The following is a 55,400-nucleotide window of genomic DNA, read 5'->3' as shown; positions in this document are numbered from 1 at the left end:
TCCGGCAGCTCGCGGCCGACAAGGGTCTCGGCTTCACCATCAAGGTCGATCCCGGCCTGCCTGAATCCATCCGTACCGACGAGAAGCGGTTGCAGCAGGTCGTGCTCAATCTTCTCTCCAACGCGTTCAAGTTCACCTCCGAAGGCGAGGTGGTGCTCGAGTTCCGGCTCGAGGAAAGTGGGCCGACGCTGGGCCCTGTGAAAGGGCGGGCACTGTCGATAAACGTCATCGATACCGGCATCGGCATTCCCGAGGACAAGCAGAAGCTGATCTTCGAGGCCTTCCAGCAGGCGGACGGAACGACCAGCCGCAAATATGGCGGAACGGGCCTCGGCCTTTCGATCAGCCGCGAGATCGCACGCCTGCTCGGCGGCGAGTTGCGCGTCGAAAGCGCACCGGGCAATGGATCGACCTTCACCCTCCTCATACCGTTGGAGGGGCCCAGGGCCGCTCTTGCCGCCGCCTCGAACGTCGGAATGCCGGCCAAGGGGCAGGGGGCCGCGGCAGGCGCGATCGCCGGCAAGGCGGATGGGGAGCTTCAGGACGACCGCGACTCGATCCAGCCGAGCGATCACGTCGTGCTGATCGTGGAGGACGACCCGACATTTGGCGGGCTGCTGCTGGGCCTCGCGCGCGCGGCGGGCCTCAAGGGCGTATTGTCGACAGCGGGAGCCGGAACACTCGCGCTGGCGCGCAAGATCGTGCCCGATGCGATCACGCTCGATCTCGGCCTCTCCGACATCGACGGCTGGGTGCTGCTCGACCTTCTCGGCAACGATCCCAAGACCGCGGGCATCCCGGTCCATGTGATTTCGGGTTCGGACGATGCCACTCAGCTTCTCGAGCGCGGCGCAGCCAGCGTGCTAAATAAGCCGGCGTCATCTGACGATCTCGGCAAGCTGTTCGGCAGCATACAGAGCGGCAAGCAGCGCGAGCAGCGCAGGGTGCTGGTGGCGGATCCCGATCCAGACCGCCGGCTGGCGCTGGTGGAAGTCATCCGGGACGGGATCACGGCAGTGGATTCCGTGCCGCGGCTGGCCGCCAATGCGGAAGAGATGAGCGGCTATGACGCGGTCGTGCTCGGCTTCGGCCGGTCGGCCAAGGAGAATTCGGAGTTCATCGACGACCTGTCCGGGCGCCTCGACGATATTGTGCATCGGCTGGTGTTCTACACGCCCCATGCGGAGGCGCTGGAGCAGAGCGTCGCACTCAATCCGGCACTGGCCGACATTCCGCGCGCCGAGAATCCCACTCAGTTGGCGCTTCTGCTTCCATCGGTCCTGCCCGGCGGTGACCCCGAACGTCCGCACAAGGACCCGGAGTGGAAGGGCCGGAATGCCAGCCTGCAGGCCGCCAAGGTGCTGATCGTCGACGACGACATCCGCAACATCTATTCGCTGACCAGCGTGCTCGAGACGCAGGGCATGGAAGTCCACCATGCCGAGCGCGGCGCGGAGGGCATCGCCTTGCTGGAGCGGATGCCGGATATCGACGTGGTGCTCATGGACATCATGATGCCGGAAATGGACGGCTACGAGGCCATCCGGCTGATCAGGGAGAAGCCGGCGATCGCACATGTGCCCGTTATCTCGGTCACTGCCAAGGCGATGAAGGGCGACAGGCAGAAATGCCTGGAAGCAGGCGCTTCCGATTACATCGCCAAGCCAGTCGACCTCGATCTGCTGCTCGCTCTGCTGCGCGTCTGGGTCGGTCGGGCGAGAGCCGGGGCCAAGGCTCGGGGACGAGGGGCGGCGTAGAATTTCTTCGCCTGTTTTGATCGGAAATTTGTGCAGGGGATTGTGAGAACACGCATTCCGAAATCATATGGCCTTCCTTCTTCGGCGCCGGTTCCGACCAGCGGCGCCCGCATCCTCGCCGTCGACGACGACGACCGGAACCTCACCGCGATCTGCGAGGTGCTGGGCGACACCGGCGAGATCGTCTGCGCAAAATCCGGCGAGGAAGCGCTTCGCTGGCTGCTCAAGGAGGAGTTCGCCGTCATTCTGCTCGACGTGCTCATGCCGGGCATGGACGGGTACGAAACCGCCGCGCTGATCAGGCAGCGCGAGCAGTCGCGGCGCACCCCCATCATCTTCCTGACCGCGATCAACAAGGAACAGGCGCATATGCTGCGCGGCTATGATGCCGGCGCGGTGGATTTCGTGTTCAAGCCGTTCGATCCATTCATCTTGAGATCGAAGGTCAGGGTCTTCGTCGATCTCTTCGATAAGACCCAGGAAATCCAGAGACGCGCCGCAGCCGAGCAGAACCTGCTGCAGGCTGCGCTCGATGCGAATGCGGAGAAGCTGGAGGCGGAACGCTCCCTTCGCAGGTCCGAGCAGCGTCAGGAGGCTATCCTGCGTTCTCTCCCGATCTGCTTCCATGCACGATCGGCGACACCGCCCTACGCAGCGCATTTCGTCAGTGCGGCCGCCGAGCGCCTTACCGGATTTCCGACCGAGCGCTTCACCTCCGATCCCGAGTTCGGGCTGAGCCGCGTTCATCCGGAGGATCTTCCGGCGGTGAAGCAGGCCCTTGTCTCGACCCTGGAGCGGGGCTCCTATGCCACCGAGTTCCGCTGGCTCTGCGCCGACGACACATACCGCGTGTTTCTCGACGAGGGGGTGATTGCAAGGGATAGCGAGAGCGGCGAGCCGGAACTCTACGGTACCCTCACCGACATCACCGAGCGCCGGCAGTTGGAAGAGCGGCTGATGCACTCTCAGCGACTGGATGCGATCGGCAAGCTCACCGGCGGATTGGCGCATGATTTCAACAACCTTCTGGCTGCCATCCTCAGTGGGCTGGGACTGATCGGGCGCCGGGCGAAGCTCGGCGACGATGCGACGCGTATCCTGGAGATGACGCGCCGCTCGGCCACTCAGGGCGCCGATCTCGTCAACCGGATGCTCGCCTTCTCCCGACGCCAGCAGCTTCGTCCGGCCGCCGTTTCGATCGATGCGCTGGCGGACACGCTGAAGGGCCTGATCGCTCCCGTGCTGGGCGGGCTGATCGAATTCGAGTGGTCGGCCGACACTGAAGTCTGGGCTCCACATGCCGATGCGGCGCAGTTGGAACTCGCCGTCATGAACCTGATCTTCAACGCCCGCGACGCGATGCCGTCGGGCGGCAAGATCCTGGTGAAGGCCCGCAACGAGGTGGTCGAGAAGGACACCGACGACATCTCGGCCGGCGACTACGTAGTCATCGCGGTAAGCGATAGCGGCTCGGGCATACCGCCGGAAATCCTGTCAAAGGTGATAGAACCCTTCTTCACGACCAAGTCAGTGGGCAAGGGGACGGGGCTCGGCCTCAGTACGGTGTACGGTTTCGCGCGCCAGTCCAGAGGCATGCTCAAGCTCGATAGCGTCGTCGACCAGGGCACGTCGGCGGAGCTATGGCTGCCGCGCTCCGAGGAACCGGTGCCATCCGGCCCCTCGGCCGAAGACGTCCAGGATCTGCTCGAAACGGATGGTGCGCGCTCACTCTCGATCCTGCTGGTGGACGACAGCGCGAACCTGAGGGAACTCACCGCACGCTCCCTGTCCGATCGGGGGTTCTCCGTGACCACCGCGGGAGGCGGTGTAGAGGCTCTCGCCATCATCGAGAGCGACCCGCATAAGTTCGACGTCATCGTTACCGACTTTGCCATGCCGGCGGTGACGGGCCTCGACGTGGTGCGCTTCGCCCGCAAGCTCCGGTCCGATTGTCCCGCCATCATCATCACCGGCTACGCCGACGCTGCCGCAGTCGATGGACGTCCGGAGGACGTGCCCCTGCTGGTGAAACCGTTCAGCGAGACTGAGTTGATCCAGAGGATTGTCGCGGCCGGGAAGTCGGAGGCCTAGAGCATGATCCCGAAAAGCTGCGGATTTTTCGGACAAGATCATGCGCCAAGAACAAAAACTTGGAGCGAGATGACGACTCGACGAGAATTCATCTCGCTCTGGTAGCTTTGGGACCTGCCTATTTCTCACGCGGCTCGGTCAGCGTAGCTCCGGCAATTCGATGACGTCCGGCGCGGCGTTCCATCACCGCCTCTGCCAATGTCCGGGCGGCGTTGCGGACCTCCTCTTGCACGGCCTGGTCCGCATCGAGTTCATCATGGCTGGTGGCGTAGGGCTTCCAGTAGCCGATGTAGCGATCGAGTTCGGCGCTGGGTCCGGCGGGCGCAAGTTTCATGTATCTCAGCCAATCCGAGACCGAGCGCCGGACGTTCTCGGCGCCCTCTACATCGCCGTGGACCACGACCGAGAACAGCCGCCCGGCGAGATGGCGGGGATAGTCCCAGCCGTCGAGTTCGATCTGCTTGGCCTTTTCGGCATCTTTACCCTGGGTGAGTGTCGGGTCGGGATTGCCGCCGTCGGCGCAGACCATGCGGTCCATCATCAGCTTGAGCGGCGAGGTCACCTGGTACCAGTTGACCGGGGTTAAGATCATGATGCCGTGGGCCGCCACCCACATAGGATAGATGTCGTTCATCCAGTCCTGGGTTTGGCCCAGCGAGTAATTGGGATAGCAGGAGCACGGCCAGTGACAGAGCGGCGCGGCCGTCGAGAAGCACGCCTTACAGGGATGGATTTTCCGCCCGTACTCGGAGGCAAGGCGGGAGAGATCGAGAACTGCCGTCTCGAGCCCCATCTCGGACGCGATCGTGCTGCGGGCAATCTCCGTCAGCCGAAAGCTCTTCGACATCTCGCCGGGACAGGTGTGCTCGCTGCGCGAAGAGCAGTTGATGATCAGGATCTGCGGCGCCTTGGTCTCGTCGGCGTGGCGTGACTGCGCGATCAGCAGCGCCTCGCGCGCAGCGAGCCAGTCGACCGACAGGTCGTAATCCGGATCGGCGAAATCCGGTCCGGCCTTGCGTGTGACCGGGCTCTTCCGAGACTGGGAGTACGCATCCCAGGCTACGTCGGCGATCCTCTCGATCTCCTCGCCGAGCGCGCGGAAGGCAGGATCGGAGAATTGTTCCCGGTAGCGGCGCTTGAATTCGATCTCGTCCAGTCTCGGACTGGGCGTGCCCTTGCGCGGCTCGGGCGCGGGGCGGGCGGATGTGCCGTTCGAACTGGCCATATTCCCTCCTGAAAACAGGGCAAACGCGTCCATCGCCTAGTTGTTTCTTTTCTCTCGAGCGAGCAACTGCCGGAACCTGCGTTATCAGGCGCGGTTATTGGCAGGTCTGTTCCGCGGAGTTGCCGTCGGATTGAGGGATTGGGGCGGGTTCGATTGCGTCAACCACGGACCGCAACGCTTATTAATGGGGTGAGATTTGGTCCCATCGACAATTCGGAACGAGTCGATCAGTCCGAACTTCGTTCACCTCTGCGTGGACATGCAGCGCCTCTATGCCGAGGGAACGGAGTGGTCTCTGCCGTGGATGTCGCGCGTGCTGCCGCAGATCGTCCGGCTTTGCGAGCGGGCACCTGATCACACCACATTCACCCGATTTATTCCCGCGCAGAGGCCAGGTCAGGGGCACGGCACCTGGAGGCGCTACTATGAGCGCTGGGCTTCCATGACCATCGAAGCCGTCGGCATGGACATGGTCGAACTCGTGCCGGAACTCGCCCGCTTCGTTCCTCCGGCGGATGTAGTGGACAAGCCGGTCTATTCGCCCTGGCTGGGCTCGAGCCTCCATGCCCGCCTTCGCGCGCGGGGGTGCGACACGCTCGTCATCACCGGCGGCGAGACCGACATGTGCGTGCTGTCCTCGGTGCTCGGAGCCGCCGATTACGGCTTCCGCACGATCATCGTCAGCGATGCGCTCTGCAGCGCTTCCGACGAGGCCCACGATGCGATGCTGATGCTGTTCTCCTCCCGTTACGGCCAGCATCTCGAGACGGCGACTTTGGAAGAGGTGCTGGAACTGATGCCGCGCTGAGGCCGAAGGAACAAAGCTCGATCGGGACAGTTCAGCCTGTTCAATCGGAACTCCTTCAGGCCGCCGACCGCAGGCATGCCCATCTTGAGAGCACGCGCAAGACCAACAGGAGCGGCGGAGAAGGGCGGTGCGCTGACGCTGGCGTCGAGGCGAGCCCGCAATAATGGTTCGCAGAGCGGGCGGCGCCTTTGCGTTGCGTTTCTGACGGTAACGTCCGTTCCGGCTCTGGGCCAGGCCTCCGCGCTCGATCCTGCCGGCGCCGAGGCATCGTCGATCGCCACCCTGTTCTGGGCGATGGTCGTGGGCGGTGCGCTCCTCTGGCTCTTCGTGGTCTCGCTCATGCTCTACGGCATAAGGCGCAGGCGCCGGGTGCATGACGAATGGACGGCAGGCCGGCTGATCTTCTGGGCCGGCGCGGTCTTTCCGGTCGTCACTCTCTTCCTGCTCCTGGGCTATGCGCTCTGGCTGATGCCTCAACTGAGGCCCTGGGCGCCAGCTCAGGCCGCCGCAACGCTTCGTATCGAGGTCGAAGGCCGCCAGTTCTGGTGGCGCGCCGTCTATCACCGGCCCGGCGACCAGCCAGTCGTCACCGCGAACGAGATCCGTCTGCCGGTGGGGGAGCGTGTCGAGTTCACGCTGACCAGCAGCGACGTCATTCATTCCTTCTGGATCCCGCCGCTCGGCGGCAAGATGGACATGATCCCCGGCCGGACGAACCGGCTGTCGATCTTGGCTACCAAGCCCGGTACGTTCCGCGGCCCTTGCGCAGAATTCTGCGGAGCGTCCCACGCCCTAATGGCCTTCTCGGCGATAAGCATGGAGCCCGAGGCGTTCCGCTCCTGGCTTGCGGCGGAAGCCGGGCCGGCGCGGCCACAGCCGTCCGACGGTGCCCGTCTCTTCGTCGAGAACGGCTGCGGCGCGTGCCACACGATCCGCGGCACCGCAGCCAGCGGTGAAGTCGGCCCCGATCTCACCCATGTCGGGTCCCGCCTCATGATCGGCGCCGGCACCCTGCCCAATACGGAGGAGGCGATCGCCCGCTTCATCGCCGAGCCCGATGTCGTCAAGCCGGGTTCCACCATGCCGCCCTTCCGCATGCTGCCCGAGACCGAGATCCGCGCCATGGCCGCCTACCTGAAGGCGCTGCAGTGATGATCGTCGGCAACGACTTCTCGCTAAGGGAACGGCGGGCGCAGGAGAAAAGGCTGCGCGCCGTGTGGGCCAACCCGTCCGGCTGGCGCTATTGGACCTCCGTCAACAACTTCCAGGTGGGCCTCTGGTACGCCTCCGCCGCGTTCGCCTTCATGCTGTTCGCCGGGTTGCTGGCGCTGATCATGCGGGCGCAACTCGCCGTTCCGGAGAACGACCTAATCTCGGCCGGCTTCTACAACCAAGCCTTCACCCTGCACGGCACGGTGATGATGTTCCTGTTCGCTGTGCCGATCTTCGAAGCGGTCGCGATCTTCCTGCTGCCGCCGATGCTCGGCGCCCGGGAATTGCCGTTTCCGAGACTGGGCGCCTTCGGCTTCTGGAGCTTCTTCCTAGGCGGGGTTTTTGTCTGCGGCTCGATCCTATTCGATTCGGCTCCAACCAGCGGATGGTTCATGTATCCGCCGCTCGCCACGAAGGAGCCGGGGTACGGTGCCGACATATGGCTGCTCGGGCTCTCCTTCATCGAGGTGGCCTCCATTGCCGCCGCAGTCGAGATCATCGTCGGCATCATGAAATGTCGCGCGCCCGGCATGCGCATCAACCTGATGCCGCTCTTCGCCTGGTATCTGCTCGTCGTGGCCGGAATGATCCTGTTCGCCTTCCCGCCGCTCATTGCCGGGGACATCCTGTTCGAGATGGAGCGGATGTTCGACTGGCCGTTCTTCGATGCTTCCCGTGGCGGCGACCCGATCCTGTGGCAGCACCTCTTCTGGATCTTCGGACACCCGGAAGTCTACATCATCTTCCTGCCGGCAATCGCACTCATGGCGATGATCGTGCCGACCTTCGCGCAGCGGCCGATTGTCGGCTATCCCTGGATAGTGCTCGCCGCGGTCGGGACCGGCTTCATCTCCTTCGGCCTGTGGGTGCACCACATGTTCGCCACCGGCCTTCCGCAGATCTCGCTCGCCTTCTTCTCCGCCGCCTCGGAGGCAGTGGCGATCCCGACCGGCGTCCAGATATTCGTGTTCATTGCGACGATGCTGGCGGGCCGCGTCATCTTCTCGGTGCCGATGCTGTTCGGCATCGGTGGCATCGCCGTCTTCGTTATCGGCGGTCTCACCGGCGTGATGGTGGCGCTGGCGCCGTTCGACTGGCAGGCACACGACAGCTATTTCATCGTCGCCCACCTGCATTACGTGCTGATCGGCGGCATGCTGTTCCCGATCGTGGCCGGCATCTACTACTATTACCCGCTGATCGACTCGAAGCGGCTTTCGAACCGGCTGGGCAAGATTGCGTTCTGGCTGATGTTTGCAGGCTTCAACGTCGCCTTTTTCCCGATGCATCTCACCGGCCTGCGCGGCATGCCGCGCCGGGTCTTCACCTATCCGGCCGGAATCGGATGGGACTGGCTGAACCTGGTTTCCACCATCGGCGCCTACGTCTTTGCCGCCAGCGTGCTGGTGGTGGTCTACGACGTGCTGCGGCCCAAGCACAGGCAGCCAGGAGGCGAGATCAATCCCTGGAATGCCGGAACGCTCGAATGGATATCGGAGCCAGAGGAGAACTGGGGCGTGCGCTCGATTCCCATTGTCGAGAGCCGCTATCCGCTTTGGGACCAGAAGGATCTCGTTCGCCGCATCAACGAAGGAGACTTCTACCTCCCCGACGCCGAGGAGGGCAAACGGGAGGGGCTGGTCACCTCGGTCCTGGACGCAAGACCGCTGCAGGTGCTGCGAGTCGGCGGAACGTCATACGTCACGATCGTTTCGGCAGCGAGCCTCGGTATGGTCTTCGTCGCACTCACCTTCCACTGGTGGTGGACGGCTCTGGTCTTCGGCGTGGCGGCTTTTGCATCGATCCTCTACTGGCTGTGGACCGGGACCTCGGAAATTCCCGAGAAGCCGCAGAAGGATGTCGGCCTGGGGCTCACACTTCCGATCTATGCGTCGGGCCCGAACTCGGTGGGCTGGTGGGCCATGTTCATCACCATGGTCGGCGACGGCACTGCATTCGCCAGCCTCGTCTTCGGTTACTTCTTCTACTGGACGATTCATGGGGATTTCACGGGCGGACTGGCCGGCCCTGGCGCATTCTGGCCACTGTTGTCGCTGGCCTTCTTCGCGGCGGCATGGGGCGCCACGGTCGCTGCGCGTGCACTGAACCAGGGCAATCGCACCGACCTCGCGCGGGCATCTCTGGCTGCAGGATGCATCCTGACGATTGCCGGCTCGCTGGCCGCGTTTCTCGGCCCCTGGTCGCATACGATGGAGCCCACCGCCCACGTCTATGCGGCGATCGTCTGGATCCTGGTGATCTGGCTGCTCTGCCATGCCGCCGTCGGCGCCGTGATGCAGCTCTACTGCCTGGCCCGCAGCTTCGCCGGCCGCATGACCGCCGAATATGACGGCGACATCCGCAACGTTGAACTCTACTGGCATTTCCTCGTTCTCACGGCGGTCGTGACGCTTCTGGTCATCGGCCTGTTTCCGAAGGTTCTGTGAGGCGGCGATGAGTCTGATCCCGCGGCAGATCGAGACCTTTTGGACGCTTTTCACCGCACCGGTGGTGTGGGCGGTGCATTTCCTGGTCTGCTATGTCGGCGCCGCTATCTATTGCGCGAAGCAGCACGAACTCGGATTCGGCTTCGGCGTCGTACGTATCGGCATAGGAGCCGCGACGTTTGCAGCGCTCGCCATCATCCTGCTGGCGGCTTGGCTTTCCTGGCGCCAGTGGGGGTTCGGCGCCTACGCCCCGCCGCACGATGAGCCCACGCGGCTCGACCGCAACCTGCTCCAGGGGTTTTCCACGCTGCTTTTGTCGGGCCTCAGCTTCGTGGCGGTGATCTATGTGGCCATGCCGGCGCTGTTCGTGACGGAGTGCCTGAGGTGAGTGCGTACGCAGCGTTCAAGGCGTGGCTTGCCCGCTCCTCGGCGAGACCCGCAGTGACGATCCGCTGGCGCCATGTCGTCGGCTTCTTCGTCGTGCTGCCGATCTTGGCCGTCCTAGGCGCCTGGTCGGGGCTGTACAATGTCGCGGCCTCGACCGGGCATTGGAAGATCACCGACTGGTTCCTGCATTTCGCAATGCGCTCCTCGGTCCGGACCTACGCACTCGGGGTGGCGGAGCCCGCCACGCTTCCGGATGCCGGCGTGCAGCCTGCCGCGGGCCATTTCGCCATCGCCTGCGCGGTCTGCCACGGGGCGCCGGGCGAGCCTCGCACTCAGGCCATGCTGCGGATGCTGCCATATCCGCCAGACCTCGCATCGGTGGTCGACACCTGGACCGACGCGCAGCTCTTCCGCATCGTCAAGCATGGCGTCCGCTTCACGGGCATGCCCGCATGGCCGGCGCAGGATCGCGACGACGAGGTCTGGGACATGGTCGCCTTCCTTCGCAGGCTGCCCTCCCTTGGCCCCGGGGAATATCGTGAGTTGGCCTACGGTCCTGGTCAATCCAAGGAGTTCATGGTTTCGATCGAGGACCGGATCGCCGACTGTTCGAGGTGCCACGGCAAGGACGGCCTTGGCCGAAGCGCCCTGGTTCCTGTGATCGCCGGCCAGTCGGAGGCATATCTGCTGGAAAGTCTCCGCGCCTATGTCCGGAGGACCCGTCCGGGCGGCATCATGTCGGTGGCGGCCAACGGATTGAGTGATGAAGTGGTCGGTTCGCTTGCAAGGCACTATGCCGGCCTGCCCGGGCTTTCGCGAGTACCGCGCAGCGGTTCGGGAGAAGTGGCCAGGATCAACATGGAAGAGGGGGAGCGGATCGCCGTCCAGGGCGACTCGAGCCGGAGCATCCCCGCCTGCCTTGGCTGCCACGGCCAGGATCGGCGGCCGCAATACCCGCGACTGTTTGGCCAGCGCGCCGACTACATCGAGGAGCAACTGCGGCTCTTTCGGGAGCGCAAGCGTACTGGGACGCCCTTCAGCCACCTGATGTGGAATGCCGCGCATCGCCTCACCGATGCGGACATCGCCGCGGTTGCTGCCTACCTCGCGAGCGAAGGCGGAGCCAAGTGATCCTCGGCTCCCCCTTTCTCAAAGTCAGTTAGTCGATCTGGAAAGGACTAATCCGGTCGCATCGGGATCAGGGCTGGCGATTCTCCCGGTTGTCCTCGTCGTCCTGACGTTGCTTGCGGTGCTCGCTCTCCTGGCTTTCGCCGCGCAGCATGTTGCGGTCGTCGGGGTCGACCAGATCACGCTGGTCGGCTCTGAGGTTTGCGCCCTTACGCCTGGCCTCCCGCTGCTCGGGGGTCATCTTCAGATCCGCTTCGGCGTCGAAATCGTCGCCCGCATTCTTAGTATTCACCCGCTTTTCGATGATCGCGATCTGCTGATCATGCGTCGCGTTCCCGTGCGGGCGTGCGGTCTTGCTGTGCTCTTCAGTCCTGTGGCCGGCCATGGCAGCCTCCGCTCGTCTCTCGGCTTCTATTTGTTTGTGCGTCCGCGCTGGTTCGGATCGACGCCGCCACCGGTCGTGGTGTCGTTCTCGACGTCGCCGCGGAACGTGTTGTCGCCGTCCTCGATCTTGAGATCGCCGGCACGGATCGTGCCTTTGGAGGCACCGATTCCGGGATCCTGCCTGAGGTCCTTGTCGCTGGGCGTTCTGGTTTTCGCATGCTTGTTGTCGCTCATTGCGGCCTCCACTCTTGTCTGAGGGCAATCGCGCCATGCTCGAAAGGTTCCGGTTTTTCGGTCGCTGGAGTGCCGGAACCAATCCGAGCCGCTCCCGTTCGCCCTGCGACAAGGAAAGCAAGGCGGAGGCACTCTTCAATGGATATTCTTTGGATCGTACTGGTTGCCGGCGGACCGATCGTGCTGGGCGCAGCGATGGCCTATGCGCTGCTCACGCGCAGGCGGCTTCGCGGCAGCGAACGCAATGCACAGCGCGCCGCCACCGAGCGGCTCTATCGCGAACAGTCTCCCGGCCCACGAACCTGAGACTGCTGTTCAACTGGCTGGCTTCGGTTTCGGGCTCCCGGGTACCGTCGTGGAGGTGACCGACACCGGATCGCTGGCCGGGAAGGTATCCTCCAAGCCCTCCACCAGTTGCTCCTCCAGGGTCTCCGGATCTTCCGCCCGACCGGGTGTCCTGCGACGTTTGAACTCTTTGTGCGCCACGGCGCCCTCCAGAAGAAGCTCCAACTCGCTCAGTTTGGCACCCTCCACGGCGAAGGCCTTTGAAGGAAGGGCGCCCGGGTCCTCCTGATGATTCTGCACATCGAGCAGTTTGTCCAGTTCCGACAGCAATTTCGATGCCCCGGGGTATCCCAGCATGCGCTGCACCAGGACGCGGAGCACGTCTCGTTGGGCGATCAGACGGCCTTCGATCTCTTCGTTGGTGAGGTCAGACATCTAGCTTCCTTCGGTATGGCAGGGCAGGGCGGGGGGCGATTGTAGCGAGGCGGTCCCGACTACTTCGGCACTGCCGTCTGCGGCTCGATTTCGTCCGGACGGATGACGGGCGTCTTGCCTTGGTCCGGGGCGGGAGTCGCCATTTGATCGCCAACCGGCGGCGGACGCAGCACGCCGTTGCAGGGGTCGAGCTTGCTGGACAGGGTCTCGCTGTCGCTGCTTTGCTGCTCCCCTTGATTTGCCTTTGCCTCCGGTGCCGCCTGGGTCCCCGGGTTCTGCCCCGGTCTGGCAAGGCAGTCTTGAGGGTGGCGCGCGGCATCCGCGGCTTGCGCGAATGCTGGCGCGCTCGCCGCCAGCGCGAAGAAGAGGGTGGTCACGCAGAGTGCTTTCATGGTTGCCTCCCTGAGGCTCTCCTTGGGGGAAAGCCCCAGTGCGGCATACGGTTCCCGACCCTGCATCCGAAACAGAGGGAGCAACGAGCCGACCTCGTGCGATCAGCCTCACAGTTGCACCCGACGTGATTCTTCACCATTTTAGGGCCATCGTCATTCCGCGGGCCTTGAACCCGCCGCGAGTGGAGCAACAGATGGGACGTTTCGAGGTCATCAGACTAAGCGATAGAGCCGCCGACCGCGTTCGCGAGATCGTCGGGGCGCGCGACAATGCTAGGGGCATCCGGCTCGGCATCAAGAAGGGCGGCTGCGCCGGCATGGAGTACACGGTCGAGCTCGTCACCGAGCCTAATCCGAAGGACGACCATGTGGAGAAGGATGGCGCGCATGTCTATGTCGCGCCCGAGGCCGCGCTGTTCCTGCTCGGGACCGAAATGGATTTTGAAGCAACGACGCTGCGTACCGGTTTTACCTTCCGCAACCCCAACCAGAGCTCGGCCTGTGGCTGCGGCGAGTCGGTTGAGCTGAAGCCTGCTGATTTGAAGGCTCTGGCCGAGGCCCGCGCTGCGGCGGGCGTGTGACGGCGGAGGCGGGTGCTCATGGAGCCGCGCGTTTCGATCATCACCATAGGCGTGATCGATCTGGACCGGGCCATCGCGTTCTACACGGCGATGGGCCTCGAGCCCGGGATGGTGGTGCCGGACGATGTGGCCTTCTTCCAGATGGGCGGCCTACTGCTCGCGCTCTGGCCCCGCGCCAAACTGGCGGAGGACGCTGGCATACAGGATAGCAAACCCGGCTTTTCCGGCGTCGCGCTCGCCTACAACACCCGCTCGGAGAGCGAAGTCGGCGAGATGCTGGAGCGAGCCGAGCAGGCCGGGGGCCGCATCGTGAAGCCGGCGCAGCGCGCGTTCTGGGGCGGTTGGTACGGCTATTTCGCCGATACGGAGGGCAACCTCTGGGAGATCGCGCACAATCCGGGCTTTCCCCTCGATGCGGAAGGGCGTATCTCGCTGCCCGCATGAACCACGACTCCTATACCAACGAATACATCGCGGAGATCCTCAACTCCGTGAAGGCGGTGGCGATAGTCGGTGCCTCGGCCAACGACGTGCGGCCGAGCTACTTCGTCGCCAAATACCTGATCGATAAGGGGTTCACCGTCTTCCCGATCAATCCCGGCCAAGCCGGCAAGGAAATCCTCGGCCGCATGACCTATGCGAAGCTCTCGGACGTGCCGGAGCCGATCGACATGGTCGACATCTTTCGCGCCTCCAGCGCCGTGCCGCCGATCGTGGACGAGGTGCTGAAGCTGAAGCCGCTGCCGAAAGTGATCTGGATGCAGCTCACGGTGCGCAACGACGACGCTGCTGCGAAGGCCGAGGCCGCCGGCGTAAAAGTGGTCATGAACCGCTGCCCGAAGATCGAGTACGGCAGGCTCTCTGGCGAGATTGGCTGGAACGGCGTGAACAGCCGGGTGCTGTCCTCCAAGAAGCCCATAATGCGACAGGGCTTCCAGAGCTTTGGCGTGCGGGTAAGATAGCTGGAGAAGAACGTTCCATCTTAGCCCGTGAAATTGGCTCTGCCGGCTCCCCGGACCTAACCGGTTGGAAAAGTTGTTCTTTGCTTTCGGCGCAGCGTACCGTCAAGAATGCGCGGATTTACATCAGAAGATTCTTTGGAGGAAACATGTCTCAGCGCAGCCCAGGCTTCAACACACTCGCCGTTCACGCCGGCGCCAAGCCGGATCCGGCGACAGGCGCGCGTGCGACGCCGATCTACCAGACCACCTCTTATGTCTTTGACGACGCCGACCACGCCGCGTCGCTGTTCGGTCTGAAGGCGTTCGGCAACATCTATACCCGCATCATGAACCCGACCCAGGCGGTCCTGGAGGAGCGCGTCGCCGCGCTCGAGGGCGGCACTGCCGCGCTGGCGGTCGCTTCAGGCCACGCCGCGCAGATGCTGGTTTTCCACACGATCATGCGCCCGGGCGACAACTTCGTCGCCGCGCGCCGGCTCTATGGCGGATCGATCAACCAGTTCGGCCACGCATTCCAGAATTTCGGATGGCAGGTGCGCTGGGCCGAACCGCGCGAGGTTGCGAGCTTCGAAAGCCAGATCGACGAGCGCACGCGCGCGATCTTCGTTGAAAGCCTCGCGAATCCCAACGGCGAGTTCGTGGACCTGGAAGCCCTCGGCAACGTCGCCCGCAAGCACGGTATCCCGCTCATCGTCGACAACACGCTGGCGAGCCCCTACCTCGTGCGGCCCATCGAGCATGGCGCCGACATCGTTGTGCATTCTCTGACCAAGTTCATCGGCGGCCATGGCAACTCGATCGGCGGTGTGATCGTCGACGGCGGCACCTTCGACTGGTCGAAGTCGGGCAACTATCCGATGCTGTCCGAGCCGCGCCCCGAATATGGCGGCCTGGTGCTGCACGAGACCTTCGGCAATTTCGCCTTCGCGATTGCGGCGCGCGTGCTCGGCCTGCGCGACTTCGGTCCTGCCATCTCGCCGTTCAACGCCTTCCTGATCCTCACCGGCCTTGAGACGCTGCCGCTGCGCATGCAGAGGCATTGCGACAATGCCCAGGCTGTCGCCGAATTCCTGTCCAGGCACGAGAAGGTGAGTTGGGTCTCCTATCCCGGTCTGGCGAACGATCCCAATCACGCGCTGCAGGAGAAATATTCGCCGAAAGGCGCCGGCGCGGTGTTCACCTTCGGCCTGAAGGGCGGCTACGACGCGGGCGTGAAGTTCGTCGAAGCGCTGGAGCTCTTCTCGCATCTCGCCAATGTCGGCGACACCAAGTCGCTGGTCATCCACCCGGCTTCGACGACGCATCGTCAACTCTCGGACGAGCAGAAGACGAAGGCAGGCGCCGGTCCAGACGTCGTGCGCCTTTCCATCGGCATCGAGGACATTGAGGACATCATCGGCGACCTGGAGCAGGCGCTCTCGAAGGTTTGATCCGACCTGGCGGCTCATCGAGGCCTGAGCCGCCGTCCCGTCGACTGGACTATGGTCCACATGCGCCGCGGGCGATTGATCGTCCCGCGGCGCATGGTCTAATACGTCCTGTATGCGGCCAATGCTTGCTGGCCGCGCGCCGCTTTGGCGCTTTGTGGGATCAAAGAGGTGCGCCCGAGGCGCCCGAGGGAGAGCAGAATGCTCCAGAAAACCAGCCAGTTCATGCGGGAAGCCAATTTTATCGGAGGCGAGTGGGTCAAGGCGGATTCCGGGGCCACGATCGACGTGACCAATCCGGCCACGGGCCTGAAGATCGGCACCGTTCCGAAGTCAGGAAAGGCTGAGACCCGGCGCGCCATCGAGGCTGCCGAAACCGCGTTCCATTCCTGGAAGAAGACCTCGGTGCTCGAGCGGCACAAGCTGCTGCGCAAGCTGCACGACGCGATCATGGACAACCAGCAGTCGCTCGCCGAACTGCTCACCATGGAGCAGGGCAAGTCGCTGACGGAGGCCAAGGGCGAGATCGCAATCTCCGCAGCCTATGTGCTGTGGTTCGCAGAAGAGGGCCGTCGCGCTTATGGGGACGTCGTTCCTTCGCCCTGGGCGGACCGGCGAATCCTTGTGACCAAGGAGCCGACGGGCGTGGTGGCGGCGATCACGCCGTGGAACTTCCCTTCGTCGATGCTGTCGCGCAAGCTGGCGCCGGCGCTCGCCGCCGGCTGCACGACCGTCGTGAAGCCCGCTTCGCAGACGCCGTATTCGGGGCTTGCCTGGGGCGCGCTGTGCGAAGAGGTCGGCTTCCCGAAGGGCGTGGTCAACATCGTCACAGGCTCGGCTGGCGAGATTGGCGACGAAATTTGCGCCAATCCGCTGGTCAAGAAGATCACCTTCACGGGCTCGACCGAAGTCGGCAAGATGCTGATGGCAAAGGCCGCCGCGACCGTGAAGAAGGTTTCAATGGAACTTGGCGGCAACGCTCCGTTCCTCGTCTTCGACGACGCCGATGTCGATCGTGCAGTCGAAGGCGCGATGGTCGCCAAGTACCGCAACTCCGGCCAGACCTGCGTGTGCACCAACCGCTTCTTCGTCCAGGCTGGCGTCTATGACGCTTTCGTGGAGAAGCTGGCCGAAGCGAGCCGCAAACTGAAGGTCGGCCCGGGCCTTGAGGACGGCACCCAGCAGGGCCCGCTCATCGACGGCAAGGCGGTTGAGAAGGTCGAGGAGTTCGTGAGCGACGCCACCGCCAAGGGCGGTCGCGTGGTCACCGGCGGCAAGCGTCATGCGCTCGGCGGCTCCTTCTTCGAGCCGACCGTCATCGCGGACGCCAAGCCCGACATGATGTTCATGAAGGAAGAGATTTTTGGCCCGATCGCGCCAGTCTTCAAGTTCGAGACCGAGGAAGAGGCGGTCAGGCTGGCGAACGACACCGAGTTCGGGCTCGCCTGCTATTTCTACACCGGCAATCTCGCCCGCGCCTTCCGGGTCATGGAGGGGCTGAAGTACGGCATGGTCGGCGTCAACGAAGGGCTGATTACCACGGTCGAGGCGCCATTCGGGGGCGTCAAGGAGTCCGGCATCGGCCGCGAGGGCGGACATCAGGGCATCGAGGACTATCTCGACACGAAGTACGTCTGCATTGGCGGTCTGGGGATCTGATCGCCGAGGGGGAAGCGTGAGAGCGTCCCATGGAGCGAGACCAGGTATTCGGCACGACACCTGCGGGTGAGCCGGTCCGGCGTATCACCATCGAAGCGGGTGGCCTGACCGCCAGCATCCTGTCCTGCGGTGCGATACTGCAGGACCTGCGGCTGGACGGCCATGATGCGCCGCTCACTCTCGGCTTCGATCGCTTCCAGGACTATGTCGACCACCCGAACTATTTCGGCGCGGTGGTCGGTCGCCATGCCAACCGCATCCGAGATGGCCGCTTCACCATCGCTGGGGTCGACTACCAGATCGACCCCGAGCGGCCGGACCTGCACGGGCTGCATGGCGGCCGGAATGGTTTTGGCCGTAGGAACTGGTCGATCTCGGGATATGGCGAAGACTTCGTCGCGCTGTCCTTGACCGACCACGACGGAGAGATGGGGTTCCCGGGGAGGGTGGAGGCGCACTGTACCTATCGCCTGAGGGCCCCGGGCATCCTGTCGGTGGAAATGAACGCGACCACCGACCAACCGACCCTGTGCAATCTCGCGCATCACGCCTACTTCAACCTGGACGACGGCGGGTCCGGCGACACTCTTTCGCACCAGTTAAGGATCGCCGCCGACGGCTATCTTCCGGTCGATGATGAGTTAATCCCGACGGGTTTGGTCCAGCCGGTTGACGGCACGGAGTTCGACTTCCGCACCGCCCGCACGATCCGTCCCGCGCCGGATGCGGCTCCGATCCACTACGACCACAATTTCTGTCTCTCGTCCGCCAGGCACGCGCTGAAGCAGGCAGCATGGGCGAAGGGGCCTGCATCGGGAGTGGAACTCGAGGTCTGGACCACCGAGCCCGGGCTGCAGTTCTACGCGGGCCACTACATAGAAGAGGGCCTTCGCGGGATCGAGGGGCGGAGCTACGGGCCGTTCTCCGGCTTCTGCCTGGAGGCGCAGACCTGGCCCGATTCACCGCACCGGCCGTATTTCCCGCAGGCGCTGCTTCGGCCCGACGAGGTCTACCGTCACATCACGGAGTTTCGGTTCCACCGCGGATGAGGGTCACTCTCCGAAGGCCGAACGGAGCGTCTCGAACGGCGCCAGCGCACCGCGCACTTGGATGACCGCTGCGGCCACCCGATGCGCCTTGGCCGCCGCTTCATGCGGTTCGTCGCCCTGCAGCCGCGCCACGAGATAGGCGCCGTTGAAGCTGTCGCCGGCGCCGGTGGTGTCGACGGGCGCGGCGACCCGGACGGCCGGGGAGGTGTGGTGGCCGCCGCGGGAGGCGATCAGCGCAGGTTCTTCGCCATTCTTCACCGCGACTTCCGCGACGCCGGCCCGCACCATGCGCTCGGCGGTCTCCTCTGGCGTGCGGTCGCCGAACAACGCCGCTTCGTCCGGAAAGGTAGGAAGTGCCACATCGGCGACGCCGAGTGCGGAAGTCACCCATAGGCGCGCCTCGTCGGTGTCCTGCCAAAGGCGTGGGCGGTAGTTCGGGTCGAAGGCAATTCGTGTGCCGCTTCTGCGCGATTCGCTGAGAGCGTTCAAAAGGACAGTCCGCGCTGAGGCCTCGAGGATGGCCAGTGTGATACCGGAGAAATAGACGAGTTGCCGGCCGTCCAGGCTCCTTGCGAGCGCCGCGGGATCGCGAGCGAGCTGGCGGGCGGCGGCGTCGGAGCGCCAGTAGGCGAAGGAGCGCTCGGCCCCTGTCAGGGTAATGGCGTAGAGGCCCGGCCGCGCACCGGGGATGATCGGGCTCGATGCGATGCCGATGCCGTGCTCCTGGAAGAAGGCTATCTGCTGGTGTGAAAAAGGGTCGTCGCCGAAAGCCGAGACATAGTCGGTCGCGACGGCCGCCTGCGTGAGGGCGCGCATGGTCCACATCGTATTGAAGGTGTCGCCGGCATAGCCCAGCCGCCACGTCTCGCCGCTCTGGCCCGAGAGTTCCAGCATACACTCGCCGACCGAAGCAATTCCCCTCATACCCGTCCCTCCTGTTTGCGGCCCTCTCTACATCGCCGGCCGGAGCCGCGCCAAATGCAAAAAGCCTCTTGACCTTCCAGTTGCTGGAAACCGTAGCTCGCGGGTCCGGATGAGGGTCAAGGCAATGAAGAAGCGAATCGCAGCGGCTGGTGCCGCGATTGTCGTTGTGCTCGTCATCGCGGCATTCGCCGCCATGCGCATGATGGCGCCGCCGGATGACCTCGATCTTGCGCGCTCCAAGACCAGCGAGAACGGGCTTTACGTGGTGACCCTCGCGCCGGAAGCGGAGCCGGTTCAGCGATCAAAGCTGCATGTCTGGATCGCGACGGTCCAGCGTCCGGACGGAAGTCCGGTCGAGGATGCGGCGATAGCGATCGACGGCGGAATGCCTCAGCATGGCCACGGCCTGCCCACGGCGCCGCAGGCGGGCGGGTATCTCGGCGATGGCCGCTACCGCATCGAGGGCCTGCGGTTCAACATGAGCGGCTGGTGGGAACTGAAGCTGACCATCGGATCTGCTGCCGGCAAGGACGCAGTGGTGTTCAACGTTGTGCTGTAAGATCATGTCCGCCGTGCTGAAGATGTCTTTCAAGGTGCTGGCCGTCGGCATTTCGCTGTTCCTGGCCGGCTGTTCGGGCGAGCAGCTCTCCGATGAGGAGAAGCAGTTGATCGGCCAGTTTCGACTCTCTGAACTGCAGCCGCTACCGGCCGATCCGACCAACAAGTATGCCGATCAGTCCGGGCCGGCGGCCTTCGGCGCGACGCTGTTCTTCGAGCAGCGGCTTTCGCGTGATGGCAATGTCGCCTGCTCGACCTGCCACATCAGCGACCGCCAGTTCCAGGACGACCGGCCGTTTGGCAAGGGAGTCGGTGAAACGAAGCGGCGTACCATGCCGCTAGCGGGCGTCGCCTACAGCCCGTGGTTCTTCTGGGACGGACGCCGCGACAGTCTCTGGGCCCAGGCGCTCGGACCGCTCGAGGACCAGAACGAGCATGCCGGCACCCGCACTGCCTATGCCCAACTGATCGCGCGCGAGTTCAAGGACCGCTACGAGAACATTTTTGGGCCGCTGCCGGACCTCTCCGCCGTGCCCGCGTCGGCCGGGCCGTTCGGTGCCGAAGCCGAGCGGGCTGCCTGGATGGCCATGTCCGACGACCAACGAGCGGCCGTTGATCTCGTCTTCGCCAATATGGGCAAGGCGATCGCTGCCTTCGAGCGCACGCTGGTGCACAAGCCGACCCGCTTCGACCGTTTCGCCGACGCGCTTGCCGCCGGCCGGCAGCCTGAGAAGGACGCTGCCCTGTCGGAGGACGAAATCCTCGGGCTGCGGCTCTTCGTCGGCAAGGCGCGGTGCTCGACCTGTCACACCGGGCCGCGCTTCACCGACGACCATTTTCACAACACCGGGGTGCCGCAGGCTGACGGCAAGCCGCTCGACCTCGGCCGCGAGACGGCGGTGGCGCAAGTGCTGGCCGATCCCTTCAACTGCGCTGGACGCTTCCGCGACGGGGACGAGAGCGCCTGCGGCGAGCTTCGCTTCATGGTCAAGGAAGGGCCGGAGCTCAAACGAGCCTTCAAGACGCCGTCGCTTCGCGGCGCCGCCTCACGGCCGCCCTACATGCATGCCGGCCAGTTCAAGTCGTTGGTGGAGGTGGTTGAACATTACGCCGCGGCACCGCAGTCGCCGGACGGGCACAGCGAGCTTGTCCGGCTCAAGCTTTCGGAGAGGGAAAAGACAGCGCTGGTGGCGTTTCTGAAGACGCTCGCCCAGTAGTAGGATCCTTAAAGGAGAACTGCGGGTGATAGCGTCAGGGATCGACGGAGTAGATCAATCCTTTCGCAGAATTTTATCCATCGCCTTTCCCTTCGCGAGTTCGTCGATCAGCTTATCGAGGTAGCGGATTTCCCGCATCGTCGGCTCCTCGATGTCCTCTACCCGGACACCGCAGACCATGCCCTTGATCAAGGCTCGCGAGGGATTGAGACCAGGAGCCTCCGCGAAGAAGGTTTCGAAGTCAGTCTTGTTTTCCAGTTGGGTGTGTAGCTCCTTAGGACCGTAGCCTGTCAGCCAGGTGATGACCTGATCGACCTCCGCCTTGGTGCGACCCTTCTTCTCTGCCTTCGCAACTAAAAGCGGATAAACGCTCGCGAAGCTGGTTGTATAGATTCGATGTTTCGCCATGAAATCTCCTGAACTCTCTGATGGCTAAGGCCGTATTCAGACGATCTACGCACATTTGTAGGCCGCATTCGGGAGATGGCAAGCCAAGTGATCGTCTATCCCGTTCCGGTCCAGAAAATCCAGCCTCTCTACTTTCGTTCTCGCAGACACTCGCTTGCGGTATCAAAGACGTCCTATTTCTTGTTCCGCTCGATGAAATCGACCATGAGTTTCGCGGCTTCCGCGGCATGGGTTTCGAGCAGGAAGTGCCCGCCATCGAGAATGTGGGATTCCATCCTGGGCAGGCCCTGCATCCACGAAAGGGTCTCGGCGAGATCGAAAAACGCGTCATGCCGACCCCAGATCATCAGGGCGGAAGGCTGCCATCGCGCGAGATAGTCGGCGACCGCGTCGAATCGGGCGACGAAATTGCCGTAGTTGGCGATGAGCGCGCGCTGCGTTTCCATACGGCCAGGAAGCTGCATTACCCGCCAGTCCTCCTCCCAGCTTCTGGCCGGTATTCGGGCGGCCACCTCGTCTGGGACATTCGCGATATACTGGTCGCGTGTGCCCTCGAAGGTTAGATGAGCAGTGGCCTCCGCTTCGTTTTCCAGAGTCGGATCAGCCCAGTAAGCTTTTGTCGCCGCCCATTGCGGACCCATTCCCGTTTGGTGTGCATTGGCGTTCTGGATTATCAGACCCAGAACCTGTCTCGGCTCCTTCATGGCGAGATGGAGACCTACCGGCGCGCCGAAATCGTGAAGGTATAGGTAGCGCGGTCCGACGGACAGATGTTCCAGCAATTCGGAAACCGCCTCTCCGAAAGTGTCGAACGAAGGAGACGGAAGGACATTCGATTCTCCAAAACCTGGCAGGTCTGGCGCAATCACCCTTGCCGTCTTCGACAGGACGGGAATGACTTCCCGAAATGTTCGCGCGGAACTCGGGAAGCCGTGCAGAAGAAGTACGGATGGATTTGAAACAGCCCCTGCGGTGATGAAGGACAACTCCGTGCCACCCGACAGTCGAATGCTTTGCCTCATCGCTGGGAACCTGCTGCACTCTAATGCATGCGTGACTTCAGAGGTCCAACGCGGCCTCCGATCGTTCTGTTCCAAGATCGCGATAGCGTGCGGTTGCACAATCGGTAATGTTCGATAATCGCCCGAAGCTGCCGAATATTGTTGCTAGCGGTCCTTCACTGTCTCCATAGCGACGAAGGTGGAGGTCTGCGCCACGTGCGGGAGCGCTGAGATCCTCTCGCCCAGCACGCGGCGGTAGGCGGCGATGTCCTTAGTGCGGACTTTTAGGAGATAGTCGAACGAGGCCGCTATCATGTGGCACTGCTCGATCTCCGGCACCCCCTGCACAGCGCGGTTGAACTCGGCCAGCGCAGGCGAGCGGGTGTCCGACAGCTTGACCTGCACGAAGGCGACGTGGCCTTCCCCCATGCGCTCGCGATCGATGACGGCGGAATAGCCGCGGATGAAGCCGTCCTTCTCCAGTCGCCGTACGCGCGCCTGCACCGGCGTCTTGGACAGGCCGACCCGTGCGGCGAGTTCGCTTGCCGAGAGCCTGCCGTCGCGCGCGAGTTCGGCGAGGATGTTCCGGTCGATCCGGTCCAATTGGTCTGCCGGCATAAGAAAGATGGTCCGTAGCTCTATCCGTTTGGGTTCTTCATAGCCCGATCGGGCTGTCGCGGCCAGAACTTTGGTCCGCTCGGAAGTGGCCGGCGTGATAGCCTTCAAGCCTCTGTGCCGCTATCTCTCCTGCTGGATCGACATGACCAAACCCGCCCTGGACGAACTTCGTCGGAGAATCCGCGAGAACTACCTGCCGGACGAAGGCGAGGCGCTTTCGCGGCTGGTCGGAATGGCGCAGCTCACCGCAGAAGAGCGGACGGCCATTTGCGCCCGCGCGGCGGACCTCGTGCGGGCGGTGCGCGCCTCTTCCGATCCGCGGCTGATGGAGGTGTTTCTCTCGGCCTACGGCCTATCGACCAAGGAAGGCGTGGCACTCATGTGCCTTGCCGAGGCGCTGTTGCGCGTGCCGGACGCGCAGACGGTCGACGAACTCATCCAGGACAAGATCGCGCCGCACGACTGGTCGGCCCATTCGGGTAGCTCGAGCTCGATCTTCGTCAACGCCTCGACCTGGGCGCTGATGCTGACCGGCCGCGTCCTGGAAGAGGGCGAGGGCGGTATCGCCGGCACGCTGCGGGCGATGGTACGGCGCCTGGGCGAGCCGGTCATACGTCGGGCGGTGGCGGCGGCGATGCGCGAGATGGGCGAGCAGTTCGTGCTCGGTCGCACCATCGAGGAGGCGGTGCGGCGCGGCTCCGAGATGACCGCGAGAGGCTATCTCTATTCCTACGACATGCTGGGCGAGGCGGCTCGCACCGAGGCCGACGCACTGCGCTACCTGAAAGCCTATGCCGACGCCATCGCCGCGCTGCGGCAGCATACGCGCAGTTCGGATATCCGCGAGAATCCAGGAATCTCGGTGAAACTGTCGGCGATCCACCCGCGATACGAGATGGCGCAGCGCGAGACGATGCTGCCGGTGATGAGCGAACGGCTGCTGTCGTTGGCGCTGGCGGCACGCGAAGCGCGCATGGGCCTCAACATCGATGCCGAGGAGGCGGACCGGCTCGACCTTTCGCTGGATGTGATCGACCGGGTGCTCGCTGACCCTAAGCTCAAGGGGTGGGACGGTTTCGGCGTCGTCGTCCAGGCCTACGGCCCCCGTGCGCCCTTCGTCATCGACTGGCTGCACGCGCTGGGGCAGCGCCTCGACCGACGCATCATGGTCCGGCTTGTGAAGGGCGCCTACTGGGACACCGAGATCAAGCGCGCGCAGGTGATGGGGCTTTCGGGCTATCCGGTCTTCACCCGCAAGCCGAACACCGACGTCTCCTATCTCGCCTGCGCACGAAAGCTTCTGGACCTCACGGATCGCATCTACCCGCAGTTCGCCACCCACAATGCGCATACGGTGGCCGCCATCCTGAACATGGCGGGGGATCGCAACACCTTCGAGTTCCAGCGCCTGCACGGTATGGGCGAGACCCTGCACGAGGCGGTGCGATCCCGAGAACTCACGCGCTGCCGCATCTACGCGCCGGTCGGGGCGCACTCCGACCTGCTCGCCTATCTGGTGCGGCGGCTCCTGGAGAATGGCGCGAACTCCTCCTTCGTGCACCAGGTGACGGACGCCTCGGTTCCGACCGAAGAGATCGCCCGGGACCCGCTGGCGGTCGTGGAATCGCAGGCGACGGCCAGCAATCCGGCCATCCCGAAACCGGCCGGCATCTTCGGCCCGACGCGGAAGAACGCGCAGGGCTGGGATATTACAGACCCGGACACGCTGGCTGCGATCGAGGAAGGCAGGGCAGCGTTTGCCGGCGAGGACCGGTGGTCGGCAACGCCCACGTTCGGCGCTCCCGCACGGACGACAATCCCCCGCGCGGTTGTGAATCCCGCTCGTCCGGAGGAAACAGTGGGCACGGTCGTCGAAGCCACGATCGATATCGTCCGTAACGCTGTTGGGATTGCATCTGAAGCGCAGGCCGAATGGGCGCGCCGGCCGGTGGCGGATCGGGCGGCGATCCTGCGCCGCGCGGCCGATCTCTACGAGGAGAACGCCGTCGAGTTCTTTGCGCTCTGCACCCGCGAGGCCGGCAAGACGCTGGCCGACGGTGTGGCTGAGGTTCGCGAGGCGGTTGATTTCTTGCGCTACTATGCTGCCGAGGCCGCGAGGGTGGAAGGCGGGACCGAAGCTCGCGGCGTGATCGCCTGCATCTCGCCCTGGAATTTTCCGCTCGCCATCTTCACCGGCCAGGTCGCCGCGGCGCTGGTGACCGGCAGTGCGGTGATCGCAAAGCCGGCCGAGCAGACGCCGCTAATCGCTGCGAAGGCGGTTAGCCTCCTGCACCAGGCCGGTATCCCGCAGGAGATCCTCCAACTGGTGCCGGGCGACGGCCCGTCCGTCGGCGCGCCGCTTACCGCCGATTCGCGCATTGCGGGCGTCTGCTTCACCGGTTCGACCGAAGTCGCGCGCCAGATCGAGCGCCAACTTGCCAGGAGCGGCGCGCCGGATGCCATGCTGGTCGCTGAGACCGGCGGGCTCAACGCGATGATCGTCGATTCCACGGCGCTGCCGGAGCAGGCGGTGCGCGACATCCTTGCGTCGGCGTTCCAGAGCGCCGGCCAGCGCTGCTCGGCCTTGCGCATCCTCTACGTACAAAAGGATGTCGCGCCGAAGGTGCTGGAGATGCTCACCGGCGCGCTGAAGACGCTGGTCGTCGGTGACCCGTGGTCTATCGAGACTGATGTCGGGCCGGTTATCGACTACGAGGCGCGCGGATCGATCTCCGGTTATTGCAGGCGCCTCGAGAGCGAGGGAAGGCTGATCGCGAAACTGGACACGCCCGGCGAAGGTCGCTTCGTCGCGCCGCACATTTTCGGCGTGTCTGGCATCGAGGACGTGGAGAAGGAAGTTTTTGGCCCCGTTCTCCACGTCGCGACCTTCGAGGCGGATGACATCGATGACGTGATCTCGGCGATCAACGCCAGGGGCTACGGCCTGACCTTCGGGCTGCACACCCGCATCGAGGCGCGTGTCCAGCACATCGTCGACCGCATTCGGGCGGGCAATATCTATGTCAACCGCAACCAGATCGGCGCGGTGGTCGGCGCGCAGCCATTCGGCGGGGAAGGCTTGTCCGGCACCGGACCGAAGGCGGGCGGACCGCACTATCTCCGCCGCTTCCGGCGGGCTTCGGGTGGGCTTGGCGAAACCGTCTCGGGTATCGGAGTTACGGTACGAAAGGCCAGCGCCGCCGAACTAGATCAGGCGCTCCGCGGGGTGAACACGGCAGAGTGGGCGGCGCGGCCGGACCGCGTGCCGGTCCTCAGAAAACTCCTGCGGGGCAGGGCTGCCGAGGCGATCGCAGCCGCGGCTGGACTCGATTTCGGTCCGCTGGACCTGCCGGGCCCGACCGGAGAGGCGAACACGCTGGTACTGCGCCCGCGGGGCAACGTGCTTTGTCTGGGCCCGGATGCCGACACTCTGCTGGCGCAGGTGGTGCAGGCGCTGGCAGCAGGAAACGCGGTGCTGGGAGTCGCGCCGGGAGCGCGCACTGCGTTGCAGCCCCTGACCAGCAAGGACCTGCCCATCAGGGTGGTCGACGGCGTGATCGAGCCGGACGATCTGGCAACGCCGGGCATCGATGCCGTGGCCTTCTGCGGTTCCGCGGAAACGGCGTCATCGATTCGGAGGGTGCTGTCAGGCCAGGCCGGCCCGATCGCGCCCGTGATCACGGAGGCGATCAATCCGGTGGCCTATGCGCATGAACGTTCCATCTGCGTCGACACGACGGCCGCCGGTGGCAATGCCAGTCTTCTGGCCGGAGCGGATTGAGGGCCTATTGCAGTTGGCATAAAACATGATAAAAATAGTCATGTTTATTGCTGCCCACAGTTGAGGCTCCGGCGGAGGAGAGCGACGTCATGAACACGCATAGCCCGAACAGTTTTCTGCGCCGGTCCAAGCTCGTCACCCTGGAATTGAGAAAAGAGCCGCAGGAGAGCTATCGCGGCGCCGTGAGGACGGTCAGCAGCCAGTCGCTTTTCCAGGGTGAACACGAGATCGGGATCGATCACGCCGGCTCGCTCTACCGGCTGAAGATCACCCGCCAGGGCAAGCTCATCCTGAACAAGTGAGCGCCTATTAGAGGTCTCGGGGCACGCTGCCGGGCGGGCAGCCTTGTGATCTCGGTGCGCAGCTCGAGCGGTGTGGACCTGGCTGAGTTTCCGGGCTGCAGCCTAATTCGGCAGTTCCACTGCCGGATTCGCCGCCGCGAGCGTCTCGAGCCCCAGCAGCGAACGCATGTTGTCCCTGGATTTCACCAGATCCTCGATCGTGTAGCGCTGCAGGACCGCGAAGAACGCATTCAGCGCCTCGCGCAGCGCCTGATTGAGGCCGCAACTGTCGATCAGCGGGCAGTCGGCGGCATCGTTCTCGAAGCACTCCGCCATGGCGAAGTTCTCCTCGGTCACGCGGACCACATCGAATAGGTTGATCTGGTCAGCGGGCCGTCCCAGCCTCACGCCGCCATTCCTGCCGCGGACCGTCTGGATGAGGCCGTTCTCGACGAGCGGCTGCAGGATCTTGAACAGGAACAGTTCCGAGACGGAGTAGGCTTGCGCGATCTCGGGGATGCGGCTGAGGCGACCTTCATTGGCCGCGCAATACATGAGTATGCGCATCGCATAGTTGGTCTGGCGTGTCAGACGCATGAGGGTTCCTTCTGCCGCATGGCTCGCCCAATATGGCCCATTGTTTGGAACAATTCCATACTGGGTCATCGCATAACAGACGCCCGAGAGTCTGCACTGACAATGTCGCACCCGGCGACAGCCGCTTCGAGTTCGCGGGCGGATTGCAGTAGGCGTGCGGCCTTCTATTGTGGGTTCCGCATGCAGTGAATCGCTCGATTGGGGGAAACGGATGCCGCGGGAAGTGCCGCCGACCTTCGAGGAACTCCGTGGGCTGGTCGGGCAGGAATTGGGCGTTTCCGACTGGACCACCGTCGACCAGCACCGCATCGACCAGTTCGCCGAATGCACCGGTGATAGGCAGTGGATCCATGTCGATCCCGAGCAGGCGAGACGACGCAGCCCATTCAGGTCTACCATTGCCCACGGCTACCTGACGCTTTCGCTGATCGGATCGCTGATCCAGGAGATGAACATCCTGCCGGAGAACACGCAGGCCGCCTTCAACTACGGCCTCGACCAGGTACGCTTCATGTCCCCCGTGATGTCCGGGGCGCGGGTACGGATCCGCACGACGCTGCTTTCGATGGAAGACAAGGGACCCGGCCAGTACCTTTTGAAGGCGCGCAACATCATGGAGGTAGAGGGTGAAGTGAAGACCGCGATGGTCGCTGACACGCTGGTCATGCTCTACGAGCGCAGGCGACAGCGGGAGGCCTGAGCGACGTGTTTCGTCGCGCCCTCCTGTGCCCTCGGCAGTAGGCGGTCGGGAGAAAGCGGAGTGCCACGAGCCTTCATTCCGCGGCCCGATGTTCTACTGGCGAGGACAAGGCTTGAAGTCGGAACGGAAATTCGGGAAGCTTTGGGCGGGGGAACAGGGAGGACGCGGGTAGGAGGCCCTCCTCATGAACCACGGCAGCGACGTTGCGCGCTTTCTGATCATTGACGACCATCCGCTGTTTCGCGAGGCGCTGCACAGTGCGCTGCGGGTCGCTTATCCCGGCGTGGATACGGCCGAGGCCAAGACGATCGCCGAGGCACTAGGCATTCTCGCCGGACCGTTGAGCTTTGATCTTGCCCTTCTCGATCTCAGCATGCCGGACGTGCACGGTTTTGAGGGGCTGCTGCAGTTGCGGACGCGCCATCCGCGCCTGCCGGTGGTTGTGGTGTCCGCCCATGAGGAGCCGAAGATAATCTCGGAGGCGCTGTCGTACGGGGCCGCCGGTTTCATCCCTAAGTCTGCCCGCAAGGACGCCTTGGCCGCCGCCATCCGTTCGGTGATGGAGGGCGCCATCTATGTTCCAGAAAACTACAGCGGCCGCCCGCCGGAGGGGGAGGGCGCAGATCGCGCGGAAATGGTGCGGCGGCTGTCGACGCTCACGCCACAGCAACTGCGCGTATTGCAGATGCTTCGCCAAGGCCTCCTCAACAAGCAGATCGCCTATGAGCTGCAGGTCGGCGAAACCACCGTCAAGGCGCACGTCTCGGAAATCCTGCGCAAGCTCAACGTCTACAGCCGCACCCAGGCGGTGATCGAGGTCTCGAAGCTCGACGGGACGGAACTGTTTCGGGAGCAGTTTTGAAAGGCGGCAGTCGGCAATAGGCAATTGGCAGTCGGGTGTTGTTATGGCAGGCCGCGCGACGGAGATACCGCCTAGACCTTCCCGACTGCCGATTGCCCACTGCCTACTGCCGACTTCCTCACGCAAGCAGATGCGCCAGCAGCGCCCTCAGTTCCGCCGGCTTGACCGGCTTGCGCATCAGTTCGATGCCGGAGGCGCGGGCCGAATAGGACAAAGCGGGCGAGTGGTCGGCGGTGACGATCAAGGCCGGCACCGCCCGACCGAGATAGGCTCGAACCTCGATGATCGTCTGGCTTCCGAGATCGCCGCCTTCCAGATGCTGGTCGGCAATAAGCACGTCCGGTATCCAACCGGTATCGCGCAGACAGCGGATCGCCTCGCTCAGCGAGCCAGCCTGCTTGACCTCGCATCGCCAACTCGAAAGCAGGGACGTGGTCGCCTCGATCACACGCCGATCGTCTTCGATGAGCAGCACCCGGGTGCCGAAGAGCCCGTAGCCACGCGGCGGCTGTACGACCTTCGGCCGGACGGCGACGGGGCCCGTGGCTAGCGGCATCTCCAGCCGAAAGACGGTTCCGCGTCCGGTGACGGATGTGAAGCCGATGCGATGACCCAGCGCATCAGCCATGCGGCGCACGATCGAGAGCCCAAGGCCCAGGCCCGCGCCAGAGACGTCGTGCTCGGGTGTTGCGGAGCAGCGGTGGAATTCGTCGAAGATGGCCTCGTACTGGTCGGCTGGGATGCCGCAGCCGGTGTCCACCACGTCGATGCGGATGGTCGTCCCGCGCTTCCGCGCTCCGACAAGGACGCCACCGGAGCTCGTGTAACGGACCGCATTTGAGACGATGTTCTGGACGATGCGCCGTAGCATCGTCTCATCAGAGCGCACCACGGCATGGCTGGTGCGGAATTGGAACTTAAGCCCTTTCTGCTCTGCGATCGGTTCGAAGTCGGACTTGATCGACGACAGCAGCGGATCGAGCGCGACGTCTGATATGTCAGGGCGGACCACGCCGGCATCGAGCTTGGAGATGTCGAGGAGGGTCAGAAGCAGGTGGCTGATCGTCGTAAGCGAGCGCTCGACCTGGCCGATCAGCCTTCGACCCTCCTCCGTGGTCTGCAGATCCGCGAGCGCGGATATCGATAGGTGCGCGGCGTTGAGCGGCTGCAGCACGTCGTGGCTCGCGGCTGCAAGGAACCGCGTCTTCGACTGGTTCGCCAGTTCAGCCTGTTCTTTGGCGGCCAGCAGGTCGACATTGGATTCCTCCAGCCGGCGGAGCGTCGAGCGGAGTTCCTCGGTGCGGCTTCTCACCTGGCCTTCGAGGTTGATCGCAGTCTGGAACAGGGAGAATGCATTGGCCTGCTGATCCATCGAGCGCTCGACCCGCGAGATCAGGGCGGCGTTGATCTTCCGCAGGCGTTCGATGTCGGTGATGTCGCGAACAGGCATCTTGGAAACTTGCCGCTATGCGGCCTCTCGGCAGCCGAATGCGATACCGGTCAGCGTCTGGTTGAGGTGCATGGTTCGATACTGCTCCCCATAGGTGCCGAAGCCGATCAGATTGTTCGCCCGGTAAAGTTCGGAGAGATCGCGCAGCACCTGCCGATTGCGGGCGTCGAGCCTGCGCAAGACGCAGTCGAAACCAAGGATCACATCGACTCGGCCTATCCGTCTGCCGATATCCTCGAATGCAGAGCGCGTCGTTTCCACCAACTCGGTGGGCTGGGCGATGGAAAGGACCACACCATCGTCGATGGCGCAGAAGAAGGAGAGGGACCTGTCTGCATTGAGCTTCTGGATGGAGCGGCAGTAATACTCGCCGCCGACCCTGACCACGACCGGGTGGGAGGCAAAGCTCAGCGGCGTCAACGCGTCCGGCACGACGCCGATGGCGAATGCGAATTCTTCCGCCGCGCTCACGGCATTGAATTCGCGGACGATACGGCGGTCCGGATCCGAGGCGGTGACGACGAGCTTCTCGTCGGTCGCGACGAAATTCTCCGTCTTGAACACCTGGAACGGAACGTCGGTCGACACGAGCAGGACAACCGCGGCGTCATTGTCGACAATGCCATCATAGAACAGGGTCGTCGTCTCGAACTTCAGGTCGTCCCCGGCCGACCCGCCGACCAGGGGGATGTCGTCCAGTCCCCAGTGTATTGCGGAGGTCACCGTCTCTTCAGCGAATGACATGCCGTCGATCAGACAGATCGCGAAAGTCTCGGTCTCGGACGAGCGGCCCGTCCTTGCGGCCAGGGTCCGCCGCAGCACGCCGACATCGGCAGCGATCGCGTCCATTCCGGTTATTGAGAGTCCACGGATCATCCGTCCCGCCACCGTGAAGCTCCGGGATGGGAACAGGATTGCCAGCGTCTGCCCTTCCTCAATCCCGAAGGGCGTGATTTCCCCAGCCGTGGAACACCCGGCATGGTGCAGTCGAGGCGAATGACGCGTGACCGCGGCGGCAAGATCGGCCGCTGATATCAGCGCCTGGGAGAAGAAGAACAGGACAAAGCCGGCATCCATCTGCTCGGCTTCCTCCGCTACGTCCATGGCAAAAGCGTCGGCATCGGGCTGATCGGTGCTCATGACCGTCAGGCCGCAGCTATAGGTGGTCTTCGAGCAGACTCGCACCAACCTCGTAGCCCTTCACACGGCGCCGTTATTCTTGAGCTGCACGCGCCGATACGCATTACCATTCTTGCCCGGGCGGCCCGGTTTTGCAATGCTGCAGGCGTGCATCGCCTATCCTTTAGTCGAATATACGTTCCGCAAGGACAGGCTGCATTCTCGAAACTGAGCAGCCGAGGGCGCCCACGAAGCGCCCAGGCTGGAGGAGAACTTGAGAAGGGCGGGACCCCGCTGGCCCGCAACAGCACGACTGAGGGAGGCAGGCAGCATGTCAGACGTTTCTCTGACGGTTAACGGGCGGAGGGTCACCGGCACGGTCGAGGACCGAACCCTTCTTGTTCATTACCTACGCGAACATCTCGGGCTCACCGGAACCCATGTGGGCTGCGACACCTCGCAGTGCGGCGCTTGCGTGGTGCATGTCGATGGCAAGGCGGTGAAGTCTTGCACCATGCTTGCCGCGCAGGCGTCCGGGTCCACAGTGGTCACCATCGAGGGCCTCGCCAATGGCGCCGAACTGCATCCGATGCAGGCGGCATTCAAGGAGAACCACGGGCTGCAGTGCGGCTTCTGCACTCCCGGGATGATCATGGCCGCCGTGGACATGGTGAACCGCCATCCCGAGGGCCTCGACGAGGCTACGGTGCGGGCCGAGCTTGAAGGCAACATCTGCCGCTGCACGGGATACCACAACATAGTCAAGGCGATCCTGGCAGCCTCTCAGGTCATGCTGAAAGGCACGGCGCAAGTGGCGGCGTAAGAACACGGCAGGACTGAGGAGCGTGGCCGGCAGCATCTGAGGAGAAGGGCAGGCGACAGCCGCCCGTAAACGCTGCCACGAACTTCAGTTCGTCCACTTCGGGAGGAGGAGACGATGGGTGTCGAAGGAATTGGCGCACGCGTAGCGCGCAAAGAGGACAAGCGGTTCATTACCGGGGCAGGCCGCTATGTTGAGGACATGGTGCTGCCCGGCATGCGACAGGCGGTGTTCGTACGAAGCCCGCACGCGCATGCGGCCATCACGAGCATAGACGTATCCAAGGCCCTGGAAATGCCGGGCGTGGTCGGGGTGCTCACCGGCCGCGAGCTGAAGGCCGACGGCATCGGCAACATCATATGCGGGTGGATGATCCATTCGAAGGACGGCTCGCCGATGAAGATGGGCGCATGGTCGCCCCTTGCAGTCGACCGGGTCCGCTACGTGGGCGATGCAGTCGCAATCGTGATCGCGGACACCAAGGGGCAAGCGCGCGACGCGGCGGAGGCCGTCGAAGTGAGCTACGACGTTCGCGACGCCGTGACACAAGCGGTGGATGCGCTGAAGCCCGGCGCGCCGCAGCTCCATCCCGAGGCCGAAGGAAACCTTATCTTCGACTGGGAACTGGGCGACGCCGCTCCAACGGACGCGGCAATCGCCTCCGCCGCCCATGTCACGACGATGCACATCGTCAACAACCGGCTCGTCCCCAACGCGATGGAGCCGCGCGCCGCGCTAGGCTACTACGACAAGGCCGAAGACCACTACACCTGCTGGACCACCTCGCAGAACCCGCATGTCGCGCGGCTGGTGATGAGCGCCTTCTACAACGTCGCTCCGGAGAACAAGCTGCGGGTGATCGCGCCCGATGTCGGCGGCGGATTCGGCTCGAAGATCTTCATCTATCCGGAGGAGATCGTTTGCCTGTGGGCGTCGAAGAAGACCGGCGTTCCGGTGAAATGGGTGGCGGACCGTACCGAAAGCTTCATGACCGACGCGCATGGCCGCGACCATGTGACGGAGGTCAAGATGGCCTTCGATGCCGACAACCGTATCACCGGGCTGAAGGTCGACACGATCGCCAATTTCGGCGCCTACATGTCGCTGTTCTCGTCGTCGGTTCCGACCTATCTCTACGCGACGCTGCTGTCCGGCCAGTACAACATCCCGGCAATCCACGCGAATGTCCGCGCCGTCTATACCAACACCTCGCCGGTCGACGCATATCGCGGGGCAGGGCGCCCGGAAGCGACCTACCTTCTTGAGCGGACGATGGAGACTGCTGCGCGCGAACTCGGCGTCTCTCCGGCCGAACTGAGGCGGCAGAACTTCATCACCGAGTTCCCGCACCAGACGCCGGTGATCATGTGCTACGATGCGGGCGACTACGCGACCTCGCTGGACGCTGCCATGCAGGCGGCGGACTACGCAGGCTTCCCGGCCCGTCGGGACGAGGCCAAGCAGCGTGGAAAGCTGCGCGGCATCGGTATGAGCGCCTATATCGAAGCGTGCGGCATCGCGCCGTCGGCGGCAGTCGGCTCGCTCGGGGCCGGCGTCGGCCTTTGGGAATCGGCTGAAGTGCGCGTGAATGCCGTCGGCACCATCGAGGTGCTCACCGGCTCGCACAGCCACGGCCAGGGCCATGAGACCACCTTCGCCCAGCTCGTTGCGGGCCGCCTCGGCATACCGATCGAGCAGGTCTCGATCGTGCACGGCGACACCGACAAGGTGCAGATGGGCATGGGCACATACGGCTCACGCTCGGGTGCGGTCGGCATGTCAGCGGTCTTCAAGGCGCTGGACAAGGTAGAGGCCAAGGCGAAGAAGATCGCGGCGCATCTGATGGAGGCCGACGAGGGAGACATCGTCATTGAGAACGGCGCGCTGAAGGTCGCCGGCACCGACAAGAATGTTCCGTGGTTCCAACTCGCCCTCGCGGCCTACACGGCCCACAATCTGCCGGCGGGCATGGAGCCGGGCCTCAAGGAAACGGCTTTCTACGATCCGAGCAACTTTACCTTCCCCGCCGGCTGCTACATATGCGAGGTCGAGGTCGATCCGGACACCGGGACGACGGAGATCATCCAGTTCGTCGCGGCCGACGACTTCGGCAACATCATCAATCCGATGATCGTCGAGGGCCAGGTGCATGGCGGCGTCGCGCAGGGTATCGGCCAGGCGATGCTCGAAGGCGCGGTGTATGACCGCGAGAGCGGGCAACTCGTGACCGCTTCCTACATGGACTACACTATGCCGCGCGCCAGCGACGTGCCGTCGTTCAAGGTGTCGACCTCGAACACGCCTTGCCCGGGCAACCCGCTCGGCATCAAGGGCTGCGGCGAGGCCGGCGCGATCGGCTCGCCGCCGGCGGTCATGAACGCCATCACTGACGCGATCGGCAGCAACGACCTCACCATGCCGGCCACGCCGGAGAAGGTGTGGGCCGCGTTGCACGCTGCGACGAAGCATTGAGAGAGGTGGATGGTGAATGGGGAATGGTGAATGGTCAGGTTTGAAGGGAGTGCGCCGACCACACAGCCGGTTCGCGCCTCCCGTTCGATGCCATTCACCTTCACCCTTGACCATTCACTCCCGTAGGGAGGTTCCATAATGTATTCAGTCAACTACCATCGCGCATCGTCCCTCGCCGACGCGGCGTCGCTCGCCAAGAAGGGCGAAGCAAGATACCTCTCCGGAGGCATGACCCTCATCCCGGCCATGAAGGTGCGGCTGGCTGCACCGTCCGACGTGATCGACCTCTCGCACATCGCCGAGCTCAAGGGTGTCAGCGTCTCCGGCAACAGCGTTCGGATCGGTGCGGGGACAACCCATGCCGAGGTGGCGGGCAACGCGGCCCTCAAGGCGATCTGCCCGGCGATTTGCAGCCTGGCCGCACACATCGGCGACCCGCATGTGCGCCACATGGGCACTCTAGGCGGCTCGATCGCCAACAATGATCCGGCCGCCGACTATCCGGCCGCGATGCTGGCGCTCAACGCCACCATCGTCACGGACCGCCGCGAGATTCCGGCTGAGGATTTCTTCACCGGGTTGTTCGAGACGGCGCTGGACGAAGGCGAGATCGTAACGGCGGTGACCTTCCAGGCGCCGTCGAAATCGGGCTATTCGAAGTTCCCGAACCCAGCCTCGCGCTATGCCATGGCCGGCGTGTTTGTCGCCCAGGATCAGGATGGCGTGCGTGTCGCGGTGACCGGCGCAGGCGAGAACGGCGTCTTCCGCTCCCCAGAGATCGAAGCGGCACTTGCCTCCAACTTCGATGCCTCGGCGCTGCAGGGGGTCACCGTCCCGAGCGACGGGCTGATGAGCGACCTCCACGCTTCGGCCGCCTATCGCGCCAATCTCGTCGTGGTGATGGCGAAGCGGGCCGTGGGCGCCGCCAACGGCTGACACAAGGAACGACGGGGGCAAGGTACACGAGAAGTTGAGTCGCGGCGGGGCTCATGCTCTGCCCGCCGCTTCTGGAATACGCCTCGTCTGCCTCATGGCTTCACGGTCGCGCGATCTGGCGGAGCGTGCTATCGCCGCCGTGATGGCCGATCAGATTCGCTCAATTGCGAGAACCCGCACCTGGTATTTTCGAGGACTGCGCGCCGCGTTTTCGCTTCCTGCCCTGATCCTTGCCAGCGCGCATGTCGGCTTCGCCGGGCTCGCCAAGGAGTTCGGCTTCTCGCTCGCAGAAACGATGTTCATGATTGGCTTCGTGTGGGCGCTGCCGGCCAATGTGGTGCTCGTCGGCGCCGTCGCATCGGGCGCCACGCTGTGGGGCGCGGCCTTCGCGGTGGCGCTCTCATCGGTGCGCCTGATGCCCATGGTGGTCTCCCTCATCCCGGAGCTTCGGGCGAAACAGACCCGCAAATGGGTTCTCTACCTGCTTTCACACTGCGTCGCCGTGACCTCCTGGGTCATTGCGATGGAGCGGATCCGAAAGGTACCGCTCGACATGCGGACCGCCTACTACGCTGGCCTTGGCCCTACGCTCGTGATCGTCAACACGCTGCTGACCGGCATGGTCTATGTGCTTGTCGAGCGTCTCCCGCCGTCGATCATGGCAGGCCTGCTGTTTCTGACGCCGATCTATTTCCTGATCTCCCTCTGGGGCTCGGCGCGGGAGCGGGCCGGTAAGGTGGCCATGGTGCTCGGCGTCGGGCTCGGGCCGGCATTCCATGTTGTCGTTCCGCAATTCGACCTCCTCGCTGCGGGTCTTTCGGGAGGGTTTGGCGCCTTCCTGTTCCACCTCTTCCATAAAGCGCGCCAGCGGCAGGCGGCCTGATGACGTTTCACGCGTTCGAGGGCTGGTGGTGGCACTTCCTCTTCATCTTCGTCGCCGGAGCGATAGCGACGGATTCGTGGCGCTTCCTCGGCGTAGCGTTTGGCGAACGCATCCCCGAGAAATCCGAAGCGCTCGTCCTAGTCCGCTGCATCGCGACCGCGCTGGTCGCCGCAGTCATCGGTAACCTCATCGTATTCCCGAGCGGCACGCTGGCCGAGTTGCCACTCGGGCTGAGGCTGGCTGCCGCCGCTGCCGGCTTCGGTACCTTCCTCGCTGGAGGCCACATGCTGCTTGGCATAGCCGTCGCGGAAGCGATGCTCGCGATCGGTATGATGCTGGTCTAAGATTTCCTGGTGCGCCGACCTTTACGCACCGAGTTGGGCGAGGGCAGTTCTTATCCTTTCGGCATTCGCAGCCAGAACCTCTGGCTTTTCCATCTGACCGGTGTGAGGCTTCAGCGCCACGCCATCGAAGCGCGGCAGTACGTGGAAATGCAGGTGGAAGACGACCTGGCCGCCAGCAGGCTCGTTGAACTGCTGTATCGTCACCCCGTCCGCCCCAAATGCCGGCACCACTGCCCTGGCCAACTTCTGCACCGTCTTCATTACGGCCGAAAGGCTCTCGGGCTCGACGTCCAGGATGGTGCGCGACGGCTTCTTCGGGATGACGAGGCAATGGCCTTCGCCGCGCGGCATGACGTCCATGAACGCGTAGGTGTCTTGGTCCTCATATAGCTTGTGGGACGGTATCTCGCCCCGGAGGATTTTGGCGAAGACGTTGTTGTCATCGTAGGCGAGTTTGGTCATGAGCATCTTCCCTATGATGCCCGACATATTCGGCGGCGAGCCGCCCGGGTCAACCCACGAGAGCGGCGAACCGCATGCAGTCGAACTATTTGTACCTTTTGATCGCCATCGGCTTCGAAGTGGCCGCGACAAGCGCGCTGAAGGAGACGCAAGGCTTCACACGGCTATGGCCGACCTTGGCATCCATGGGCTTGTATGTGCTTGCATTCTATTTCCTGTCGCTGCCCTTGCGCACGATGCCGGTCGGCGTTGTCTACGCAGTGTGGAGCGGCGCAGGAATTATCCTCATCACGGCCATCGGTTGGACCTTTTTCAAACAGGCTCTGGACCTGCCTGCGCTGCTGGGAATCGCACTGATCCTGGCAGGTGTGCTGGTGATCAACCTGTTTTCGAAGACGGTTGCACACTGAACCGGTCAGCCGGGAACAAAACCCTTTAACATAAGTTATGGGGCACCATGCGAAAGCCTGAGCCCATACCTCTTCGCCTTCTGATCCTGGCGCTGATCCTCGAGGAAATGATCAAGGCGCGCGAACAGTCGTTGCCTGTCCAGCGCGGCCGTGAGGAGCCGAGGCCCGTCCTGCATTGACGTTTTCATGACGGGTCGTGGTCGGGCATATCCTTTCTGAACGGCGTATGCTCCTCGAAATAGTCCGAGATGCGTCCCACCTCGAAGCGTTCCCGGCGGAGATAGTCGTCGACCGCGCGCCGCAGCCCCGCATGGGCGATATAGTGCGCCGAATGGGTGGTGACGGGCCGGTAGCCGCGCGCCAGCTTATGCTCGCCCTGCGCTCCGGCCTCGACCACCTGCAGGCCCCTCGCAATCGTGAAATCGATTGCCTGGTGATAGCAGACCTCGAAGTGCAGGAAGGGATGGTCCTCGATGCAGCCCCAGTTGCGCCCGTAGAGCCGGTCCGAGCCGATGAAGTTGATCGCTCCAGCTATGTAGCGGCCGTTTCGCTTGGCCATGACCAGCAGGATGTCGCTGGCCATCCGCTCTCCTATCAATGAGAAGAACTTCCGGTTGAGATAGGGCCGGCCCCATTTGCGGCCGCCCGTGTCCATGTAGAAGGCGAAGAAATCGTCCCAGGCGCTTTCGGTGATGTCGCTGCCGGTCAGCCAGTCGATGGTGATTCCGGCCGCCAGCGCTTCCTTGCGCTCCTTCTTCAGCGCCTTGCGCTTGCGGGACGCGAGGGTAGCCAGGAAATCGTCGTAGCTGCCGTAGCCTTCGTTGAAGAAGTGGAACTGCTGGTCGGTCCTGTGGAGATAGCCTGCTTGCGCGAGGGCGTGCAGGTCGTCGTCGCCGACGAAGGTGACGTGCGCCGACGAGACATTCATCCTCTCGGTGACTGCCCTAAGGCCCGCGGCGAGCGTCCCGCGAACCGCGGCGTCGTCACCTAGATCCCGGCGCACCAGCAAGCGGGGGCCGGTGACCGGGGTGAACGGCACCGAAACCTGCAGCTTGGGATAGTAATCGCCGCCCACCCGCTCGAAGGCATCCGCCCAGCCATGATCGAAGACGTATTCGCCCTGGCTGTGCGATTTCAGGTAACAGGGAATCGCGCCGAGGAGGTTGCCGTCACCGTCTTCCAGGCGCAGATGGGTGCCGCGCCAGCCGGTGCGGGCGGTAGCACAGCCGGACTCCTCAATGCTCAGCAGGAAATCGTAGGAAAGAAACGGGTTATAGGCGGATCCTAAACCGGCTCGGGAGGTTCCGACGAGGCTATCCCACGCCGCCCTGGTGAAATCCCGCATCGATCCGACCATGCGGATCGCCTGCGCCGTTTGTCCCGCCCCTGATCCCGTCTCGCCGCGCTCCGTCATCGCATTCATATGTGCACTGCGAAAGCGGCGCAGCAAGGGCAATCTCACGCAATGGCTTGCCCCTCTGGCTCGAAGCCTTCGAAAGTCATCTGGTCGGCATGGGCGAAAGTCCGCTCCATCATGGGATCATCGCGCACCGTCCATGTGATGACCGGCATGTCCAACTGCGCCCGGACGAAGCTGACGAACGGGTTCGGCAGATGGTCCACAGCGTAGGATACGAAGGAGAGATTGTTCGCGAGCATGGAGAAGTGGGCTTCGATCTGAGAGACGCTTTGGCCCTCGGCCGTAAGGCCGGCGGGCACGCCCGGCGCATGTCGCGAAAAATCGCGGATCAGCCAGTGGTCGAAGGACATGATCGCAGCCTTGCCCGAGTAGCTGCGGAGCAGGTCGCCGACCCTGGCGACCAGGCCTTCGTCGTGGCCTGGGGTGCCCTTCAGTTCGATGACGACCGGGACCCTCCCGGCGACGAAGCGCAGCGTCTCGGCAAGCGTCGGCGGATGGTCGTCGGTCCCGCCGACCTTCAGCGCCTTCATCTCGGCGGCGGTACGCTGCCAGACGGTGCCGTCCTGCCCGGTGAGGCGTCTCAGATGATGATCGTGGAAGACGATGGCGTCGCCGTCGCTTGTGAGGTGAACGTCACATTCGATCGCATAGCCGCGCTCGACTGCGCGGCCGAAGGCCGAGAGGGTGTTCTCCCAGACCTTCTGGTTGAGGTCGTGGAAGCCCCGGTGCGCGATCGGGCGCTTGCTGAGCCAGGATAGATGCGTCATGGCGGGAGTCAGCCTCAACCGACTTCGATGATGGCTTCGACCTCGACCGGCGCATTGAGCGGCAGGGAGGCCATGCCGACCGCCGATCGCGCATGCGTGCCTGCGTCTCCCAGAACTGCCACGAGAAGGTCGGAGGCGCCGTTGGCAACCAGGTGCTGCTCGACGAAATCCGGAGCCGAGGCGACGAAGACGGTGATCTTCACCACACGCTTGATGGCCTCGAGTGAGCCCAGCGCCGCCTTCGCCTGTGCCAGGATGTTGATCGCGCACTGCCTTGCCGCCTCGCTGCCACCTGCTACATCAAGATCTCTGCCCAGAAGGCCGGTGGCGATCAGCTTGCCTTCCCGCAGGGGCAGCTGGCCGGCGGTGAACAGCAGATTGCCGCTGCGCATGAAGGGAACGTAGTTGGCGGCTGGGGCTGCCGCCTGCGGAATTGTGATGCCGAGCTTCTCTAGCCGACCGTCGATTGTGTCGCTCATTTCCATTCCCTCTTTTCGCAGTTGCGAACTGCCTTCGGCCGAACCTGCAATTTTTGCCTGGATTCCGCCACGACTTTTTTGAGACAATACCGCCAACGCCCCTCCAATGCCTATCGGAGTTCCCCATGCGCGTGTCGCGGTCCATCATCTTCGCTCTTGTCGGCCTGCCGCTACTCGGGGCGGCGACCGCCTCTGAAGCCGTCCCGCTCATTGCCCACCGGGCGGTGTACGACCTGGCGCTGGACAAGGCGTCGGACCGCTCCGGCATCACCGGGCTGCGCGGCCGTATGGTTTACGAGTTCAACGGTTCTCCGTGCGAAGGGTACACGGTGAATTTCCGGTTCGTCACGCAGATCGATACCGGCGAGAGCTCGCGCATGAACGACCAGCAGACGACCACGTTCGAGGACGGCGAGGGGAAGACTTTCTCTTTCGTGACCAAGTCCTACACCGACCAGGCGCTGGAAAAGGAACTGAAGGGAACGGCTACGCGCGAGCCCGACAAGGTCAAGGTGGAGATCGAGAAGCCCGAGAAGAACAGCCTTGAACTGCGCCCCAGCCGCTTCCCCACCGAGCACCTCCGCGAACTGATCGACAAGGCGAACAAAGGCCAATCCTTCTACGAGACGGATATCTTCGATGGCTCGGAAAATGCTGACAAGGTGATGATGACGACAGTCGTCGTCGGCAAGAAGAGCTCCGCATCTCCGAGTGACCCGGAATTGCCGGCTCTGCACGAACTCGCCACGGACAAGTACTGGCCGGTAGACATTGCCTATTTCGACGACAGCAACGAAGGTGGCGAGGAGGTTCCCGAGTACCGGATCGCCTTCAAGCTGCACGAGAACGGACTGACGCGCGACCTCGTGATGGACTACGGCGATTTTTCCATGAAGGGCAAGCTGGTCGATCTCGCCGTCTTCGACAAGCCGGCTGCCTCCTGCAAGTAGGCGACCAGCCGAAACCGCCCGGGCTCGGCTGATCGGGTGGATGGGCGATAGTTGCTGGCGCTAGCGGGTCTCAGTCCACCCAGAGCCCGTGCTTCTTGTGCCAGTCGGCGATCGAGTCTTCGGGATAGAGCTCGAAGCTGACGTCACCGGGCCTGATGTCCGGTTCCACCCAGTTCGGCTTGTATTTCAGCATGATGTGGACTTGGCTCGGCGCCTTCGGCAGTTCCGAATCAATGGCCGAGGCGAAGGGGTGCACAAGCTCTGGCCAGGTGGGATCGTATAGCCAGAGCGCCGAGCCGCATTCCTTGCAGAACCGCCGCTCTCCGGTCGAGACCTCGCAAACCGGCCGCTCGTCATCCTGTATCTCGGCGCGGTAAAGCCCCAGATGGCTTTCGCCGTCGAACTTCAGGGTCGCCGATGTCGCGCCGAGATTGATCGCATACCCGCCGCCGCCCTGCTGTTTGCGGCAGATCGAGCAGTAGCACAGCATGAACGGAACCGGGGTGTGGCTCTCCACTTCGAACCGGACGGCGCGGCAACTGCAGGAGCCTTTGAGAAGAAGTGGCAAGGCTTGTCTCCAGTGTTGGCTGCTGACCCAGGTTCGCGCGCCGGTTCGCTGATGACAAGTCCCTGCGGCGGGGCCATGATCGCGCATGGATGACGAGCTTATCGCAGACATCTTCTCCGGCCTCGGACCGGTCACGACCTGCCGGATGTTCAGCGGAAAGGGCATCTATCACGATGGTTTGATCGTAGCGATCGTCCTGCGCGGCGAACTCATGCTCAAGGCGGACGCGATCAGCGCGCCCGAGTTCGCAGAGGCGGGCGCGCGGCAGTTCACCTATCCCCACAGGCGCAGCGGCAAGACGGTCGAGATGCCGTACTGGACCGTGCCCGAGAGCGCGTTGGACGATTCCGATGAACTGGCTCGCTGGACGCGAAAGGCCTATGAGGCGGCCTTGCGCTCGGCCGGACAGTCCGCCTAGCCGCAGTGACGGCGGATCTTGATCCGCTTCCAGCCGGCCTTCCCGAGCCGCGGCGGGCTAGGACGATTGCTGGGCTGGTCAACGCGGGCCGCCGCGATTGCAGTAAGCGACCTTGCAGAAGGCAGAGCGGCCATCCTATTTACGGGGGGACGATAGAAACCCCGATTCCGCCGGCCCGGCGGAGATTTCCGCCAGACAAGGGACTGACATGAAGGATCCGGTCGAAACCTACATGAACCTCGTGCCGATGGTGGTCGAGCAGACCAATCGCGGCGAGCGCGCCTACGACATCTTCTCGCGCCTGCTCAAGGAGCGCATCATCTTCATCACCGGTCCGGTCGAGGACGGCATGGCCACCCTCGTATGCGCCCAACTGCTGTTCCTCGAGGCCGAGAACCCGAAGAAGGAGATCTCCCTCTACATCAACTCGCCGGGCGGCGTGGTGACCTCCGGCATGGCGATCTACGACACCATGCAGTTCATCAAGCCGGCGGTGTCGACGCTGTGCATCGGTCAGGCGGCCTCGATGGGCTCGCTGCTGCTGACCGCCGGCCACCAGGACATGCGTTTCGCCACTCCGAACGCCCGGATTATGGTTCACCAGCCCTCTGGCGGCTTCCAGGGCCAGGCGTCCGACATCGAGCGCCATGCCCAGGACATCATCAAGCTGAAGCGACGCCTCAACGAGGTGTATGTGAAGCATACGGGCCGCGATTACGAGACGATCGAGCGGACGCTCGACCGCGACCACTTCATGACCTCCGAAGAGGCGCGCGAGTTCGGCCTGATCGACAAGGTGATCTCCACCCGCGAGGCCATTGAAAGCCCGCTCCAGGGATAATGTAGGGGTCGACCGGAACCCGCAGGACCCGAGATCATTTTCTCTCGGGCTTGCGGCAATTCGGACACATTTTGCTGTTCCCTCGGAGGTTGGTCCCTCCTACGTTAAGCCTATGTTGAGTTTCGACGGCTTAGCTTCGGGTGGGGTATCGGCGAAGCGCGGACTTGCATCCGGATTGACTGCGGATTGCTGCTGCGGCTTGCTGCTGGCATTGGGGCGTTCGCACCGCTATTACTAGAGGCCGCAGCCTGGCAGCTCAGCCGGGACGCGGTTCTGAAAGGACTTGAACGACATGAGCAAAGTCAATTCCGGCGGCGGCGATTCCAAGAACACGCTCTACTGCTCGTTCTGCGGAAAGAGCCAGCACGAGGTGCGCAAGCTCATCGCCGGCCCGACGGTCTTTATCTGCGACGAGTGCGTCGAGCTCTGCATGGACATCATCCGCGAGGAGAACAAGACCTCGATGGTGAAGTCCCGCGAGGGCGTTCCGACCCCGCAGGAGATCCTGAAGGTTCTTGACGACTATGTGATCGGCCAGCCGTACGCCAAGCGCGTGCTGTCGGTCGCCGTTCACAATCACTACAAGCGGCTCGCTCACGCGTCCAAGAACAACGACGTGGAACTGGCGAAGTCGAACATCCTGCTGATCGGTCCGACCGGCTGCGGCAAGACGCTGCTTGCCCAGACGCTCGCCCGCATCATTGACGTGCCGTTCACCATGGCCGACGCGACCACTCTCACCGAGGCGGGCTATGTCGGCGAGGATGTAGAGAACATCATCCTGAAGCTCCTTCAGTCGGCCGACTACAATGTCGAGCGCGCGCAGCGCGGCATCGTCTACATAGACGAGATCGACAAGATCAGCCGCAAGTCCGACAACCCCTCGATCACCCGCGACGTGTCGGGCGAGGGGGTGCAGCAGGCTCTCCTGAAGATCATGGAAGGCACGGTCGCATCCGTGCCGCCGCAGGGTGGCCGCAAGCATCCGCAGCAGGAGTTCCTGCAGGTGGATACGTCGAACATCCTGTTCATCTGCGGCGGCGCGTTCGCAGGGCTGGACAAGATCATCTCCGACCGCGGCCGCAAGACCTCGATCGGCTTCGGCGCCAACGTCGCTTCGCCGGAAGACCGCCGCACCGGCGACCTGTTCCGGCTTGTCGAGCCGGAAGACCTGCTGAAGTTCGGCCTGATCCCCGAGTTCGTCGGACGTCTGCCGGTGCTCGCCACGCTCGAGGACCTCGACGAGGCGGCGCTGATCCAGATCCTGACCGAGCCGAAGAACGCTCTGGTGAAGCAGTATCAGCGGCTGTTCGAGATGGAGAATGTCGAACTGACCTTCCACGAGAACGCCCTGTCGGCGATCGCCAGGCGCGCGATCGAGCGGAAGACCGGTGCTCGCGGCCTTCGCTCCATCATGGAGGCCATCCTGCTCGACACCATGTTCGAGTTGCCGGCCCTGGAAGGGGTGCAGGAGGTGGTCATCTCGGAAGAGGTCGTCACGGGCAGCGCGCGGCCGCTCTACATCTACTCCGAGCAGAAGGAAAAGAAGGGCGTCAGCGCCTGAGCGTGTGAACGCTGACCATCTTTTACGGCGCCTCCGGGCGCCGTTTTCATGTCTTAGCGGCTGAACGGGGCAGTCGCGTATTCATCGGAACCAGTGAATGGACAAGGCCTTCAGAAAACAATGCCTTGAGAACGGGGTGCAGTTCGGCGCCCGGGCGATCCTTTCCGGCCAGGTCGAATGCGAGCCGCCGGTGAACCTGGATGGCGAGATTTCCATGAAGGGAGTGGTGGGCGCCTACAGCTATGCGCGGCTGAACACGACGCTTTCTGGCGTCAGTTCGATCGGGCGCTATTGTTCGATCGCCGAAGGCGTAACGCTTGGGGGCGGCGAGCACCCGACCGACTGGCTGTCGACACATCCTTTCCAGTATGGCGCCGCCTCGGTGTCGACCCGCTGGTCCAAGAAGCGCGATCACGTCTATGCACTCCGTCCCAGGCAGCCTTCTCCGATCAAGGTCGGCCATGATGTCTGGATTGGAGCCAAGGCGGTTGTGCTGCGGGGCGTGACCATCGGGAATGGCGCGATCATCGGCGCAGGCGCAGTGGTCACAAAAGACGTCCCTCCCTATGCCATCGTCGCGGGCGTTCCCGCCAGAATACTGCGCTATCGTTTCGAACCTGAGCTCATCGAACGGATGAAGCGGGTGCGGTGGTGGAATTATACCGCCGACAGCCTTCTGGGGGTGCGGTTCAACAACCCGCACAAGGCCTTGGACGACGTGGAGCGCCTCGTCGCAAGGGGCGAGGCTGAGCCCATCCCGAAAAGGACGGTGCTCCTCACAAAGGGCGGCGGCCTCACGGTGCTGGACCGCGGAATATCCTGGTAGTGCGGCCGCCGCGGGCGAGCCCACGCCGGCCCGTCCGCATGTATCATTATGCCGAGGTGATGTGGCTGTGTCCGAAGAACATCGGATACTGGCAGAGCTCCCGCACCAGGCGGTGCGTGCCGCGCTCGAACACGAACATGCTCTCCCAATAGCCGGTCACGGCATAGTGCTCGCCGTCCGGCAGCAGCGTGATGCCACAGGGATAGCGTAGGCCCATGGTGCGCGTGTCGATCCGCTCGACGACAGCGCCGGTGGCTCCGTCGAAGATCATCAGGTGATGCGAACTCGGGTAGCTGGCGAGCACCTGATCGTGGCGCGAATCGTAGCGGATCGAGAGGCCGTGCCGCATCAAGGCGGTGGCGTGCCTGTCTCCCATCTTCGACAGCTTCCTTGTGCGGGCGTCGTATTTCAGGGTCGCCGCGCCGATGTAGTTCAGGCCCGGTTCGCTGGTCAGGTCGGCATCGTAGGCGGCAGCGTCGCCGCGAAGCTGGTTGGCTTGCTCCCGGTCGCTTCCATAGGTCGACTGGATCGCGAAGATCCGGTCGATGGCGCCGGCGGCCAGATGCCTGATCTCGGTGCGCCCTGTGGGTGTCTTGCGCTTGTCCACCAGTTTGCCGGTGGACAACTCGATAACGGTGATGGAAGCCTCGGCCACGGTGCGCGGAACCGTATGCTCACCTGTCTTAGGCGAGATCACGGAGCCGTAGTTCGCGGCGACGATGTACTTTCCGTCCTCGGTGAGGCGGATGTCGTGAGGGTCGACGCCGTGGGTCGAATAGCTCTCGCGGATCCTGAGGCTTTCAGGGTCGCGGATCGTGAGGCGGCCGAAAAGATGCTCGAGCTTGCCGTTTGCCTGCTGCTTCGGCGAACGCTCCGACACCACAAGGGTTTTGCCGCCGTCGAGATAGACGGCATGGCCGCCGCCCCGCCAACCCTCGCGGAAGGAGGGCGCGATTGCCGCCATTTCCAGGGTGTCGGGATCGAAGGAGCAATGCTCGCCGCCTTCGAAACCGCAGAGCACGCCGATCGAGCGATCCGGCGCGACCTCGACGTCGTGAGCATTCACGGGGAGCAGCGTCTGTCTGATCGATCCGTCCATGCCGACGCGCGTGATCATCCGCTTGATCGCGTCCTTGTCCTTGATGGCGCGGGTGAAACGGCGATTGGCGTCGAGCGGCTTGCCGTTGGCATAGGCATATTCCGGCATATAGCCGGGCACGTAGACCGCCACATGCTTCAACTTCGCAGGGTTTGTCTTACTCGTCTGCTTCGGCTGGGCTGACGCCGGGGAGGGGGCCGCTGCGGCCAGTCCAAGCAGTGCGCCTCCCGCCAGGAGGCTGCGGCGATCAACTTTCACGGCTAAGCTCCCCGGCCGCAGGCCAAGCTGCGCCGCATGCAAAAAGCTTCATTTACTTCAACTCTTAAGTGCCGCAATCCGCTCACAATCTTGCGGAATATCAGCCAGCGATCAAGTCGAAACAATCCTCCGATTTATGCCGGGGGTTCCGTGGCTTGCCCTTGATCTTTAGCCTTCGGGACGCCACCTAAGACGCAGATCGGGGCTCCCCTTCCGTGCTCGCAATCGCCGCACCATTCGGCAATAGGCGGAATGGGCAGTGCCCGTTACAATGGGATTCGCAGTTGGCTTACGCGGCTGCGAAAGAAAGGTTCAATGATGGCCAGATTACCCCGCATCCCCGACAATGGCAGCTACGCGGTTCTGCCGCTGCGCGACATCGTGGTTTTCCCCCACATGATCGTGCCGCTGTTCGTCGGGCGCGAGAAATCAATCAAGGCGCTGGAAGACGTCATGGGCGCGGAGAAGCAGATCCTGCTCGCGACCCAGATGAATGCCGCGGATGATGATCCGGACGCGGACGCGATCTACAAGGTCGGCACGCTTGCCAATGTGCTGCAGCTTTTGAAGCTTCCCGACGGAACCGTGAAGGTTTTGGTCGAAGGTACCGCGCGCGCGCAGATCGAGAGCTTCACCGAGCGCTCAGAGTTCCACGAGGCGCGGGCCAGCGTGCTTGCCGAACCGGTGGAAGAAGAGGTCGAACTCGAGGCGCTTGCGCGCTCCGTCGTCGCCGACTTCGAAAATTACGTGAAGCTGAACAAGAAGATCTCGCCCGAGGTGGTTGGTGCAGCCAGCCAGATCGACGATTTCTCCAAGCTCGCCGACACGGTTGCCTCGCATCTTGCGATCAAGATCCCCGAGAAGCAGGAGATGCTGGCGACGCTTTCCGTCAAGGATCGTCTCGAGAAGGCGATGGGCTTCATGGAGGCCGAGATCTCCGTCCTGCAGGTGGAGAAGCGCATCCGCTCGCGCGTCAAGCGCCAGATGGAGAAGACCCAGCGCGAGTACTACCTCAACGAGCAGATGAAGGCGATCCAGAAGGAACTCGGCGAGGGCGAGGACGGCCGCGACGAGGTCGCCGAGATCGAGGCGCGCATCAAGAAGACGAAGCTCTCCAAGGAGGCCCGCGAGAAGGCGGAGGCCGAGTTGAAGAAGCTGCGTTCGATGTCGCCGATGTCGGCGGAGTCGACGGTGGTGCGCAACTATCTCGACTGGCTGCTGTCGATCCCGTGGGGCAAGAACTCCAAGGTAAAGCAGGATCTGAGCTTCGCGCAGGAAGTGCTCGATGCCGATCACTTCGGCCTCGACAAGGTCAAGGACCGCATCGTCGAGTACCTCGCCGTCCAGAGCCGTCAGAAGAAGCTGAAGGGCCCGATCCTGTGCCTCGTCGGACCGCCCGGCGTCGGCAAGACCTCGCTTGGCAAGTCGATCGCCAAGGCGACCGGCCGCGAGTTCGTGCGCATGGCGCTCGGCGGCGTCCGCGACGAGGCCGAGATCCGTGGCCACCGCCGCACCTATATCGGCTCGATGCCCGGCAAGGTCATCCAGTCGATGAAGAAGGCGAAGAAGTCCAACCCGCTCTTCCTGCTCGACGAAATCGACAAGATGGGCCAGGACTTCCGCGGCGATCCCTCTTCGGCCCTTCTGGAGGTGCTCGATCCGGAGCAGAACGCGTCCTTCATGGACCATTACCTCGAGGTCGAATACGACCTGTCGAGCGTGATGTTCGTGACGACTGCGAACACGCTGAACATCCCTGCGCCGCTCATGGACCGCATGGAGATCATCCGTATCGCCGGCTACACGGAGGACGAGAAGGTCGAGATCGCAAAGCGGCACCTGATGCCCAAGGTGGTGCGTGACCACGCGCTGCAGCCGAAGGAGTTCTCTGTCTCCGAGGATGCGATTCGCGCGATCATCCAGACCTATACGCGGGAAGCAGGCGTCCGTAGCCTCGAGCGCGAGCTGATGAAGCTCGGGCGCAAGGCGGTGACCGAGATCATCAAGACCAAGAAGAAGTCTGTGAGGGTCACGCCCAAGAACCTGTCCGACTACCTCGGCGTGCCGCGCTTCCGCTTCGGCTCGGCTGAGACGGACGATCAGGTCGGTGTGGTCACGGGCTTGGCCTGGACCGAGGTCGGCGGCGAACTGCTGACGATCGAAGGCGTCATGATGCCCGGCAAGGGCAAGATGACGGTCACCGGCAACCTGAAGGACGTGATGAAGGAGTCGATCTCGGCCGCGGCATCCTATGTCCGCTCCCGGGCCATCGATTTCGGCATCGAGCCGCCGCTCTTCGATAAGCGCGACATCCACGTGCACGTGCCCGAGGGTGCCACGCCGAAGGACGGGCCGTCCGCCGGCATCGCCATGGCCACCGCCATCGTGTCGGTGCTGACGGGCATCCCGGTCCGGGCCGACATCGCCATGACGGGTGAGGTCACCTTGCGCGGCCGCGTCCTGCCGATCGGCGGGCTCAAGGAGAAGCTGCTTGCGGCGCTCAGGGGCGGCATCAAGAAGGTGCTGATCCCGGAAGAGAACGCCAAGGATTTGGCCGACATCCCGGACAACGTGAAGAGCGGGCTCGAGATCGTCCCGGTCAGCCGGGTGGGTGAAGTCCTGCAGCATGCGCTGGTCAGGATGCCGGAGCCGATCCAGTGGTCGGAGGCGGCAACCCCGGTTCCGGCCGAGGCCGTGGACGATGCCGGAAAGGCACTTGCCCATTAATTCGGGGGTTTAAGCCTCACTATCTGTAAGCCGGGCCTTGCGCCCGGCTTTTTCATGTGGGAAACGGCGGAACTCCGGGGTTTTTGCCGGCTGAGGGCGGCGATCCCGCGTGAGGGAAGTTAGAGTTCCAAAGAGTCCGTGTCCGGCCGCTTTGTTGCTGGCGCCGGATGTCTCAGGGAAGGATTGATTGATGAACAAGAATGAACTTGTATCCGCCGTCGCCGAGCAGGCCGGTATCGAGAAGAACAAGGCCCAGGCTGCTGTCGAGGCAGTCTTCTCGGTTATCACCAGCGAGCTCAAGAATGGGGGCGACGTCCGCCTCGTCGGCTTCGGCAACTTCAGCGTCTCAAAGCGTGCCGCCTCCACCGGCCGCAATCCGCAGACGGGCGCGGAGGTCAAGATTCCGGCGCGCACCGTGCCGAAGTTCACGGCCGGCAAGGGACTGAAGGACGCCGTCAACTAGTCCCATCCTATCCGAGAGCCTGTCCACAGGCTTCGAAGAACCCCGCCCACAAGGCGGGGTTTTATTTTGGGCCCCCGAATCACCGAATGTATTCGGCAAGTCCTCACCGGACCCATGCAACTTGTGGCTATTCCGCAACAGATTCTCAATCAGCTTTCAGCTAGGAGTATGTGCGTCAAATCTGCCGCTTTCCCGCCATAAAACCGGAGCACCCGATTGGCCCTGGCAGAGCTGAAGAAGATCAGCCGCTGAAGGGCGGTAAGGAAGGAAATGCGCGGTTCATCGGTCAAGACGTCGTTTGAGAGTGTTGGCGCCTCCGGCGCTAATTCCGACTCCGACGGTGTCAAGGTGGGCCGGGTATATGTCAGGGCAGAATTCGGCTTCTCCGGGCTCTCGCTGGCCCCGCAGGCCGTCCCAGGGTGCCCCACTTTGGTCGAAATGGACTGGCAATCTTCGCAGATCGAACAAGCGTTCCGCTGTGGCGACCACAGCGATGCTCGCTTCGGCCGCAAACGTGTCTCAGGCAATCGACACGTGCTCTCCGGGGACCGCACATCGCCGATCGGCGCGCTGGGGCGTCTGCTCGTCCTGCGCGACGAAGGTGGATTGCCCCTTCCTCGAACGTCCCTCTCGGCGAGCGCGTACACAGTTTTTGCCACGGTGCGATCAAATTCGCGCCGCGCGCGTTGGATAATCACGTCGGCGACGAACGCCAAGTCTGCTGCGCAGAGCGTCGTCGGGAGTGCAGGCTGAAATGCGGAGTGCAGCGGTCGTTTCGAAGTTGAAAATCGTGGGGGTGCTGCTTGCAGCCTCCCTGCTGGCCACAGTCCCGTCGCGAGCTTTCGACCAGAATATCTTCGACGACAAGGGCGAGGTGAAGCAAAAGTCCAACCCTTGGGCTGTGTTCCAGTTCGGCTTCAGTGCCTACAAGAGCGGGCACAAGGACCAGGCCGTTGAAGCCTATCGCTATGCGGCCGAGAACGGACAACTCGGCGCGACCTGGAAGCTGGCGCGCATGTATGCCGAGGGCGATGGGGTCGATCGCAACGACTACGAGGCCTTCAAGTTCTTCAGCGAGATCGTCGATCAGGACGTTGAGCCAGGCAGCCCCGAGGAAAGCTACATGTCGGATGCGCTGGTGGCACTAGGCAGCTACTGGAAGAGCGGCATTCCCGGCAGTCCGGTGAGCGCCAATCCCGCGGCCGCGCAGCAATACTACATGCGGGCTGCTGCCACCTATCGCAACCCGAGCGCCCAGTATGAGATGGGCAAGATGTTCCTGAACGGCGAAGGCGTGAAGAAGAGCATCCGTCAAGCCGGACGATGGCTGCAGCTCGCAGCCGAGAAGGGCCATGCGGGAGCGCAGGCCACCCTCGGGAACCTGCTCTTTGAAAGCGGCAAGGTCGTGCGCGGCCTTGCGATGATGACGGCGGCTCTCGAGCGCGCCTCGCCCTCGGACAAGGTCTGGATCCGCGGCATGCAGGAAGAAGCGTTTGCGCTGGCTGCCGAGACGGACCGTCGAACTGCCATTGCCCTGGCCGAGGACTACCTTAAGGGTAGCACCGCTGGCACGCAGTAGCGGCTTGGCGCCTTGTGGGTCCTTCGAGGCTCGCCCGCCGGGGGTCAATGCTTCATTTTTACGCCCTGCGGGCCCGCACCTCAGGATGAGGAATGTTGGCGCTGCCCCTCGTCCCTTTGCCAGGACCTTCTCCCCGTCATAGGGAGAAGCAGGCCGGGTGCAACGCTGGCGACCTACCCTCTGCCCGCGTGCGGGGGAGGGTAAGGGTGATGGGCACCCCACGTTCCTCATCCTGAGGTGCGAGCCCGCAAGGCTTTGAATAGAAAGATGAAACTAAAGCGGGCGAGCCTCGAAGGACGCACCTGAGGCTTCGAACTTTAGATCGCCAGTTCGGTCACGACCGGTACGTGGTCCGACGGCTTCTCCCAGGTGCGCACGTGCTTCTCGACCGATGAGGACACGAGCAGGTTAGCCGCTTCCGGAGAAAGCAGTTGGAAATCGATGCGGATGCCGTTGTTCTTCTGCCAGGCCCCGGCCTGATAGTCCCAGAAGGTGAAGACGTCGGTGGAATCGGTCACGGCACGCGTGGCCTCGGTGAAGCCCAAGTTGACGATCTGCCTGAATGCGCGTCGGCTCTCGGGCTGGAAGAGCGCGTCATTCACCCAGTTTTCGGGAAAGCGTGCGTCGGTGGGCTCGGGGATGACGTTGTAGTCGCCGGCGAGCACCATTGGATCTTCCAGGGCGAGGCGCTCCTTCGCCCACTTCTCGAACCGCTCCATCCATCTGAGCTTGTAGGCGAATCTCTCGCCGCCGATCGGGTTGCCGTTCGGCAGATAAAGCGAGACGACGCGCAGTGCGCCTTTCTCGGTCGAGAACACGCCTTCGATGAAACGGGCCTGCTCGTCGTCGGAGTCGCCGGGCAAGCGGCAGTTGACCTCGTCGAACTTGAGCTTTGACAGCAGAGCTACGCCGTTAAATCCCTTCTGGCCGTGCGTCTCGACATTGTAGCCGAGGCTCTCGATCTCGGCGCGCGGGAACTGGTCGTCGACCGACTTGATCTCCTGCAGGCACACGATGTCCGGCGCGCTCTCCTTGAGCCAGGTGAGCAGATTGCCGATACGCGCCTTGACGCCGTTGATGTTCCAGGTTGCGATCTTCACGCGTGCCCCCAAGCCGCAGGTTGAACCGGAGAGGCGGCCTGCAGCAGTTCGTTCAGATGGAAAAACTGGTGCCGCAGCCGCAGGAGGCGACGGCGTTGGGATTCCTGACCTGGAAGGACTGCCCCATCAGATCGTCGACGAAGTCGATCACCGACCCCGCCATGTAGATCATGGAAAGATCGTCGATGAGAACGGTGGCGTCACCCTTCTCGATCGCGACGTCATCGTCGTTGCGGCTGTCCACGAGATCGAACTTGTAGGAGAATCCTGAACAGCCGCCGCCTTCGACGGAAACGCGCAAGGCCGCCTTGCTCGGTTCCCTGGCCAGAATCGCCGCAATGCGCTTGGCCGCGGCGTCGGTCATCTCTACCTTGATTGCAGACTTGGCATCCGCGTTCATGGGCTTGCCTTGCATTGGATTTCTCTCCAATAGCTATGAAGCGGACTCCTGGGAGTCAACCTGCGGCGACACCATGAGCGAGGCACCTGAACTAGGCCAGATCGGTTTTGGCTATCGCCCTCGCGCCCCCTGGGCGAGCGATCCGGCGAAAAGCCGCGGGCGGCTGTTCGCCGAAAGCGAGAGCCCGACGCGCACTCCTTTCCAGCGCGACCGCGACCGCATCATCCATTCCACCGCCTTCCGCCGCCTGAAACACAAGACCCAGGTGTTCGTGGCACATGAAGGCGACCATTTTCGCACGCGCCTCACCCATACGATCGAGGTGGCGCAGATTGCCCGCGCGCTCGCCCGAGCCTTGCGGCTGGACGAGGATCTGGCGGAGGCGTTGGCGCTGGTGCACGATTTCGGCCACACGCCGTTCGGCCATACCGGCGAGGATGCGCTCAACGAGAAGATGGCGGGCTGGGGCGGCTTCGACCACAATGCCCAGTCGCTGCGGGTGGTCACGCGGCTTGAGCGCCGTTACGCCGAGTTCGACGGCCTGAACCTAAGCTGGGAGACTCTGGAAGGACTGGTCAAGCACAACGGCCCGCTGACAGGACCGGACGGGGAGGGGCTGAAGGGTCCCGTGCCGCGCTCGATCATAGACTACAGCGAACTGCACGACCTCGAGCTCGACCGCCATGCGAGCCCCGAGGCTCAATGTGCGGCGATCGCCGACGACATCGCCTACAACACGCATGACATCGATGATGGGCTGAGGGCCGGACTGCTCACGCTCGACATGCTGGGCGAAGTCTCGCTTCCGGGGCGGCTGCTGGCGGAGGTGGGGGCCCTCTATCCGCGTCTCGATCCGGTGCGGACCGGTCACGAACTGATGCGCAGGCAGATCACGCGGATGGTCGAGGACGTCATCGTGGCGGCGCATGCCAACCTCGATGCCGTCCGGCCGCAGAGCGTCGAGGATGTGCGGGCGGCAGGGCTTACGATCGTCACCTTCTCCGACGATATGGCGGCAGAGGAGAAGGAACTGAAGGCCTTCCTGTTTAGCCACATCTATCGGCATTCCGAGGTCATGAGGGTGCGCGCCGAGGCGGACAGGATCGTGCGGGAACTGTTTGATGCCTACTACGCCGACCCGCGCGAGATGCCCGAAGGATGGCGCGAGGGGTTGGACCGCGCCGAGCCGCGGATCAAGGCCCGTCACGTAGCGGATTTCCTCGCCGGGATGACCGACACCTACGCCATCAAGGAGTATTCCCGTCTGTTTGACCAGACGCCTGAATTGCGCTAGGGCAAGCACCATTCCGGCTGCTGGATGATCCGCGTGCCGCAACCTCCCAGGAATTCCAGAATGAACGTTTTCGCCGACTTCAACGAGCGGATCAGGAAAGCCGTGGAAGGCCTCGATCTGAAATCGTCGGACGGCGGTGCTCTGGATTTCGGGCGCATGGCCGTAGAGCCGCCGCGCGACCCCAGCCACGGTGATCTGGCCACCAATGCCGCCCTCGTGCTTTCCAAGACTGCCGGCCAGAACCCGCGCGCGCTCGCCGAACGGATCGCCGCTGCGCTGAAGGCCGATCCGGACGTCGAGGAGGCCACCGTCGCCGGTCCCGGCTTCGTCAATCTTCGCCT

The 55,400-nt window shown here is 63.5% G+C and carries 58 protein-coding genes (2 of these 58 running past the window's edge); 38 read left to right on the top strand and 20 right to left on the bottom strand.

The genetic code is table 11. The features are described from left to right. Positions 1-1,757: the 3' end of a HAMP domain-containing protein gene (locus HUI96_RS02725; protein ID WP_188253058.1), read on the top strand. Its footprint begins 3,940 nt before the window's first position; 1,757 of the gene's 5,697 nt are visible here — the last part of the coding sequence; its start codon lies off the left edge, out of view; it ends in the stop codon at positions 1,755-1,757. Positions 1,758-1,799: 42 nt separating this feature from the next. After that, the gene (locus tag HUI96_RS30020) at positions 1,800-3,848 is read left to right on the top strand and encodes a response regulator (protein WP_337917879.1); all 2,049 of its coding nucleotides are present in this window, start codon (positions 1,800-1,802) and stop codon (positions 3,846-3,848) included. Positions 3,849-3,966: 118 nt separating this feature from the next. Here the strand turns inward: HUI96_RS30020 and HUI96_RS02715 are convergent, their stop codons facing one another. Next, on the bottom strand, positions 3,967-5,073 hold the full coding sequence (locus HUI96_RS02715; protein WP_188253057.1) for a flavodoxin family protein: 1,107 nt from the start codon (positions 5,071-5,073) through the stop codon (positions 3,967-3,969). A gap of 196 nt (positions 5,074-5,269) precedes the next feature. Here HUI96_RS02715 and HUI96_RS02710 point away from each other — a divergent pair, with 196 nt between their 5' ends. The 5 genes from HUI96_RS02710 to HUI96_RS02690 all read left to right on the top strand — a co-directional run bounded on the left by HUI96_RS02710 (position 5,270) and on the right by HUI96_RS02690 (position 11,058). Then, positions 5,270-5,881 carry a cysteine hydrolase family protein gene (locus tag HUI96_RS02710; protein ID WP_237683911.1) on the top strand — a complete coding sequence of 204 codons (612 nt, stop codon included), beginning with the start codon at positions 5,270-5,272 and terminating at the stop codon, positions 5,879-5,881. A gap of 84 nt (positions 5,882-5,965) precedes the next feature. Next, a complete protein-coding gene (gene coxB, locus HUI96_RS02705) occupies positions 5,966-7,033 on the top strand; it encodes a cytochrome c oxidase subunit II (RefSeq protein WP_273032319.1) in 1,068 nt (355 codons plus the stop codon). Continuing rightward, entirely contained in the window at positions 7,033-9,540 is a 2,508-nt protein-coding gene (gene ctaD, locus HUI96_RS02700; protein ID WP_188253054.1) for a cytochrome c oxidase subunit I, read from the top strand. Before coxB ends, ctaD begins: the two co-directional genes overlap by 1 nt. A 7-nt stretch (positions 9,541-9,547) precedes the next feature. Then, a complete protein-coding gene (locus tag HUI96_RS02695; RefSeq protein WP_188253053.1) occupies positions 9,548-9,928 on the top strand; it encodes a hypothetical protein in 381 nt (126 codons plus the stop codon). Then, positions 9,925-11,058 carry a c-type cytochrome gene (locus HUI96_RS02690; RefSeq protein WP_337917878.1) on the top strand — a complete coding sequence of 378 codons (1,134 nt, stop codon included), beginning with the start codon at positions 9,925-9,927 and terminating at the stop codon, positions 11,056-11,058. The genes HUI96_RS02695 and HUI96_RS02690 overlap by 4 nt, the downstream gene beginning before the upstream one ends. Before the next feature lie 67 nt (positions 11,059-11,125). On the opposite strand, the gene HUI96_RS02685 is transcribed toward HUI96_RS02690, so the two are convergent. Next, entirely contained in the window at positions 11,126-11,440 is a 315-nt protein-coding gene (locus HUI96_RS02685; RefSeq protein ID WP_188253052.1) for a hypothetical protein, read from the bottom strand. 26 nt (positions 11,441-11,466) lie between these two features. Further along, positions 11,467-11,673, bottom strand: a complete 207-nt coding sequence (locus HUI96_RS02680; protein ID WP_188253051.1) for a hypothetical protein — start codon at positions 11,671-11,673, stop codon at positions 11,467-11,469. A gap of 138 nt (positions 11,674-11,811) precedes the next feature. Between HUI96_RS02680 and HUI96_RS02675 the strand changes: the two genes are divergently transcribed. Then, positions 11,812-11,979, top strand: coding sequence for a hypothetical protein (locus HUI96_RS02675; protein WP_188253050.1), 168 nt, complete (start codon positions 11,812-11,814; stop codon positions 11,977-11,979). 9 nt (positions 11,980-11,988) lie between these two features. On the opposite strand, the gene HUI96_RS29265 is transcribed toward HUI96_RS02675, so the two are convergent. Then, complete coding sequence (locus tag HUI96_RS29265; protein WP_237683946.1) at positions 11,989-12,393, bottom strand: hypothetical protein; 405 nt, start codon at positions 12,391-12,393, stop codon at positions 11,989-11,991. Between the two features lie 59 nt (positions 12,394-12,452). Beyond that, the gene (locus tag HUI96_RS02665) at positions 12,453-12,785 is read right to left on the bottom strand and encodes a hypothetical protein (RefSeq protein WP_188253049.1); all 333 of its coding nucleotides are present in this window, start codon (positions 12,783-12,785) and stop codon (positions 12,453-12,455) included. Positions 12,786-12,979: 194 nt separating this feature from the next. Here HUI96_RS02665 and sufA point away from each other — a divergent pair, with 194 nt between their 5' ends. From sufA to HUI96_RS02635, 6 genes are all read left to right on the top strand, one after another. After that, positions 12,980-13,366, top strand: coding sequence for a Fe-S cluster assembly scaffold SufA (gene sufA, locus HUI96_RS02660; protein WP_188253048.1), 387 nt, complete (start codon positions 12,980-12,982; stop codon positions 13,364-13,366). Positions 13,367-13,384: 18 nt separating this feature from the next. After that, positions 13,385-13,810: a VOC family protein gene (locus tag HUI96_RS02655; RefSeq protein WP_188253047.1), complete on the top strand. Its 426-nt coding sequence runs from the start codon at positions 13,385-13,387 to the stop codon at positions 13,808-13,810. Continuing rightward, positions 13,807-14,328: a CoA-binding protein gene (locus HUI96_RS02650; protein ID WP_188253046.1), complete on the top strand. Its 522-nt coding sequence runs from the start codon at positions 13,807-13,809 to the stop codon at positions 14,326-14,328. Before HUI96_RS02655 ends, HUI96_RS02650 begins: the two co-directional genes overlap by 4 nt. Before the next feature lie 146 nt (positions 14,329-14,474). Further along, the gene (locus HUI96_RS02645) at positions 14,475-15,758 is read left to right on the top strand and encodes an O-acetylhomoserine aminocarboxypropyltransferase (RefSeq protein WP_188253045.1); all 1,284 of its coding nucleotides are present in this window, start codon (positions 14,475-14,477) and stop codon (positions 15,756-15,758) included. Between the two features lie 198 nt (positions 15,759-15,956). Continuing rightward, positions 15,957-17,414: an NAD-dependent succinate-semialdehyde dehydrogenase gene (locus HUI96_RS02640; protein ID WP_188253044.1), complete on the top strand. Its 1,458-nt coding sequence runs from the start codon at positions 15,957-15,959 to the stop codon at positions 17,412-17,414. A 29-nt stretch (positions 17,415-17,443) separates the two neighbouring features. Next, positions 17,444-18,463, top strand: a complete 1,020-nt coding sequence (locus HUI96_RS02635; protein WP_188253043.1) for an aldose epimerase family protein — start codon at positions 17,444-17,446, stop codon at positions 18,461-18,463. A gap of 3 nt (positions 18,464-18,466) precedes the next feature. Here HUI96_RS02635 and HUI96_RS02630 read toward each other — a convergent pair whose 3' ends face one another. Further along, positions 18,467-19,387, bottom strand: a complete 921-nt coding sequence (locus HUI96_RS02630) for a sugar kinase (protein WP_188253042.1) — start codon at positions 19,385-19,387, stop codon at positions 18,467-18,469. A 124-nt stretch (positions 19,388-19,511) separates the two neighbouring features. Here HUI96_RS02630 and HUI96_RS02625 point away from each other — a divergent pair, with 124 nt between their 5' ends. Beyond that, positions 19,512-19,946 (top strand): FixH family protein, encoded by a 435-nt coding sequence (locus HUI96_RS02625; RefSeq protein ID WP_188253041.1) that lies wholly within the window; start codon positions 19,512-19,514, stop codon positions 19,944-19,946. 22 nt (positions 19,947-19,968) lie between these two features. After that, positions 19,969-21,162, top strand: a complete 1,194-nt coding sequence (locus tag HUI96_RS02620; RefSeq protein WP_188253205.1) for a cytochrome-c peroxidase — start codon at positions 19,969-19,971, stop codon at positions 21,160-21,162. Positions 21,163-21,216: 54 nt separating this feature from the next. Here the strand turns inward: HUI96_RS02620 and HUI96_RS02615 are convergent, their stop codons facing one another. From HUI96_RS02615 to HUI96_RS02605, 3 genes are all read right to left on the bottom strand, one after another. Beyond that, positions 21,217-21,570: a DUF2200 domain-containing protein gene (locus HUI96_RS02615; RefSeq protein ID WP_188253040.1), complete on the bottom strand. Its 354-nt coding sequence runs from the start codon at positions 21,568-21,570 to the stop codon at positions 21,217-21,219. A 173-nt stretch (positions 21,571-21,743) separates the two neighbouring features. Further along, entirely contained in the window at positions 21,744-22,592 is an 849-nt protein-coding gene (locus HUI96_RS02610; protein ID WP_188253039.1) for an alpha/beta fold hydrolase, read from the bottom strand. Positions 22,593-22,736: 144 nt separating this feature from the next. Next, on the bottom strand, positions 22,737-23,189 hold the full coding sequence (locus HUI96_RS02605) for an Lrp/AsnC ligand binding domain-containing protein (protein WP_188253038.1): 453 nt from the start codon (positions 23,187-23,189) through the stop codon (positions 22,737-22,739). Between the two features lie 142 nt (positions 23,190-23,331). Here HUI96_RS02605 and putA point away from each other — a divergent pair, with 142 nt between their 5' ends. Together putA and hemP are read left to right on the top strand one after the other, a co-directional pair. Beyond that, positions 23,332-26,970: a bifunctional proline dehydrogenase/L-glutamate gamma-semialdehyde dehydrogenase PutA gene (gene putA, locus HUI96_RS02600; protein ID WP_188253204.1), complete on the top strand. Its 3,639-nt coding sequence runs from the start codon at positions 23,332-23,334 to the stop codon at positions 26,968-26,970. Between the two features lie 89 nt (positions 26,971-27,059). Continuing rightward, on the top strand, positions 27,060-27,272 hold the full coding sequence (gene hemP / locus HUI96_RS02595; RefSeq protein ID WP_188253037.1) for a hemin uptake protein HemP: 213 nt from the start codon (positions 27,060-27,062) through the stop codon (positions 27,270-27,272). Positions 27,273-27,374: 102 nt separating this feature from the next. Here the strand turns inward: hemP and rirA are convergent, their stop codons facing one another. Then, positions 27,375-27,848, bottom strand: coding sequence for an iron-responsive transcriptional regulator RirA (gene rirA / locus HUI96_RS02590; protein WP_188253036.1), 474 nt, complete (start codon positions 27,846-27,848; stop codon positions 27,375-27,377). Between the two features lie 211 nt (positions 27,849-28,059). On the opposite strand from rirA, the gene HUI96_RS02585 reads away from it, so the two are divergent. Next, positions 28,060-28,548, top strand: a complete 489-nt coding sequence (locus HUI96_RS02585; protein WP_188253035.1) for a MaoC family dehydratase — start codon at positions 28,060-28,062, stop codon at positions 28,546-28,548. Positions 28,549-28,732: 184 nt separating this feature from the next. Further along, a complete protein-coding gene (locus tag HUI96_RS02580) occupies positions 28,733-29,410 on the top strand; it encodes a response regulator (RefSeq protein ID WP_188253034.1) in 678 nt (225 codons plus the stop codon). Positions 29,411-29,528: 118 nt separating this feature from the next. On the opposite strand, the gene HUI96_RS02575 is transcribed toward HUI96_RS02580, so the two are convergent. Further along, complete coding sequence (locus tag HUI96_RS02575; RefSeq protein WP_188253033.1) at positions 29,529-30,860, bottom strand: hybrid sensor histidine kinase/response regulator; 1,332 nt, start codon at positions 30,858-30,860, stop codon at positions 29,529-29,531. A gap of 15 nt (positions 30,861-30,875) precedes the next feature. Then, positions 30,876-32,000: an FIST N-terminal domain-containing protein gene (locus tag HUI96_RS02570; RefSeq protein WP_188253032.1), complete on the bottom strand. Its 1,125-nt coding sequence runs from the start codon at positions 31,998-32,000 to the stop codon at positions 30,876-30,878. A 310-nt stretch (positions 32,001-32,310) separates the two neighbouring features. Here HUI96_RS02570 and HUI96_RS02565 point away from each other — a divergent pair, with 310 nt between their 5' ends. The 5 genes from HUI96_RS02565 to HUI96_RS02545 all read left to right on the top strand — a co-directional run bounded on the left by HUI96_RS02565 (position 32,311) and on the right by HUI96_RS02545 (position 37,434). Continuing rightward, positions 32,311-32,802 carry a (2Fe-2S)-binding protein gene (locus HUI96_RS02565; protein WP_188253031.1) on the top strand — a complete coding sequence of 164 codons (492 nt, stop codon included), beginning with the start codon at positions 32,311-32,313 and terminating at the stop codon, positions 32,800-32,802. Positions 32,803-32,916: 114 nt separating this feature from the next. Beyond that, a complete protein-coding gene (locus HUI96_RS02560) occupies positions 32,917-35,271 on the top strand; it encodes a xanthine dehydrogenase family protein molybdopterin-binding subunit (protein ID WP_188253030.1) in 2,355 nt (784 codons plus the stop codon). A 138-nt stretch (positions 35,272-35,409) separates the two neighbouring features. Next, positions 35,410-36,207: an FAD binding domain-containing protein gene (locus tag HUI96_RS02555; RefSeq protein ID WP_188253029.1), complete on the top strand. Its 798-nt coding sequence runs from the start codon at positions 35,410-35,412 to the stop codon at positions 36,205-36,207. 94 nt (positions 36,208-36,301) lie between these two features. Beyond that, complete coding sequence (locus HUI96_RS02550; protein ID WP_337917876.1) at positions 36,302-37,090, top strand: AzlC family ABC transporter permease; 789 nt, start codon at positions 36,302-36,304, stop codon at positions 37,088-37,090. Further along, positions 37,090-37,434 carry an AzlD domain-containing protein gene (locus HUI96_RS02545; protein ID WP_188253028.1) on the top strand — a complete coding sequence of 115 codons (345 nt, stop codon included), beginning with the start codon at positions 37,090-37,092 and terminating at the stop codon, positions 37,432-37,434. The genes HUI96_RS02550 and HUI96_RS02545 overlap by 1 nt, the downstream gene beginning before the upstream one ends. 21 nt (positions 37,435-37,455) lie before the next feature. On the opposite strand, the gene HUI96_RS02540 is transcribed toward HUI96_RS02545, so the two are convergent. Then, a complete protein-coding gene (locus HUI96_RS02540) occupies positions 37,456-37,896 on the bottom strand; it encodes an HIT family protein (RefSeq protein WP_188253027.1) in 441 nt (146 codons plus the stop codon). Between the two features lie 74 nt (positions 37,897-37,970). On the opposite strand from HUI96_RS02540, the gene HUI96_RS02535 reads away from it, so the two are divergent. Together HUI96_RS02535 and HUI96_RS29805 are read left to right on the top strand one after the other, a co-directional pair. After that, positions 37,971-38,306: a DMT family transporter gene (locus HUI96_RS02535; RefSeq protein ID WP_188253026.1), complete on the top strand. Its 336-nt coding sequence runs from the start codon at positions 37,971-37,973 to the stop codon at positions 38,304-38,306. 47 nt (positions 38,307-38,353) lie between these two features. Then, complete coding sequence (locus tag HUI96_RS29805) at positions 38,354-38,485, top strand: hypothetical protein (protein ID WP_273032307.1); 132 nt, start codon at positions 38,354-38,356, stop codon at positions 38,483-38,485. A gap of 5 nt (positions 38,486-38,490) precedes the next feature. Here HUI96_RS29805 and HUI96_RS02530 read toward each other — a convergent pair whose 3' ends face one another. From HUI96_RS02530 to HUI96_RS02520, 3 genes are read right to left on the bottom strand one after another with little or no spacing between them, the layout of a single operon-like run. Next, positions 38,491-39,720: a GNAT family N-acetyltransferase gene (locus tag HUI96_RS02530; protein WP_188253202.1), complete on the bottom strand. Its 1,230-nt coding sequence runs from the start codon at positions 39,718-39,720 to the stop codon at positions 38,491-38,493. Positions 39,721-39,764: 44 nt separating this feature from the next. After that, positions 39,765-40,493 carry a glycerophosphodiester phosphodiesterase gene (locus tag HUI96_RS02525; protein ID WP_188253025.1) on the bottom strand — a complete coding sequence of 243 codons (729 nt, stop codon included), beginning with the start codon at positions 40,491-40,493 and terminating at the stop codon, positions 39,765-39,767. A gap of 14 nt (positions 40,494-40,507) precedes the next feature. Continuing rightward, complete coding sequence (locus HUI96_RS02520) at positions 40,508-40,972, bottom strand: RidA family protein (RefSeq protein WP_188253024.1); 465 nt, start codon at positions 40,970-40,972, stop codon at positions 40,508-40,510. A 125-nt stretch (positions 40,973-41,097) separates the two neighbouring features. Here HUI96_RS02520 and HUI96_RS02515 point away from each other — a divergent pair, with 125 nt between their 5' ends. Next, positions 41,098-41,922 (top strand): cell envelope integrity EipB family protein, encoded by an 825-nt coding sequence (locus tag HUI96_RS02515; RefSeq protein WP_188253023.1) that lies wholly within the window; start codon positions 41,098-41,100, stop codon positions 41,920-41,922. Between the two features lie 70 nt (positions 41,923-41,992). Here the strand turns inward: HUI96_RS02515 and HUI96_RS02510 are convergent, their stop codons facing one another. Beyond that, complete coding sequence (locus HUI96_RS02510; RefSeq protein WP_188253022.1) at positions 41,993-42,490, bottom strand: GFA family protein; 498 nt, start codon at positions 42,488-42,490, stop codon at positions 41,993-41,995. Positions 42,491-42,575: 85 nt separating this feature from the next. Between HUI96_RS02510 and HUI96_RS02505 the strand changes: the two genes are divergently transcribed. The 4 genes from HUI96_RS02505 to HUI96_RS02490 all read left to right on the top strand — a co-directional run bounded on the left by HUI96_RS02505 (position 42,576) and on the right by HUI96_RS02490 (position 46,139). Then, entirely contained in the window at positions 42,576-42,908 is a 333-nt protein-coding gene (locus HUI96_RS02505) for a TfoX/Sxy family protein (RefSeq protein ID WP_188253021.1), read from the top strand. 208 nt (positions 42,909-43,116) lie between these two features. After that, entirely contained in the window at positions 43,117-43,749 is a 633-nt protein-coding gene (locus tag HUI96_RS02500) for an ATP-dependent Clp protease proteolytic subunit (protein WP_188253020.1), read from the top strand. 292 nt (positions 43,750-44,041) lie between these two features. Then, positions 44,042-45,313 carry an ATP-dependent Clp protease ATP-binding subunit ClpX gene (gene clpX, locus HUI96_RS02495; protein WP_188253019.1) on the top strand — a complete coding sequence of 424 codons (1,272 nt, stop codon included), beginning with the start codon at positions 44,042-44,044 and terminating at the stop codon, positions 45,311-45,313. Positions 45,314-45,410: 97 nt separating this feature from the next. Further along, positions 45,411-46,139, top strand: coding sequence for a CatB-related O-acetyltransferase (locus HUI96_RS02490; protein ID WP_188253018.1), 729 nt, complete (start codon positions 45,411-45,413; stop codon positions 46,137-46,139). Positions 46,140-46,185: 46 nt separating this feature from the next. Here HUI96_RS02490 and HUI96_RS02485 read toward each other — a convergent pair whose 3' ends face one another. After that, positions 46,186-47,496, bottom strand: a complete 1,311-nt coding sequence (locus tag HUI96_RS02485; RefSeq protein WP_188253017.1) for a DUF1513 domain-containing protein — start codon at positions 47,494-47,496, stop codon at positions 46,186-46,188. Positions 47,497-47,814: 318 nt separating this feature from the next. Between HUI96_RS02485 and lon the strand changes: the two genes are divergently transcribed. The 4 genes from lon (at position 47,815) to HUI96_RS02465 (ending at position 52,265) form a co-directional block, all read left to right on the top strand. Beyond that, positions 47,815-50,223 carry an endopeptidase La gene (gene lon, locus HUI96_RS02480; RefSeq protein ID WP_188253201.1) on the top strand — a complete coding sequence of 803 codons (2,409 nt, stop codon included), beginning with the start codon at positions 47,815-47,817 and terminating at the stop codon, positions 50,221-50,223. 190 nt (positions 50,224-50,413) lie between these two features. Next, the gene (locus tag HUI96_RS02475) at positions 50,414-50,686 is read left to right on the top strand and encodes an HU family DNA-binding protein (protein ID WP_188253016.1); all 273 of its coding nucleotides are present in this window, start codon (positions 50,414-50,416) and stop codon (positions 50,684-50,686) included. 270 nt (positions 50,687-50,956) lie between these two features. After that, positions 50,957-51,439: a hypothetical protein gene (locus tag HUI96_RS02470; RefSeq protein ID WP_188253015.1), complete on the top strand. Its 483-nt coding sequence runs from the start codon at positions 50,957-50,959 to the stop codon at positions 51,437-51,439. A gap of 1 nt (position 51,440) precedes the next feature. Further along, positions 51,441-52,265, top strand: a complete 825-nt coding sequence (locus HUI96_RS02465; RefSeq protein ID WP_188253014.1) for a tetratricopeptide repeat protein — start codon at positions 51,441-51,443, stop codon at positions 52,263-52,265. 317 nt (positions 52,266-52,582) lie between these two features. Here HUI96_RS02465 and xth read toward each other — a convergent pair whose 3' ends face one another. Together xth and erpA are read right to left on the bottom strand one after the other, a co-directional pair. Beyond that, entirely contained in the window at positions 52,583-53,365 is a 783-nt protein-coding gene (xth, locus tag HUI96_RS02460) for an exodeoxyribonuclease III (RefSeq protein WP_188253013.1), read from the bottom strand. Positions 53,366-53,417: 52 nt separating this feature from the next. Then, complete coding sequence (erpA, locus tag HUI96_RS02455; protein ID WP_188253200.1) at positions 53,418-53,765, bottom strand: iron-sulfur cluster insertion protein ErpA; 348 nt, start codon at positions 53,763-53,765, stop codon at positions 53,418-53,420. A 73-nt stretch (positions 53,766-53,838) separates the two neighbouring features. On the opposite strand from erpA, the gene HUI96_RS02450 reads away from it, so the two are divergent. Both HUI96_RS02450 and argS read left to right on the top strand, forming a co-directional pair. Next, on the top strand, positions 53,839-55,059 hold the full coding sequence (locus HUI96_RS02450; RefSeq protein WP_188253012.1) for a deoxyguanosinetriphosphate triphosphohydrolase: 1,221 nt from the start codon (positions 53,839-53,841) through the stop codon (positions 55,057-55,059). Between the two features lie 60 nt (positions 55,060-55,119). Continuing rightward, positions 55,120-55,400: the 5' end (the start) of an arginine--tRNA ligase gene (gene argS / locus HUI96_RS02445; protein WP_188253011.1), read on the top strand. It continues 1,477 nt past the right edge of the window; 281 of the gene's 1,758 nt are visible here — the first part of the coding sequence; it begins with the start codon at positions 55,120-55,122; its stop codon lies off the right edge, out of view.

This window comes from Pseudaminobacter soli (ex Zhang et al. 2022) (assembly GCF_014595955.1).
Lineage (GTDB): Bacteria > Pseudomonadota > Alphaproteobacteria > Rhizobiales > Rhizobiaceae > Kumtagia > Kumtagia pseudosoli.
Note: the sequence above shows the minus strand (reverse complement) of the source record. Positions and strands in the feature narration are given on the sequence as shown.

Bases quoted from the DNA above. Each gene is read 5' to 3' on its own strand.
- HUI96_RS02540 (WP_188253027.1), bottom strand. From the start codon at position 37,896: ATGACCAAACTCGCCTACGATGACAACAACGTCTTCGCCAAAATCCTC.
- HUI96_RS02665 (WP_188253049.1), bottom strand. From the start codon at position 12,785: ATGAAAGCACTCTGCGTGACCACCCTCTTCTTCGCGCTGGCGGCGAGC.
- HUI96_RS02475 (WP_188253016.1), top strand. From the start codon at position 50,414: ATGAACAAGAATGAACTTGTATCCGCCGTCGCCGAGCAGGCCGGTATC.
- HUI96_RS02520 (WP_188253024.1), bottom strand. From the start codon at position 40,972: ATGAGCGACACAATCGACGGTCGGCTAGAGAAGCTCGGCATCACAATT.
- HUI96_RS02650 (WP_188253046.1), top strand. From the start codon at position 13,807: ATGAACCACGACTCCTATACCAACGAATACATCGCGGAGATCCTCAAC.
- sufA (WP_188253048.1), top strand. From the start codon at position 12,980: ATGGGACGTTTCGAGGTCATCAGACTAAGCGATAGAGCCGCCGACCGC.
- HUI96_RS02610 (WP_188253039.1), bottom strand. From the start codon at position 22,592: ATGAGGCAAAGCATTCGACTGTCGGGTGGCACGGAGTTGTCCTTCATC.
- HUI96_RS02545 (WP_188253028.1), top strand. From the start codon at position 37,090: ATGACGTTTCACGCGTTCGAGGGCTGGTGGTGGCACTTCCTCTTCATC.
- HUI96_RS02470 (WP_188253015.1), top strand. From the start codon at position 50,957: ATGCGCGGTTCATCGGTCAAGACGTCGTTTGAGAGTGTTGGCGCCTCC.
- HUI96_RS02635 (WP_188253043.1), top strand. From the start codon at position 17,444: ATGGAGCGAGACCAGGTATTCGGCACGACACCTGCGGGTGAGCCGGTC.
- HUI96_RS02645 (WP_188253045.1), top strand. From the start codon at position 14,475: ATGTCTCAGCGCAGCCCAGGCTTCAACACACTCGCCGTTCACGCCGGC.
- HUI96_RS02535 (WP_188253026.1), top strand. From the start codon at position 37,971: ATGCAGTCGAACTATTTGTACCTTTTGATCGCCATCGGCTTCGAAGTG.
- hemP (WP_188253037.1), top strand. From the start codon at position 27,060: ATGAACACGCATAGCCCGAACAGTTTTCTGCGCCGGTCCAAGCTCGTC.
- HUI96_RS02580 (WP_188253034.1), top strand. From the start codon at position 28,733: ATGAACCACGGCAGCGACGTTGCGCGCTTTCTGATCATTGACGACCAT.
- HUI96_RS02450 (WP_188253012.1), top strand. From the start codon at position 53,839: ATGAGCGAGGCACCTGAACTAGGCCAGATCGGTTTTGGCTATCGCCCT.
- HUI96_RS02575 (WP_188253033.1), bottom strand. From the start codon at position 30,860: ATGCCTGTTCGCGACATCACCGACATCGAACGCCTGCGGAAGATCAAC.
- HUI96_RS02555 (WP_188253029.1), top strand. From the start codon at position 35,410: ATGTATTCAGTCAACTACCATCGCGCATCGTCCCTCGCCGACGCGGCG.
- HUI96_RS02620 (WP_188253205.1), top strand. From the start codon at position 19,969: ATGTCTTTCAAGGTGCTGGCCGTCGGCATTTCGCTGTTCCTGGCCGGC.
- HUI96_RS02605 (WP_188253038.1), bottom strand. From the start codon at position 23,189: ATGCCGGCAGACCAATTGGACCGGATCGACCGGAACATCCTCGCCGAA.
- HUI96_RS02560 (WP_188253030.1), top strand. From the start codon at position 32,917: ATGGGTGTCGAAGGAATTGGCGCACGCGTAGCGCGCAAAGAGGACAAG.
- HUI96_RS02625 (WP_188253041.1), top strand. From the start codon at position 19,512: ATGAAGAAGCGAATCGCAGCGGCTGGTGCCGCGATTGTCGTTGTGCTC.
- HUI96_RS02530 (WP_188253202.1), bottom strand. From the start codon at position 39,720: ATGACGGAGCGCGGCGAGACGGGATCAGGGGCGGGACAAACGGCGCAG.
- HUI96_RS02525 (WP_188253025.1), bottom strand. From the start codon at position 40,493: ATGACGCATCTATCCTGGCTCAGCAAGCGCCCGATCGCGCACCGGGGC.
- HUI96_RS29265 (WP_237683946.1), bottom strand. From the start codon at position 12,393: ATGTCTGACCTCACCAACGAAGAGATCGAAGGCCGTCTGATCGCCCAA.
- clpX (WP_188253019.1), top strand. From the start codon at position 44,042: ATGAGCAAAGTCAATTCCGGCGGCGGCGATTCCAAGAACACGCTCTAC.
- HUI96_RS02615 (WP_188253040.1), bottom strand. From the start codon at position 21,570: ATGGCGAAACATCGAATCTATACAACCAGCTTCGCGAGCGTTTATCCG.
- HUI96_RS29805 (WP_273032307.1), top strand. From the start codon at position 38,354: ATGCGAAAGCCTGAGCCCATACCTCTTCGCCTTCTGATCCTGGCGCTG.
- HUI96_RS02630 (WP_188253042.1), bottom strand. From the start codon at position 19,387: ATGAGGGGAATTGCTTCGGTCGGCGAGTGTATGCTGGAACTCTCGGGC.
- HUI96_RS02715 (WP_188253057.1), bottom strand. From the start codon at position 5,073: ATGGCCAGTTCGAACGGCACATCCGCCCGCCCCGCGCCCGAGCCGCGC.
- HUI96_RS02655 (WP_188253047.1), top strand. From the start codon at position 13,385: ATGGAGCCGCGCGTTTCGATCATCACCATAGGCGTGATCGATCTGGAC.
- HUI96_RS02490 (WP_188253018.1), top strand. From the start codon at position 45,411: ATGGACAAGGCCTTCAGAAAACAATGCCTTGAGAACGGGGTGCAGTTC.
- HUI96_RS02565 (WP_188253031.1), top strand. From the start codon at position 32,311: ATGTCAGACGTTTCTCTGACGGTTAACGGGCGGAGGGTCACCGGCACG.
- HUI96_RS02550 (WP_337917876.1), top strand. From the start codon at position 36,302: ATGGCTTCACGGTCGCGCGATCTGGCGGAGCGTGCTATCGCCGCCGTG.
- HUI96_RS02500 (WP_188253020.1), top strand. From the start codon at position 43,117: ATGAAGGATCCGGTCGAAACCTACATGAACCTCGTGCCGATGGTGGTC.
- erpA (WP_188253200.1), bottom strand. From the start codon at position 53,765: ATGAACGCGGATGCCAAGTCTGCAATCAAGGTAGAGATGACCGACGCC.
- HUI96_RS02505 (WP_188253021.1), top strand. From the start codon at position 42,576: ATGGATGACGAGCTTATCGCAGACATCTTCTCCGGCCTCGGACCGGTC.
- ctaD (WP_188253054.1), top strand. From the start codon at position 7,033: ATGATCGTCGGCAACGACTTCTCGCTAAGGGAACGGCGGGCGCAGGAG.
- HUI96_RS02685 (WP_188253052.1), bottom strand. From the start codon at position 11,440: ATGGCCGGCCACAGGACTGAAGAGCACAGCAAGACCGCACGCCCGCAC.
- lon (WP_188253201.1), top strand. From the start codon at position 47,815: ATGGCCAGATTACCCCGCATCCCCGACAATGGCAGCTACGCGGTTCTG.
- HUI96_RS02680 (WP_188253051.1), bottom strand. From the start codon at position 11,673: ATGAGCGACAACAAGCATGCGAAAACCAGAACGCCCAGCGACAAGGAC.
- HUI96_RS02570 (WP_188253032.1), bottom strand. From the start codon at position 32,000: ATGAGCACCGATCAGCCCGATGCCGACGCTTTTGCCATGGACGTAGCG.
- putA (WP_188253204.1), top strand. From the start codon at position 23,332: ATGACCAAACCCGCCCTGGACGAACTTCGTCGGAGAATCCGCGAGAAC.
- rirA (WP_188253036.1), bottom strand. From the start codon at position 27,848: ATGCGTCTGACACGCCAGACCAACTATGCGATGCGCATACTCATGTAT.
- HUI96_RS02515 (WP_188253023.1), top strand. From the start codon at position 41,098: ATGCGCGTGTCGCGGTCCATCATCTTCGCTCTTGTCGGCCTGCCGCTA.
- HUI96_RS02465 (WP_188253014.1), top strand. From the start codon at position 51,441: ATGCGGAGTGCAGCGGTCGTTTCGAAGTTGAAAATCGTGGGGGTGCTG.
- HUI96_RS02695 (WP_188253053.1), top strand. From the start codon at position 9,548: ATGAGTCTGATCCCGCGGCAGATCGAGACCTTTTGGACGCTTTTCACC.
- HUI96_RS02675 (WP_188253050.1), top strand. From the start codon at position 11,812: ATGGATATTCTTTGGATCGTACTGGTTGCCGGCGGACCGATCGTGCTG.
- HUI96_RS02585 (WP_188253035.1), top strand. From the start codon at position 28,060: ATGCCGCGGGAAGTGCCGCCGACCTTCGAGGAACTCCGTGGGCTGGTC.
- HUI96_RS02640 (WP_188253044.1), top strand. From the start codon at position 15,957: ATGCTCCAGAAAACCAGCCAGTTCATGCGGGAAGCCAATTTTATCGGA.